Source organism: Eubacteriales bacterium mix99 (genome assembly GCA_038396605.1).
Taxonomy (GTDB): domain Bacteria; phylum Bacillota; class Clostridia; order Caldicoprobacterales; family DTU083; genus UBA4874.
In genome coordinates this window covers 1,095,759-1,153,429 of sequence record CP121690.1, presented here as the reverse complement: position 1 = coordinate 1,153,429, position 57,671 = coordinate 1,095,759, and the positions used below count along the sequence as shown (strand labels likewise).

61 protein-coding genes (1 of these 61 only partly in view) are annotated in these 57,671 nt (G+C 50.5%); 6 read left to right on the top strand and 55 right to left on the bottom strand.

The window, feature by feature from the left end:
- Nucleotides 1-1,055 carry the 3' portion of a transglutaminase domain-containing protein gene (locus tag QBE55_04855; GenBank protein WZL79485.1) on the top strand. 385 nt of this gene lie to the left of the window's left edge, so the window shows 1,055 of its 1,440 coding nt (coding positions 386-1,440); the start codon falls outside the window, past its left edge; the stop codon is at nt 1,053-1,055.
- 55 nt (nt 1,056-1,110) lie between these two features.
- Here QBE55_04855 and QBE55_04850 read toward each other — a convergent pair whose 3' ends face one another.
- The 42 genes from QBE55_04850 to QBE55_04645 all read right to left on the bottom strand — a co-directional run bounded on the left by QBE55_04850 (nt 1,111) and on the right by QBE55_04645 (nt 40,443).
- Nucleotides 1,111-1,908 carry a flagellar hook-basal body protein gene (locus QBE55_04850; GenBank protein WZL79484.1) on the bottom strand — a complete coding sequence of 266 codons (798 nt, stop codon included), beginning with the start codon at nt 1,906-1,908 and terminating at the stop codon, nt 1,111-1,113.
- Between the two features lie 71 nt (nt 1,909-1,979).
- Nucleotides 1,980-2,732: a flagellar basal-body rod protein FlgF gene (flgF, locus tag QBE55_04845; GenBank protein ID WZL79483.1), complete on the bottom strand. Its 753-nt coding sequence runs from the start codon at nt 2,730-2,732 to the stop codon at nt 1,980-1,982.
- A complete protein-coding gene (locus QBE55_04840; GenBank protein ID WZL79482.1) occupies nt 2,729-2,932 on the bottom strand; it encodes a hypothetical protein in 204 nt (67 codons plus the stop codon). Before QBE55_04840 ends, flgF begins: the two co-directional genes overlap by 4 nt.
- Nucleotides 2,929-3,441: a hypothetical protein gene (locus QBE55_04835; GenBank protein ID WZL79481.1), complete on the bottom strand. Its 513-nt coding sequence runs from the start codon at nt 3,439-3,441 to the stop codon at nt 2,929-2,931. Before QBE55_04835 ends, QBE55_04840 begins: the two co-directional genes overlap by 4 nt.
- A gap of 18 nt (nt 3,442-3,459) precedes the next feature.
- The gene (locus QBE55_04830) at nt 3,460-4,182 is read right to left on the bottom strand and encodes a FliA/WhiG family RNA polymerase sigma factor (GenBank protein ID WZL79480.1); all 723 of its coding nucleotides are present in this window, start codon (nt 4,180-4,182) and stop codon (nt 3,460-3,462) included.
- Between the two features lies 1 nt (nt 4,183).
- Nucleotides 4,184-5,335 (bottom strand): flagellar biosynthesis protein FlhF, encoded by a 1,152-nt coding sequence (flhF, locus tag QBE55_04825; GenBank protein ID WZL79479.1) that lies wholly within the window; start codon nt 5,333-5,335, stop codon nt 4,184-4,186.
- Entirely contained in the window at nt 5,325-7,415 is a 2,091-nt protein-coding gene (flhA, locus tag QBE55_04820) for a flagellar biosynthesis protein FlhA (GenBank protein ID WZL79478.1), read from the bottom strand. The genes flhF and flhA overlap by 11 nt, the downstream gene beginning before the upstream one ends.
- Nucleotides 7,396-9,282, bottom strand: a complete 1,887-nt coding sequence (gene flhB, locus QBE55_04815) for a flagellar biosynthesis protein FlhB (protein ID WZL79477.1) — start codon at nt 9,280-9,282, stop codon at nt 7,396-7,398. Before flhB ends, flhA begins: the two co-directional genes overlap by 20 nt.
- A gap of 10 nt (nt 9,283-9,292) precedes the next feature.
- Nucleotides 9,293-9,562 carry a flagellar biosynthesis protein FliQ gene (gene fliQ / locus QBE55_04810; protein WZL79476.1) on the bottom strand — a complete coding sequence of 90 codons (270 nt, stop codon included), beginning with the start codon at nt 9,560-9,562 and terminating at the stop codon, nt 9,293-9,295.
- Between the two features lie 43 nt (nt 9,563-9,605).
- Complete coding sequence (fliP, locus tag QBE55_04805; GenBank protein WZL79475.1) at nt 9,606-10,388, bottom strand: flagellar type III secretion system pore protein FliP; 783 nt, start codon at nt 10,386-10,388, stop codon at nt 9,606-9,608.
- Entirely contained in the window at nt 10,378-10,755 is a 378-nt protein-coding gene (locus QBE55_04800) for a flagellar biosynthetic protein FliO (GenBank protein WZL79474.1), read from the bottom strand. The genes fliP and QBE55_04800 overlap by 11 nt, the downstream gene beginning before the upstream one ends.
- 49 nt (nt 10,756-10,804) lie before the next feature.
- Complete coding sequence (locus QBE55_04795; protein WZL79473.1) at nt 10,805-11,245, bottom strand: flagellar basal body-associated FliL family protein; 441 nt, start codon at nt 11,243-11,245, stop codon at nt 10,805-10,807.
- Nucleotides 11,220-12,023, bottom strand: coding sequence for an OmpA family protein (locus tag QBE55_04790; protein WZL79472.1), 804 nt, complete (start codon nt 12,021-12,023; stop codon nt 11,220-11,222). Before QBE55_04790 ends, QBE55_04795 begins: the two co-directional genes overlap by 26 nt.
- Entirely contained in the window at nt 12,016-12,834 is an 819-nt protein-coding gene (locus QBE55_04785; GenBank protein WZL79471.1) for a motility protein A, read from the bottom strand. Before QBE55_04785 ends, QBE55_04790 begins: the two co-directional genes overlap by 8 nt.
- Nucleotides 12,831-13,034 (bottom strand): flagellar FlbD family protein, encoded by a 204-nt coding sequence (locus QBE55_04780; GenBank protein WZL79470.1) that lies wholly within the window; start codon nt 13,032-13,034, stop codon nt 12,831-12,833. The genes QBE55_04785 and QBE55_04780 overlap by 4 nt, the downstream gene beginning before the upstream one ends.
- A gap of 41 nt (nt 13,035-13,075) precedes the next feature.
- Nucleotides 13,076-13,933: a flagellar hook-basal body complex protein gene (locus QBE55_04775; protein ID WZL79469.1), complete on the bottom strand. Its 858-nt coding sequence runs from the start codon at nt 13,931-13,933 to the stop codon at nt 13,076-13,078.
- A 52-nt stretch (nt 13,934-13,985) separates the two neighbouring features.
- Nucleotides 13,986-14,459, bottom strand: a complete 474-nt coding sequence (locus QBE55_04770) for a flagellar hook capping FlgD N-terminal domain-containing protein (GenBank protein WZL79468.1) — start codon at nt 14,457-14,459, stop codon at nt 13,986-13,988.
- A gap of 134 nt (nt 14,460-14,593) precedes the next feature.
- Nucleotides 14,594-16,621: a flagellar hook-length control protein FliK gene (locus tag QBE55_04765; protein WZL79467.1), complete on the bottom strand. Its 2,028-nt coding sequence runs from the start codon at nt 16,619-16,621 to the stop codon at nt 14,594-14,596.
- Nucleotides 16,618-17,091 (bottom strand): flagellar export protein FliJ, encoded by a 474-nt coding sequence (gene fliJ / locus QBE55_04760; protein WZL79466.1) that lies wholly within the window; start codon nt 17,089-17,091, stop codon nt 16,618-16,620. Before fliJ ends, QBE55_04765 begins: the two co-directional genes overlap by 4 nt.
- Nucleotides 17,088-18,431, bottom strand: coding sequence for a flagellar protein export ATPase FliI (gene fliI / locus QBE55_04755; protein WZL79465.1), 1,344 nt, complete (start codon nt 18,429-18,431; stop codon nt 17,088-17,090). The genes fliJ and fliI overlap by 4 nt, the downstream gene beginning before the upstream one ends.
- Nucleotides 18,431-19,207: a FliH/SctL family protein gene (locus QBE55_04750; protein ID WZL79464.1), complete on the bottom strand. Its 777-nt coding sequence runs from the start codon at nt 19,205-19,207 to the stop codon at nt 18,431-18,433. Before QBE55_04750 ends, fliI begins: the two co-directional genes overlap by 1 nt.
- A complete protein-coding gene (fliG, locus tag QBE55_04745; GenBank protein ID WZL79463.1) occupies nt 19,191-20,204 on the bottom strand; it encodes a flagellar motor switch protein FliG in 1,014 nt (337 codons plus the stop codon). The genes QBE55_04750 and fliG overlap by 17 nt, the downstream gene beginning before the upstream one ends.
- The gene (gene fliF, locus QBE55_04740) at nt 20,205-21,836 is read right to left on the bottom strand and encodes a flagellar basal-body MS-ring/collar protein FliF (GenBank protein WZL79462.1); all 1,632 of its coding nucleotides are present in this window, start codon (nt 21,834-21,836) and stop codon (nt 20,205-20,207) included. It abuts the gene before it with no gap.
- Nucleotides 21,837-21,952: 116 nt separating this feature from the next.
- On the bottom strand, nt 21,953-22,246 hold the full coding sequence (gene fliE / locus QBE55_04735; protein ID WZL79461.1) for a flagellar hook-basal body complex protein FliE: 294 nt from the start codon (nt 22,244-22,246) through the stop codon (nt 21,953-21,955).
- A gap of 77 nt (nt 22,247-22,323) precedes the next feature.
- Nucleotides 22,324-22,758: a flagellar basal body rod protein FlgC gene (gene flgC, locus QBE55_04730; GenBank protein ID WZL79460.1), complete on the bottom strand. Its 435-nt coding sequence runs from the start codon at nt 22,756-22,758 to the stop codon at nt 22,324-22,326.
- A 2-nt stretch (nt 22,759-22,760) separates the two neighbouring features.
- The gene (gene flgB / locus QBE55_04725) at nt 22,761-23,168 is read right to left on the bottom strand and encodes a flagellar basal body rod protein FlgB (protein WZL79459.1); all 408 of its coding nucleotides are present in this window, start codon (nt 23,166-23,168) and stop codon (nt 22,761-22,763) included.
- Between the two features lie 210 nt (nt 23,169-23,378).
- Nucleotides 23,379-23,753: a flagellar export chaperone FliS gene (fliS, locus tag QBE55_04720; GenBank protein ID WZL79458.1), complete on the bottom strand. Its 375-nt coding sequence runs from the start codon at nt 23,751-23,753 to the stop codon at nt 23,379-23,381.
- Nucleotides 23,754-23,824: 71 nt separating this feature from the next.
- A complete protein-coding gene (fliT, locus tag QBE55_04715; protein WZL79457.1) occupies nt 23,825-24,256 on the bottom strand; it encodes a flagellar protein FliT in 432 nt (143 codons plus the stop codon).
- A gap of 56 nt (nt 24,257-24,312) precedes the next feature.
- The gene (gene fliD, locus QBE55_04710; GenBank protein ID WZL79456.1) at nt 24,313-26,124 is read right to left on the bottom strand and encodes a flagellar filament capping protein FliD; all 1,812 of its coding nucleotides are present in this window, start codon (nt 26,122-26,124) and stop codon (nt 24,313-24,315) included.
- Nucleotides 26,125-26,427: 303 nt separating this feature from the next.
- Entirely contained in the window at nt 26,428-27,681 is a 1,254-nt protein-coding gene (locus tag QBE55_04705) for a flagellin (GenBank protein WZL79455.1), read from the bottom strand.
- 283 nt (nt 27,682-27,964) lie between these two features.
- Entirely contained in the window at nt 27,965-28,909 is a 945-nt protein-coding gene (flgL, locus tag QBE55_04700) for a flagellar hook-associated protein FlgL (GenBank protein ID WZL79454.1), read from the bottom strand.
- 4 nt (nt 28,910-28,913) lie between these two features.
- Complete coding sequence (flgK, locus tag QBE55_04695; GenBank protein WZL79453.1) at nt 28,914-30,575, bottom strand: flagellar hook-associated protein FlgK; 1,662 nt, start codon at nt 30,573-30,575, stop codon at nt 28,914-28,916.
- 75 nt (nt 30,576-30,650) lie between these two features.
- Nucleotides 30,651-31,091: a flagellar protein FlgN gene (locus QBE55_04690; GenBank protein WZL79452.1), complete on the bottom strand. Its 441-nt coding sequence runs from the start codon at nt 31,089-31,091 to the stop codon at nt 30,651-30,653.
- Nucleotides 31,092-31,409, bottom strand: a complete 318-nt coding sequence (flgM, locus tag QBE55_04685; GenBank protein WZL79451.1) for a flagellar biosynthesis anti-sigma factor FlgM — start codon at nt 31,407-31,409, stop codon at nt 31,092-31,094.
- A gap of 109 nt (nt 31,410-31,518) precedes the next feature.
- Nucleotides 31,519-32,649: a flagellar motor switch phosphatase FliY gene (gene fliY / locus QBE55_04680; GenBank protein ID WZL79450.1), complete on the bottom strand. Its 1,131-nt coding sequence runs from the start codon at nt 32,647-32,649 to the stop codon at nt 31,519-31,521.
- A complete protein-coding gene (gene fliM / locus QBE55_04675) occupies nt 32,642-33,637 on the bottom strand; it encodes a flagellar motor switch protein FliM (protein ID WZL79449.1) in 996 nt (331 codons plus the stop codon). Before fliM ends, fliY begins: the two co-directional genes overlap by 8 nt.
- 37 nt (nt 33,638-33,674) lie before the next feature.
- Nucleotides 33,675-34,037, bottom strand: a complete 363-nt coding sequence (locus tag QBE55_04670) for a response regulator (protein ID WZL79448.1) — start codon at nt 34,035-34,037, stop codon at nt 33,675-33,677.
- 156 nt (nt 34,038-34,193) lie between these two features.
- Nucleotides 34,194-34,688 (bottom strand): chemotaxis protein CheD, encoded by a 495-nt coding sequence (locus QBE55_04665; protein ID WZL79447.1) that lies wholly within the window; start codon nt 34,686-34,688, stop codon nt 34,194-34,196.
- A 106-nt stretch (nt 34,689-34,794) separates the two neighbouring features.
- On the bottom strand, nt 34,795-35,592 hold the full coding sequence (locus tag QBE55_04660; GenBank protein ID WZL79446.1) for a protein-glutamate O-methyltransferase CheR: 798 nt from the start codon (nt 35,590-35,592) through the stop codon (nt 34,795-34,797).
- Between the two features lie 4 nt (nt 35,593-35,596).
- Nucleotides 35,597-36,082 (bottom strand): chemotaxis protein CheW, encoded by a 486-nt coding sequence (locus QBE55_04655; GenBank protein WZL79445.1) that lies wholly within the window; start codon nt 36,080-36,082, stop codon nt 35,597-35,599.
- A 6-nt stretch (nt 36,083-36,088) separates the two neighbouring features.
- Nucleotides 36,089-38,428: a methyl-accepting chemotaxis protein gene (locus tag QBE55_04650; GenBank protein WZL79444.1), complete on the bottom strand. Its 2,340-nt coding sequence runs from the start codon at nt 38,426-38,428 to the stop codon at nt 36,089-36,091.
- Complete coding sequence (locus QBE55_04645; protein ID WZL79443.1) at nt 38,425-40,443, bottom strand: chemotaxis protein CheA; 2,019 nt, start codon at nt 40,441-40,443, stop codon at nt 38,425-38,427. The genes QBE55_04650 and QBE55_04645 overlap by 4 nt, the downstream gene beginning before the upstream one ends.
- A gap of 258 nt (nt 40,444-40,701) precedes the next feature.
- Here QBE55_04645 and QBE55_04640 point away from each other — a divergent pair, with 258 nt between their 5' ends.
- Complete coding sequence (locus QBE55_04640) at nt 40,702-41,703, top strand: GNAT family N-acetyltransferase (GenBank protein ID WZL79442.1); 1,002 nt, start codon at nt 40,702-40,704, stop codon at nt 41,701-41,703.
- Here QBE55_04640 and QBE55_04635 read toward each other — a convergent pair.
- From QBE55_04635 to QBE55_04625, 3 genes are all read right to left on the bottom strand, one after another.
- Nucleotides 41,691-41,957: a hypothetical protein gene (locus QBE55_04635; protein WZL79441.1), complete on the bottom strand. Its 267-nt coding sequence runs from the start codon at nt 41,955-41,957 to the stop codon at nt 41,691-41,693. The two genes, QBE55_04640 and QBE55_04635, sit on opposite strands and share 13 nt — an antisense overlap.
- The gene (locus tag QBE55_04630) at nt 41,950-42,495 is read right to left on the bottom strand and encodes a LytTR family DNA-binding domain-containing protein (GenBank protein ID WZL79440.1); all 546 of its coding nucleotides are present in this window, start codon (nt 42,493-42,495) and stop codon (nt 41,950-41,952) included. The genes QBE55_04635 and QBE55_04630 overlap by 8 nt, the downstream gene beginning before the upstream one ends.
- Before the next feature lie 62 nt (nt 42,496-42,557).
- Nucleotides 42,558-42,716: a hypothetical protein gene (locus QBE55_04625; protein ID WZL79439.1), complete on the bottom strand. Its 159-nt coding sequence runs from the start codon at nt 42,714-42,716 to the stop codon at nt 42,558-42,560.
- Between the two features lie 239 nt (nt 42,717-42,955).
- On the opposite strand from QBE55_04625, the gene QBE55_04620 reads away from it, so the two are divergent.
- The gene (locus QBE55_04620) at nt 42,956-43,138 is read left to right on the top strand and encodes a hypothetical protein (protein WZL79438.1); all 183 of its coding nucleotides are present in this window, start codon (nt 42,956-42,958) and stop codon (nt 43,136-43,138) included.
- Nucleotides 43,139-43,305: 167 nt separating this feature from the next.
- Here QBE55_04620 and QBE55_04615 read toward each other — a convergent pair whose 3' ends face one another.
- From QBE55_04615 to QBE55_04585, 7 genes are all read right to left on the bottom strand, one after another.
- Complete coding sequence (locus QBE55_04615; GenBank protein ID WZL79437.1) at nt 43,306-45,156, bottom strand: heavy metal translocating P-type ATPase; 1,851 nt, start codon at nt 45,154-45,156, stop codon at nt 43,306-43,308.
- 59 nt (nt 45,157-45,215) lie between these two features.
- Complete coding sequence (locus QBE55_04610) at nt 45,216-45,437, bottom strand: heavy-metal-associated domain-containing protein (GenBank protein ID WZL79436.1); 222 nt, start codon at nt 45,435-45,437, stop codon at nt 45,216-45,218.
- A 281-nt stretch (nt 45,438-45,718) separates the two neighbouring features.
- Entirely contained in the window at nt 45,719-46,087 is a 369-nt protein-coding gene (locus tag QBE55_04605; GenBank protein ID WZL79435.1) for a metalloregulator ArsR/SmtB family transcription factor, read from the bottom strand.
- Between the two features lie 267 nt (nt 46,088-46,354).
- Nucleotides 46,355-46,834, bottom strand: a complete 480-nt coding sequence (rlmH, locus tag QBE55_04600; GenBank protein ID WZL79869.1) for a 23S rRNA (pseudouridine(1915)-N(3))-methyltransferase RlmH — start codon at nt 46,832-46,834, stop codon at nt 46,355-46,357.
- Nucleotides 46,834-47,838: a type II CAAX endopeptidase family protein gene (locus tag QBE55_04595; GenBank protein WZL79434.1), complete on the bottom strand. Its 1,005-nt coding sequence runs from the start codon at nt 47,836-47,838 to the stop codon at nt 46,834-46,836. The genes rlmH and QBE55_04595 overlap by 1 nt, the downstream gene beginning before the upstream one ends.
- Nucleotides 47,839-47,913: 75 nt before the next feature.
- Nucleotides 47,914-49,053 (bottom strand): trypsin-like peptidase domain-containing protein, encoded by a 1,140-nt coding sequence (locus tag QBE55_04590; protein WZL79433.1) that lies wholly within the window; start codon nt 49,051-49,053, stop codon nt 47,914-47,916.
- Between the two features lie 67 nt (nt 49,054-49,120).
- The gene (locus QBE55_04585) at nt 49,121-49,918 is read right to left on the bottom strand and encodes an MBL fold metallo-hydrolase (protein ID WZL79432.1); all 798 of its coding nucleotides are present in this window, start codon (nt 49,916-49,918) and stop codon (nt 49,121-49,123) included.
- 196 nt (nt 49,919-50,114) lie between these two features.
- On the opposite strand from QBE55_04585, the gene QBE55_04580 reads away from it, so the two are divergent.
- The 3 genes from QBE55_04580 (at nt 50,115) to QBE55_04570 (ending at nt 53,016) form a co-directional block, all read left to right on the top strand.
- On the top strand, nt 50,115-51,287 hold the full coding sequence (locus QBE55_04580) for a malic enzyme-like NAD(P)-binding protein (protein WZL79431.1): 1,173 nt from the start codon (nt 50,115-50,117) through the stop codon (nt 51,285-51,287).
- Between the two features lie 86 nt (nt 51,288-51,373).
- Complete coding sequence (locus QBE55_04575) at nt 51,374-52,213, top strand: fumarate hydratase (GenBank protein WZL79430.1); 840 nt, start codon at nt 51,374-51,376, stop codon at nt 52,211-52,213.
- A gap of 245 nt (nt 52,214-52,458) precedes the next feature.
- Complete coding sequence (locus QBE55_04570; GenBank protein WZL79868.1) at nt 52,459-53,016, top strand: Fe-S-containing hydro-lyase; 558 nt, start codon at nt 52,459-52,461, stop codon at nt 53,014-53,016.
- Here the strand turns inward: QBE55_04570 and abc-f are convergent, their stop codons facing one another.
- The 3 genes from abc-f to QBE55_04555 form a co-directional block, all read right to left on the bottom strand.
- Complete coding sequence (gene abc-f, locus QBE55_04565; GenBank protein ID WZL79429.1) at nt 53,017-54,870, bottom strand: ABC-F type ribosomal protection protein; 1,854 nt, start codon at nt 54,868-54,870, stop codon at nt 53,017-53,019. It abuts the gene before it with no gap.
- 449 nt (nt 54,871-55,319) lie between these two features.
- Complete coding sequence (locus QBE55_04560; protein ID WZL79867.1) at nt 55,320-56,618, bottom strand: UDP-N-acetylglucosamine 1-carboxyvinyltransferase; 1,299 nt, start codon at nt 56,616-56,618, stop codon at nt 55,320-55,322.
- A gap of 78 nt (nt 56,619-56,696) precedes the next feature.
- Entirely contained in the window at nt 56,697-57,548 is an 852-nt protein-coding gene (locus QBE55_04555; GenBank protein ID WZL79428.1) for a hypothetical protein, read from the bottom strand.
- Nucleotides 57,549-57,671: the final 123 nt, after the last annotated feature.

Below are 57,671 nucleotides of genomic sequence, written 5' to 3'. Positions count from 1 at the left end.
GAGATACCCATTATGACGCCTCCCTGATTACAGATACTTCCGCCATGGACCCTGCAAAACCGGGGACCTACCCAGTGAAACTGAAAATAGACGGACGAGTCCTGGATGCAGACATTAAGGTGGTGGACACCACTCCGCCGACTGCAAACACGATGGAGGATGCAACCATATGGATCGGGGATGAGCCGAAAGCGGAAACCCTGGTAAAGGATATTGCAGATGCCACTGCGGTAACCGTCCGTTTCAGGGAAGAATACGACTTTACAACGGAAGGGGAACAGCAGGTGGCCCTGGTACTGACCGATACTTCGGGAAATGAAAGCGAGCTTACGGTACCGGTAAAGATCAAAAAAGATACCGAACCGCCGGTTATTTCCGGAGCATATAACCAACAGGTTTACATCGGAGATACCGTATCCTATAAAAAAGGGGTTACCATAACGGACAACCGGGACCAGGACATAACCCTCAATGTGGACACCAGTCAGGTAAATCTGAGACAGAAAGGGATTTACCCGGTGGTGTATTCCGCGGAGGATGCCGCGGGAAACCAGGCAACAAAGGAAATCACCATAGAGGTCCGGAAAGCTGTTGTTTCGCCAAAACAGGTAGATAAACTGTGTGATAAAATTCTCAAAGAAATTACAAATCCGGGTATGAGCCAAAAGGACAAGGCATATGCCATTTATCAATGGACCAATGGAAGCATCCTTTATACCGGAGATTCGGACAAATCGGACTGGATGGCGGAAGCGTATCGTGGCATCACCAAAAAGCACGGCGACTGTTTCACTTATTTCTCCGTCTCCAAAGCACTGCTGACCAGGGCAGGCATTGGCAATCTGGATGTTACCCGAGCCGGCGGCAGGACAAGACATTACTGGAGCATGATCAACTGCGGGGATGGCTGGTACCATTTTGACTCCAGTCCCCACAATGATGGTAAGGAAACCTTTATGATGACAGACAGGGAAGTAGATAAATATACGAGGAAGCGCGGGAAGCATTATTATTCCTTTGACAAATCGCAGTATCCCAGGACGCCGGAACAATAAACAAACGACATTCCACGACACTTCAGCCCGGAGTGTCGTTTGCTTCTGTCCGTTGTTATCTTCTCAGCTGATTGGTCATTCCCCACAGTTCATCCGCCGCATGAATGCTCTTCGTATTGATCTGATAAGCCCTCTGCGTCATCAGCATATCCGTCAGTTCCTTGGTCATGTCCACCGTGGACCCTTCCAGAAATCCCTGGCGGATTATGCTGTCGTCCGTACCCGGCCGGTTCCCGGCTTCATAAATGTCTTCCGGTCTTTCAGTGAAAAATGTGTTGTCCCCATGATCGATCAACATGGCCGGATCCGTTGCATGATACAGATGGATTTTCCCAATCTCCGCAAACTGCCCGGTGACCGGATCGGAGCATGTCATATAGCCTTTCTCATCTATAATGACGTCTTTCGCCGGCCATTGGGTCAGCGGGGTAAAGAGATCCATCCGCACATGGCGTCCGGAACCATCCACCAATTGTCCACTGCCATCCACGGAAAAGGCGCCATCCCTTGTCAGGAGAGTCTCTCCGTTTTCCCCTTCCACTCCAAAAAAGCCTTCCCCCTGGATCGCCAGATCAAACGGTCTGGAAGTTTCCTGCGGTATTCCGTTGTCAAACCGGTGCTGTATGGTCTTTACCCGGCTTCCGGTGCCGATCTGCACCGGCTTTCCTGCGGCCTTCCGTGTTATGGGGGTGCCTTTGTTCCCCAGCCGGTCATACACCAGGTCTTCAAACTGCACCTCCATGGTCTTATATCCATTGGTCTGCGCATTGGCAATATTATGCGCAATGGTATCCATTTTGTTCTGAATGCTGTCCAGGCCGGCCCGTCCGGTCTGCAATATCCTGCTGTTCATTCCAACCGCCTCCCATTTTCAATTTGCCTGCAGAAACGAAAGATCCCTCGTCTTCATCCTCCTATTCATTTCTATAGTTTCCCAATTTCATTGACGGCTTTTCCCAGGGTTTCATCCATTGCCTGGGCAACTTTCTGGTTGGATTCAAAATTCCGGGAGATTTCAATCATCCGAACCAATTCCGCCAGGGAATCCACATTGGATCCTTCCAGAAAACCCTGCTTCAGCTCATAGGCCTCCCCCGGGAGGCCCTGCTCTCCGGCGGTATACAGATTATCCCCCAGTCTGTTCAGACCCTGCGGATCGGCAAATGAAACAACAGCAAGGGAAGCAGTCCGTCCATCCGGCATCGTGATCCCGCCCTGCGCATCCACTGTGATATCCTCCGTGCCCGGCAGGATGCCCTGCCCATCCGTGCCCAGAACAGGATAGCCCTGCCCGGTAATCAGCTGCCCATCGGCGTCCAGCTGAAAACTTCCGTCCCTTGTATAGGCAGTCTGTCCGTCCGGCAAACGAACGGCAAAAAATCCGTCTCCATCGATGGCAAAATCCAGAGAATTGTTGGTTTCCTGCAAAATCCCCTGCCGGTCATCCGTATAGGCACCGTCAACGGATGCTCCCGTCTCCATGCTGCCGATGCCGGTCAAATGCCTTCCCGGATGACTGGCCCGATTCAGCACATTCATCCGATGGGAGGCCGCCACAAGAATCTGCTGCTGCTTGAAGGAATTGGTCTCCACGTTTGAAAGATTCTGAGAAACATTGGCCTGACGCCTTTCCTGCACAATCATACCCATCGCGCTGGTATACAATCCACGTATCATTTGCTCTTCTTCCCCTCTCCGTTTTCTTCCGGCAACGCCCGGACCTCCTCCTCATAGATCATGCCCATGCTCCGTGCACGGGCTTCTATCTCCGCTGCGGATGGTTTCCTGCCGAGAAGAGGCCGAAGCAAAAAGCAGGTGAGAACCATTCCGATTCCGATGCCCAGAAGGATCCTTCCATCCACAGCTTTCCCGTTCACGAATCTTTTCTTTTCTGTTCCAGCAGTCCCTGTATAAATAGGATCTCCCCCTTTTCCATATGCAGGGAGGACGCCATATCCTCCACAGACTTGTTTTGTTTCCTCATATCCGCAACACGGCAGGCTGCCTCCCGATAGTCCCTATGAACCGATAATCCTTTCCCGGATGGCTTCTCCGGAAACCTTTCCTGAGACCTGGACCGGTTCCCCGTTTGTGGCTTTGACGGAACCTCCGTCTGCGACCTTGACGGAACCTCCGCCTGAGACTTTACCTGCTGCCCTGTCTGCCCCAGCCGGACAGAGATTCCGTCCAGCTTTTTCTCCACGGTTTCCATCTGTACCTTCAATTCCTGACTTGCTGCCAGCAGCCGGATCCAGTCCCCATTCTCCTGGCTCTGACTCTTCACCACTTCCCGGAAGATCCTCCCTCTGGCTCGCTTCTCCCGCAAAATGAGATACCCTCCGCACAAAATCAGGAAGACTCCGACCGACAGCAATAAATACAGCAATTTTTACCCTCCCTTGCCTTACAACGTCTTCAGATAACTTCTCAGCTTCAGCAGGATTTTCCCATGAATCTGAGAGACCCTGGACAGGGAAACTCCAAGAACTTCTGCAATTTCCTTCAAAGTCATTTCCTCTTTATAATACAGATTCAGGATCAGCTGCTCCCTTTCCGTCAGCTGGCCCATGGCTTCCACCAGTTTCTCCTTCCGTTCCTTTTCCAGGAGCCTTTCTTCCGGTGTCTGTGTGTTCTGATCCTCCAGAACCTCGATCCGTTCATACTCCCCTCCTTCTCCGGAAAACAGAATGTCCTCCAGGGAGTACTGGGAGAGATAATGAATGTTGTCTTCTATTTCATAAAGCTCCTGTCGGGAAAGGGACAGGGCTCTGCAAATTTCCTCATCCGTCGGCTCCCGCATGAGCTGCTGCCGCAAATCATTCTGTGTCTGATAGTATTGCTTGATTTTTTTCATCTTGTCTCTGGAAACTCTTCCGTTTTTCCTCATCTCATCGATAATCGTTCCCTTGATCCGCCATTTTGCGTAATGCTGGAACGGAATCCCTTTTTGGCTGTCAAAACGCTGAAAGGCATCAATCAGGCCCAGTACCCCTGTATGAATCATATCCTCTTTTTCATACTGTGTATGCGACAGACTAATCTGGTCCACGATTTTTGAGATTAACGGAAGATACTTCTGAATGGTTTTTTCCAGATCCGGCTGCTGCTCATATACCACATTCCTCATGTTACACCTCCATCCCCTTCAGAACATAATCCAGCAGATTCTCCCCGGACACCTGCCGGATATCTTCCGGGACGGCCTGTCCCACGGTAAAATAACGAATCGGCTTGTCACTGTAGCAGCCAATGTTCAGAATGCTTCCATAACACTGCGTTTCGTCCAGTTTGGTCAAAATAATGGAATCATAGCCGACGTTTCCGTAATTCTCCAGTATCATTTTCAAGTCGCTCCTTCGGGTCGTTGCACTCACCGCCAGAATCGTCTGCTTCTCTTTTATCTCATCCAGACAAGCCTGGATCTCCAGCAACTGATCCATCCTCCTGGAATTGCTTCCCGCCGAATCCACCAAAATCCGGTCACAGTTCTGAAGGCGGTCCGCTGCGCCGGACATATCCTGCCTGGAAGAAATCACCTCCAGTGGAATATGCAGAATATCAGCATAGGTTCGGAGCTGACCTACCGCACCGATCCGAAAAGTATCCAGGGTAATGAGGCCGGTCTTCCTCCCCTTTAAAACCTCCCGGGCAGCGAGTTTTGCGATTGTCGTGGTTTTCCCCACCCCCGTCGGACCGATGAAAACCCATACACGCTGCTCCGCCTTTTCTTCCGTCAAAATGCTCCTGTGAAAGAAATCCGAAAAGAACTGTCTCGCTTTCCGAAGATCCATGCCGGCATTTCCGACCTGACTGCAGAAAGCGGTAACCTCCCGGAGTACCGAATCGTCCAGGTCCATCGTCTTCAGGTGCTGCATGAGACAAACCGGAAACGATCTCCCTTCGCTGCCTTCCGATCCTTCTTTTTCTTCCATGAGCCGGTCCATCATCTTTTTCAGCTCACGGATCTCCTTTTCCAGATGCTCTTCCCTGCTGCCTTGCTGCAACAGCTGCTGTGGCTGCTGTCGCTGTGCCTCCGGACGAACCGAGGATCGCACCGTGCCCTCCGGTATTTTCCCGGCCGGCGGATTCGGAAAGGAAGGTGCACTCCGGGGAGAATCCAACGCAGCTGTAACCTCCAGCCGTTTTTTCCGGAACAGGTTCTTCCATCCCTTTGGCCGGACCTTTCGGCTGCTGACAATAATCGCATCGCTTCCCAGCTCATATCGGATGCGGGCCCTGGCTTCCTTCATATCCTTCACCAGATAACGCCTAATTGTCATAGATATTCACCATCCCCGCCACCTCGATCCCGATGGAGTTTGGAATCTCATTCAGGGAAAGGACAGCAATGTCGGGAAACGCCATTCCAATCATCTTTTTAAAAGGTGCACGTATCCCGGGAGATGCCAGGATTACCGGACGGATATGACCCAGCGACAATCGTTCCACCAGATCATGGACATTTTCCAGTATTTTTGTGTTGACATCCGGTTCAATGGCAGGAAAGGATCCCTGAAAGGACTGCTGGATATTATCCGAAATATACTTCTCCAGCTTGGGGTGGATGGTAACCACATGCAGGACCTTGCCCGAATCCAGATAAGGAAGGACAATCGTCCTGCTCAGGGAGTATCTTACATACTCAGTAAGAAGTTCTATGTCCTTGGTACCAGGTGCATAGTCCGCCAATGTCTCCAGAATGGTGACAAGGTCCCGGACAGGTACCTTTTCCTTCAGCAGATTCTGCAATACTTTCTGCACCTGCCCCAGAGACAGCAGATTTGGTATCAGTTCCTCCACCACAGCACTGTAGTTGGGCTTGAGCGCATCAATCATTTTCTTTACTTCCTGTCTCCCGATCAGCTCATAGCTGTGTTCCCGGATGACTTCTCCCAAATGCGTTACCATGACGGTGGCGGCATCCACAATGGTGTATCCTTTCATCTCCGCCTTTTCCCGGTCCTTTTCCCCGATCCAGAGAGCCGGCAGCCCAAAGGCCGGCTCGGTGGCCGGAACGCCTTCCAGGTCGATTTTCTCATCAGCAGGATTCATTACCATCATATGTCCGGGCAGGATTTCCCCTCCGGCAACCACAATCCCTTTTATTTTCAGCTTATATTCATTGGTGTTCAGCTGCAGATTATCCCGGATACGAATAGGCTGCACGATAATCCCCATATCAAGAGCACATTGCTTTCGGATCCCGGCGATCCGCTCCAGTAAGTCTCCTCCGTTCCGATCATCCGCCAGAGGGATCAGGCCATAGCCGATCTCCACCTCCAGAAGCTCCACCCGGGCATATTCCATGTAATCCTCCGGTTCCTTTTTCCGCTCCGCAGCGGAACGGTTTGCCTCTGCAACCGCTGCCTTTTCCTCCGCCTTTCCCTTGCTTTTTTCCTCCCTGTGCAGAAGGGCTCCTCCGGTGCCGCATCCTGCTGCGAGCAAAAGAAACGGAAGCGTGGGAAGACCGGGAATGATGCCCAGGACCGCCATAACCGCAGAGGTGATCAGCATTACCTTTGGAAAGCCAAAGAGCTGGGTCCCCAGAGCGGTGCCGAAATTCTCATCCGAAGCAGATCGGGTAACCAGAATCCCGGCTGCCACGGATACCAGAAGGGAAGGGATCTGGCTGACCAATCCGTTGCCGATGGTCAGCAGGGCAAACTGGGACAGGGCTTCCTGGATGGGTTTGCCCTGCTGGAGTACATAAATGGCGATACCTCCGATGAAATTAATGAGGATAATTAAAATGCCGGCAATGGAATCCCCTTTTACAAATTTCATGGCACCGTCCATGGCCCCATAAAAATTGGCTTCCTTTTCCAGCTTTTGCCTCCGTACCCTTGCCTGCTCATCATTTATGGCACCGGTATTCAAATCCGCATCAATGCTCATTTGTTTTCCAGGCATGGCGTCCAGCGTGAACCGTGCGGATACCTCGGATACCCTGCCGGCCCCGTTGGTCACGACAATGAGCTGAATGACGATCAGGATAATGAAGATAATGATCCCGACGATGTAATTGTCGCCCGTGACAAAAACGCCGAAGGCCTCCACCACTTTCCCCGCATACCCCTGTCCCAGAATCAGCCGGGTGGAAGAGATGTTGAGGCCCAGCCGAAACAGGGTCAGGACCAGCAAAAGGGTGGGAAATACCGAAAATTGAAGGACTTCTGTTGTAAACATGGACAGCAGCAGTACGATCACGGACAACGCAATGTTCATGGACAACAGAATATCCAGCATACCCGTATGAATCGGCACGATAATCAGGGATATGACACCCAGTATGCCAAAGGCGGTGAGCACATCAAGATTTTTGACTGGTTTGGAATACAATTTACCGGTTCGGACCGACATTTTCTCTCATCCCTGTTCCCATTTTGGTTTTTTCTTCCATGCGATACACTGTGGCCAATATTTCAGCCACCGCCTGATACAGCTCCACCGGAATTTCCTGACCGACTTCCACATGCCGGAACAAGGCTCTGGCCAGAGGTTTGTTTTCCAGAATGGGAATTTCATGCTCTCCGGCAACCTTACGAATCCTGTCCGCCATAAAATCCATTCCTTTTGCTGTCACTACCGGAGCACCTTTCATGGAGTCCTCATACCGAAGCGCCACAGCCAGATGTGTCGGATTGGTCACCACCACTGTGGAATCCGGAAGTGCCGACATCATGCGGGTCGTAGCCATCTGCCGCTGCTTTTGTCTTCTCAGGGACCGAACCTGGGGATCCCCTTCCATCTGCTTCCACTCTTCCTTCACTTCTTCCCTGGTCATCCGCAGATCCTTCTGAAACTCAAAACGCTGATACACATAGTCCACGGCTGCCAGTGCCAACAGACAAATTCCCACCCGCGAGAACAGCCCCAGAACAATATCCTTCAGTACAGGAAACACCCCGTAAATACTCATCCGGGAGAGGGAAAGGATCTCCTCCAGGTTCTCCTTCACAAAGGACCAGGAAAGAGCGCCCACCAGAATCAGCTTCAGTAGGTTTTTTACAAATTGGAGGAGTACCTTTTTGGAAAATATATTTTTCAATCCCTCAATGGGATTCAGCCTTTGCCCGTGTGGCTTCAGCGGATCGGTTGTCCAAAGCAGACCGGTCTGCACAATGTTGGCCAGGGCCCCGATCCCCATGACGGCTCCCATCATCGGCAGGACCGCTTTCAGGTAAATACCGGAATCCTGCAGAAACAGGGCCGTCAGGTTTCCCTGTGTGACAATCCGGCTCATACCATTCTCCAGGGAATGCGTCAGATAGCTGTGCAGGGCCGTCAGGACGGAATTGCCCATCAGCTGAAACACCAATACCAGGAGCATCAGCGTGACCGCCGAGGTGAGGTCATAGCTTTTGACAACCTGACCTTTTTTCCTTGCATCTTCCTTCCTCTTTGGAGTGGCTTCTTCTGTTTTTTCCCCGGCAGCGAAAGCCATCATGGCAACCGGCATATCCTTCATGAAATCCCGTATCCGCGAGGGCAGGCTCCCAAAGAGGGAAGTCAGCATATTGCCGAAAGCCGGAAGCAATACAATAATAGCCAGAAGTCCGATCAACATTTTCAGAGGAAGGCTCAACATCAGGATATTGATCTGCGGAACGGATCTGGACAGGATCCCCATGACCAAATCCGTCAGCAATATCACAAAAAGAATCGGCATGGCAATTTCAAAGGAAATCCGGAACATATCCACAAATATGGTAACGATCGCTTCCGGATTCATTTTCCCCAAGTTCAGCTGTCCCGGAGGAATGGCTTCCAAACTTTGCGCCAGGGCATAAATAAGAGCATGATGCCCGTTCACAGCAAAAAACAACGTAACTCCCACCCACTCATACAGATTGCCAAAAAGCGATATCTGGGCTCCGGACATGGGATCATAATAGGTCGCCATGGAAAATCCAATCTGAAAGTCGACCATCTGGCCTGCCATCTGCACACAGGCAAAGATCAGATTTACAGCATACCCCAGCGCCAATCCGAACAATACTTCCTTCCCTGCGAGAATTCCATAGGCAAGAATGGAATCCGTTTCGATCTGCAGCGACGAAGCCGGAACAGCCAGGTACAGAAGATAGGCCAAAATCAGGGACAAACCGGCTTTCACCCTGCCCGGAACCCCGTTCAGACGGAGCAGGGGGATGGCTGCGAGAAAGCTTAGAACCCGCATCCAGATCAGAAAGCCGACGGACAATTGCTCTGCATTAAACTGCAACACGGAAAACCACCTACGAGACGATATTGGCAATATAGCCGAATATCCGATTGGTAAAGCTGACTAATGTATTCATCATAAACGAGCCCAACAAAATCATGGTAAAGAATACTGCCAGGATTTTTGGAACAAAGGTCAGGGTCTGCTCCTGGATCTGGGTGGTTGCCTGCAGAATACTGATAAGCAGGCCCACCACCAGAGCAACAAGCAAAATTGGTGCAGAGGTCTTCACGGTTGTAAGCAAAGCATCCTTCATAATATCCAGTATCACTTCCTGATTCATGGATTTTCCTCCTTTTCTCCTGTTCCCTGTAAAAAAGATCCGCTTACAGAAAACCTTCCACCAGGGATTTTACGATCAGATGCCAGCCGTCCACCAAAATGAACAGCAGCAGTTTAAAGGGCAGGGAAATGGCTGCCGGAGGCAGCATAAACATCCCCATGGACATCAGGATCCCGGAAACCACCATATCAATGACAATAAAGGGAATATACAATAAAAATCCAATGGTAAAGGCCGTTTTCAGTTCACTGATGACAAATGCCGGGATCAATGTCGTCATACTCACATCCATCCGGTCTTTCGGCATCTTCTCCCGGGAAATATCCACAAACAGGGCCAGATCCTTTTCCCTGGTCTGCCGCAGCATAAATTCCTTTACCGGTTTGATGCCGGTCCGGATTGCTTCGTCCTGCGTGATGGTTCCGTCCAGATAAGGGTTTACTGCCTGATCCATGATCTGGTTCACTACCGGCGACATAATAAAAAAGGTCAGGAACAGAGCCAGACCGATCAATACCTGATTGGGAGGCGTCTGCTGAGTTGCCAGAGCGCTTCGCAGCAGGGAAAAAACCACAATGATCCGGGTAAAGGACGTCAGCAGCGTCAGAATGGAGGGCGCCAGAGTCAGTATGGACATCACGATGAGCAAACGTATGCTGTCCACCAGTTGTTTTGGCTCCTCCGGAGGATGAAGCGCAATCTCCCAGTCCGGAGATACGGCGATGGTTTTCGAAGCCGCATGAGCGACCGGCTGCACGATAAATGGAAGCAGAACGATCAGAAGAAGAAAAGCCGCTTCTTTTCCCCTGCATTTTCTATTTTCCATATTTGTCCCAGACTTTCTTCCACTTTTCGTTATGGAACCACCCCTGTACCTTTTGCTCCCGGTTCCTTCCCGGGTCTTTCCCTGCTTTTTTCTCCAGATAAGCCTTCGCTTCCTCCGGAGAAAGTGTCCTGATCCGCTGTATATTGTTCTCGCTTATCCCGAGCACCACAACTTCGTCAAACAGTTTCACGACATACAACGCCGATTTATTGGAAACAGGGACCTTTTCCAGTATCTGAATTCCTCCGGACGGATTCTGCCGGTGCAGATACCGGCCGGTCAGTCTCAGGCTGACACAGGCAAGAAGGATCACTGCCGGCAAGGCAGCCAGAAGCTTTAAAGCGCTGTTTATCAATTCCCGATCCATGGCATTCCTCTTTTCCATTCCCGAAGCCATTTTATACAGATGCCTGGCTTCATTGGACCAGAAAGTCCGTAATAAACACGTCGGTTATCATTTTTTCCGGGAAAAACTGATTCAGCTTACCCAGCATCTCCTTCTTCAGCCCTTCTGTCGATGCAATCGGCATAATATCCTTTACACTTTTACTCCTCAATACGGACAAGATGGCGTCCCTTTCCTGGGCTTCCTTTTCCTCAATCACCTTCTGATCTTCCTCCCGGTCATAGCCCAGGGCAATCTTTATTTTCAAATACCGCCCTTCGTCTTTCAAATTGACAATGATCTCGTCCATGGAGTACGTGTGATGGGTCTTATAGGCCCTGGGCTCTTCTGCAAAAACAAAGGTCTTGCTGTAATAGGAAAACGCCAGGAATGCCATCACCAGAGTAACCAGGGGAATCACGAAAAACAAAAGGGCCGTTCTTTTTTTACCTGTGCCTGCTTCCTTCGCCATCTTCAGTACCTCCTTCCATTGATGCTACGATCAGCATATTGACCCTGCGGTTCCGGGCACGGTTCTTTTCGGAATCGTTGGGGACAACGGGCCGGTATTCCCCATAGCCTGCCGCAGACAATCTGCGCGGATCAATGTGTTTTTCCTCCGCGAAATAACGCACCACTGTGGTCGCCCGGATGACGGAAAGCTCCCAGTTCGACGGAAACGGGGCCCTGTGCATGGGCACATCATCGGTGTGCCCTTCCACAATGATATTGTTGTCAAAGGAGCGGATCAATTTGGTGAGCTTATTCAGTATCACCAGACTGTCCGGCTTCAGCTCCGTTTTCCCTCTGTCAAAAAGGATGCTTTCATTAATATCAATGATCACGCCTCTTCGATCTGTCCGCAGCTTCACATCCGCGGACAGGCCTTCCTTTTCCACAAAACCATGGACGGTCCGATAGATCCCCTGGATCTCCCTGCTTCGCATGGTTTTCCCCCCGGATGGCTCCGGCGTATACCCCTCTGCCTCTCCCGACGAACCTTTTGAACCCGGCACAACAGCTTTAATGGAGTTGGCAGGCGGATTGCCTTCCAGTATGGAACCTCCTCCGGCGGAACCGTTCAGGGAAAACTGCAGGGAAGAGGATAACGCCCTGAACTTCTGCGCATCCACATTGGAGTACGTAAACAGCAGAATAAAGAAAGTCAGCAGAAGTGTGGCCATATCCGAATAGGTTGTCAGCCAACCCGCTCCTCCGCCTTCGGACTCTCTCCGCCTTCTCCTACGCATGTCCGGACACCGCCTCCGAGTTGTCTTCCCTTTCCGCTTTTTCCTGCCATTCCTGCCGCTCCTTCGGCGATAAATAAGCGGACAGCTTTTCCTCTACAATCCGGGGATTGGCTCCCGACTGAATTGCCAGTACTCCGTCAATGATCATTTCCATCTGAAATGACTCGATCTCCGTCTGGGATTTCAGATTGTTTGCAATGGGAATAAAGATCAGATTGGCCAGCAGGGATCCATAAAAGGTGGTAATCAGGGCAGTCGCCATTCCCGCACCGATACGGGACGGATCATCCAGGCCGCTGAGCATGATGATAAGGCCGATCAGGGTGCCCAACATGCCAAAAGCAGGCGCCAGCTCCCCCCAGGTCCGGAAAATATTTTCTCCCGGCTTATGCCTTTCCTCCAGGGAATCAATTTCCATTTCCATAATATCCCGGATGGTATCCTGCTCCATGCCGTCAATCGCCATTTGCAGTCCCCTCTTCAAAAAGGGGTCGTCCAGATCCGCCGCGTCATCTTCCAGAGACAACAGGCCTTCCCGCCGTGCTTTTCTGGAAAGGTCAGAGAAATAGGAAACATAGTTCTCCTTCAAATTGGATGGCTCGCTCACGACTTTCCTGAGAATAACCGGTATGGATCTCACGTACTGAAAAGGATAACTGATCAGAACCGCCGCCAGGGAACCAAAAAACGTAATCAGAACGGACGTAACACTCCAGAACATTATAAAGGTTCCGCCGTCCATGGAAATTGCCAGAACAATCAAAATCATGCCGATTGTCAAGGCAAGAACCGGAACCAGATTCTTTTTCATTCCGACCCCTCCCACTCCACCCGATTGATTTCCTTTCGATACGCCATTACCTTTCCCGATACCTCATTGGCACTTTCCATGACCCTTATCCTTTTCCCGCCTGTCAGGGTAATGATCGTATCATGCAGTTCCTCAACCTGTTCAATCTTTTCCGGATTCAGATAGAACAGGTTTCCCTTCAGCGTTGTCAGTTCAATCATCGAATCGTCTCCTTAGCAAAGAACCACTTCTCCTGTTCTTTCTATCTTTTCAGATTGATCAGCTCCTGCAGCATTTCATCCGAAGTCGTGATGATCCGGGAATTGGCCTGATAGGCTCTGCTGGTAACAATCATGTCGGTAAACTCGTTGGCAAGATCCACATTGGACGATTCCAGGCAGCCCTGCCGGACGACCCCCATACCACCTGCCGCGGCGGTTTCATACACCGGTTCTCCGGAATTGAGGCTTTCTTCATAGGTGTTCCCGCCCTTCTTTTCCAGTCCTCCGTTGTTTTCAAACTTTGCCAGGGTAATGGACCCGAGATAATAAACGGAGCCATCGTCATAAACTCCGGTGATCAGCCCGGATTCATCAATGGAAAAGGAATCCAGTTTGTGGCCTTCGATTTCGTTTGGTATACTGAGAGGCTCCCGGACGGACGGATCGACATCCGGCAGTTCAGTTGATTGAAAACGATCGCCCAGAAGGCGAAACCCTTCCGCATTAACCAGAAAGCCGTCCTGATCCTTATAAAAGGCGCCGTCCCGGGTAAATCGCAGTTTGCTGCCTTCCCTGTCCGTTGCCACGACGAAAAAGCCTTCCCCTTCAATCCCCAGATCCAGATCCCGGCCGGTAGGCTGCATGCTTCCCCCTTCAAACAGGGTGTCAATCGCCGACACGGAAACGCCCTGACCGACCTGCTTTGGGTTCACGCCTCCGCGTCCCGCTGCCGACGGTCCCTGGGCACGTGCCTGCGACTGACTGAACAGATCCCGGAACTGAACACGGCCGGCCTTAAATGCCGTTGTGGTTGAATTTGCGATGTTATTTCCTATCACATCCATTTTTGTTTGGTTGGTCTTCATGCCGGACACACCGGAATACATGGAACGTAACATAATTTTTTCCTCCTTTAAAGAGTAAGTCTTTTGAAATCCTGCACACTGCCTTTTATGCTTCCTCCGCTTCCCCGGAGCCGGATGGACCTGTCGGAATTTCCGGTTCCGATCCCGGAACGCCGATATCTTCTATCTGATCCATGGTATAGGGCGTACCATTCACCACAAGCTCGATATCCCCTCCGGTCAGCCGCACCTTGTCCACCAGTCCCTGAACCGTCTGCCCTCCGTCATTCAGGGTAACATTTTTTCCCACAAGCTGGCTTCCAAACTGAAGATACTGAAAGGAAAGCATATCCGTCATGGTATTGTTCAGATTCTGGATCTGCTCCAGAGTACTGAACTGTGCCATCTGTGCTATAAACTGCGTATTGTCCCCTCCGCCCAACGGATCCTGATAACGAAGCTGCGCAGCCAGGATCTGCAGGAAGGCATCCTTGCCCAGCTTATTATCGGGAGTCCGTTCCGCCGTTCCAGGCGACGCGGCTGCGTACACTCCCTGTGAAGCAATTTCTGAAATCCCCATATGGATCATCCTTTCTGTTTTCCTTTTCCTGAAACTCCAAAGCATCCCAGGCGTGCCGAGCCCTTATGGTTCGTAATCCTCCAATCGATCCGACCTTCCGTTTCCATGGATATATCCATGGAAAGATCAGCCTTTTAGATCAGCCGATCCAGGGAAAAGCCCGTGTCCCAGCCCAGATAAGCATTTCGGGACGAAACGGATGGCGTTTCCGGACAGATCGGTTCTTCTTTCCATATGCCTCTGCGGAAATACCGGCGGACGGGGCGGTTTTCCCGGTAAAAAGGGTTCTCTCCTCCCTGGCCGCATTCCGCATCGTTTTGTTGCAGGCTGATGTTTACATCCTGAAGCCGGACATTCTGTTCCTTTAACCGGCCCGCCAGATCCGGGAGCTGTTTTTCCAGTGCTTCCGCAGCAGCCGAATTTTCCACCAGGATGGTGCCGGACAAATGCCCGTCCTTCATGTGTACCAGTATTTCGATCTCCCCAAGTTCCCTGGGGCTCAGCTGCACCTTCAGGCCGGACAAATTCTCCTGGCGGCTCATGGTAACCCTCTCCGTCATCCGGGACGCAATGTCCTCCAGATTCCGGATGACCGGGTGGAAAGAAGTCCTGCTGGCTTCCGAACCTTCTAAAATGTTTCCGGCCTGCCCTGCCTTTCCATCCATTTTCCTGTTTATATCTTCTTCCAGGGTGTTTTTTGGCGCCGCTGACATTAAAACGGAGAGGTCCTCCTTCCAAACCGGATTTCCCATTGAGGGGGACGGAGTCTGCCGGGCAATTTCCCTTGCCGGTTCCATCACCGGGGCTGATGAATCCGGCAGCCCCACGTTTTCGATCCCTCCCGGGAGAATTCCGCTGCTGTCTTCTTTCCGCACCTGTAAAAAATCCGGGCCCGACGCCATCTTCACATCAGCCGGGACAGATCTCACATCCCCGCCGTCCGGTACCCCGGCGCCCTGCAAGTCAGCATTCAATGAAGGGCTTGCTTCCCGGATCCCGGAATCCTGTATTGCGGTGCTCTGTAAACCGGAACCTTTTTTCCCTGCCTCCGCCTGCGGTGCATCCGTGGGAACCGCTTCCCTTATTTCCGCATTGTGAATGCCGGCATCCGACGGTAAACCAGCTTCCGTCTCCTGTACCTCCGCACTGTGCAGGCCCACAGCCGGCGCCAGGCTCCCCGGCATCCCGGCGCCCTGCAGGTCAGTATCCAATGGAGGACTTGCTTCCCGGATCCCGGAATCCTGTATTGCGGTGCTCTGTAAACCGGAACCTTTTTTCCCTGCCTCCGCCTGCGGTGCATCCGCGGGAACCGCTTCCCTTATTTCCGCATTGTGAATGCCGGCATCCGGCGGTAAACCAGCCTCCTGTACGCCCGTATTCTGCAAGCCAGCATCCGGCAGTGGGCCAGCTCCCACTCCCTGTACCTTCGTATTCTGCAGACGAACATCCAACAAAGGATTCCTTGATATCCCGGTACTTTGTTCTCCGGCATCCTGCGAACGGATACCTTCCTGTCCTGCCTCCGCCTGCGGTGTACCGGCGGGGGCATCTTCCTGATCTCCCGCGCTGTCAGCAGCATCCGGCGACGAGCCAGCCTCCTGTACGCCCGTATTCTGCAAGCCAACATCCGGCAGTGGGCCAGCTGCCTGCATCCCCGCACTGTCCAGGCCGACATTCGGCGCCAGGCTCCCCGGTATCCCGCTGCCTTGTACATGGATATCCGTCAATAAGCTTCCTGATGTCCCGGCGCTTTGTGTCCCGGCATCCGATAAAGCGGCTCCCTCCTGCCCTGTCTCCGCCTGCGGCACGACAGCGGGAACAGCTTCCTGTTCTCCCGTATTCTGCGGACCGGCATCCATCCATGAGCCGGTCTCCTGTACTGCTGCACTGTGCAGTCCGGCCTGAAAAGCCTGCGGATCCGTCATCCGGGCAGTCTCAGAAATACCGGTGCTTCCCAACAGCGGATCGCCATCCCCCTTCCCCTCACCAGCGGAAGCCTGATCCGAAGAAAGGGATTCTCCCTGCGGTCTGTATAACATGGCAAGAATCCGAACAATCATATCTGAGAAACCTGGACTTTCCCCTTTCCCATTTTCTTTCTGCCGGTTCCCGATATTCAGAACACACTCCGGCTGCATTGCCTTTTCTGAGCTGATTTTCATTTCCACTCCCCTCCTTTCATGGATTCTGTCCCCGGGTCACTCCGCATATAGGAATACAGGGCCAGTTCATCCGTAATTTTCTGCTCCGCCTGCTGCAGATCAAAATCGTATTTCTCCCGGGCCCGTTCCTTATGCTTTTCGATCGTCTTCCGATCTCTCTGCGCATGAATCAGCTGTCGGCGTTTCTCTTCCGCTGCCTTTTCCGTCTCCGCCACCAATTGCCTTTGCATATCTACCTTTTTCTTCAGAGAAAGGATATATTGCTGAAGATTTTTCCACTCAAAAACCTTGTGATTTGTGCAGGTGCACCGGGAAGCAACCGCAGCATCCAGTTTTTCTTCATAATCCCTCAGCGTTCTTTTGTGCCGGATCAGCTCTCTCCATATCTGCGAGTATTTTTGCTTTTCCTGCTCTTCCACACTTCTTCGATAATCCAGCACACTTTCCATGGAATACTGAAACGCCTTCATTTCCCTTCACCCGGGCCTTTCTTCAGAATTTCCTGCATCTGCTGCAGGGTATCGTTGTATTCCACCCTTTCCGTGACATCCTGCGTCAAAAAGTCATTGATCGGTCCATTCAATGCAATGGCACGGTCGATCTGCGGGTTGGACCCTTTCGCATACGCACCGATGTTGATCAGGTCCTCGGACTTTTCATAAACAGCCAGGGAATTGCGGATCTCCCCGGCCATTTGATCCTGATTTGCAGAAGTAATCTCCCTGGCCAGACGGCTGATGCTTTGCTGCACATCAATCGCCGGAAAATGATTCTGACCAGCCAGCTTTCTGGACAAAACGATATGTCCGTCCAGAATCCCGCGCACGGCATCCGATATGGGCTCGTTCATATCGTCTCCATCCACCAGCACCGTGTAAAAAGCGGTAATGGAGCCCCGTTCGGAGGTGCCGGAACGCTCCAGAAGCCTGGGAAGCTCCGCAAAAACGGAGGGAGTATACCCTTTGGTGGCAGGAGGTTCCCCTATGGCCAGGCCCACCTCTCGTTTGGCCATGGCAAACCGGGTCACCGAATCCATCATCAGCATGACCTTCTTCCCCCGGTCACGAAAGTATTCCGCAATCGTGGTGGCCACATAGGCTCCCTTGATTCGCACCAAAGCAGGCTGATCGGATGTGACACACACAACAACCGATTTCTTCAGTCCATCTTCTCCCAGATCCTTTTCGATAAAATCGCGTACCTCACGCCCTCTTTCTCCAATCAATGCGATGACGTTGACGTCTGCCTTACAGTACCGGCTGATCATGCCAAGCAAAGTGCTTTTGCCCACGCCGCTGCCCGAAAAAATACCGATTCTCTGGCCTTCCCCGCACGTCAGAAGTCCGTCGATTGCCCGGATTCCCGTAGGCATGATATTGGTAATCCGGTTCCTTTTCAGGGGGTTGGGAGGGGTCCGGTCCACAGGGCAGCTCTCCCGGGACAGCGCTATTCCCCTTTCCTCCTCTTCCATTGGCTCACCCAGACCGTTGAGCACCTTTCCCAGCAAGTCCTCGCCTGCCTGGATGGTAAGTGCCTTGCCCGTCGGTATGACCTTGCATCCCGACCCGACGCCTTTCAGATCCCCCAGCGGCATCAGCAGCACCTGCCGGTCCCGGAACCCAACCACCTCTGCCATTACCGCCGAGCCTTTCCCATCCAGCAAAATCCGGCAAACCTCCCCAACAAATCCCTTTATTCCCTGCACCATGATGGTCAGGCCAATCACCTGGGTCACCTTTCCGGCTGTGGAATAAAAGTTTCCATTCTCAACAAATTGCCTGCAGCGGTCAAAATCGAAAGCAAAGCCCATTACCCTTTCCCTTCTTTCCAATCCTGCAAGGCATTGACGATGTTGTCCAGCTGCCTGTCTATTTCAAGATCCATGACCTGATCTTCCGTTTCAATGATACATCCTGGACTTTTCACGGAAGGATCCTCCAAAATGGCAAAATTGGCATTGGGGCATACCTTTTTGAAATTCCCGATGTTCTCCTCCAGCACGGAAACATATTGCGCAGGACACCGGATCAGGATCTGCTTTCTTTCTTCTGCCTGATGCAATGCGTTTTTTACCATTTCCACAATGCTCTCTTCCCGGACATCCACGCTGTAACGGATCATGCCTTTCGCCATGGAGGCAGCCAGTTGAATGATCTCTTCCCTCGTCCTGGCGATATACTGCCTGGTTTCACGATGGGCATCGGACAGCAGAGCCCTTGCCTGCCCCTGCATCTCCCTGGTCTTCCGATCAGCCTCCTTCCAGCCGGACTGGTAACCTTCCTTATGGCCTTCCTGAAATCCGGCCTGATACCCGTTTTCCCTGGCTTGCTTCCGGATGGACCCTGCCTGCTCTTCCGCCCGGCGAATCCGCGCCTCTGCCTCATGCTCCGCATCACGGAGCTTTTCTTCCGCTTTGCTCCGGGCCTGCCTGAGATCCTCTTCCCATTTGCTGTCACAAGCCATCCCCCCGTCGTCCGTTTCCCGGTCTGCAGGGCTCATTTCCCTGACAGGGGACAGGGGGATCTCACGGCTGTCTGCCTCCATATTTACCTGATTGCTTTTGATCAGCCTACGGGACAACAACATTTTCGCCACCTCGCGCAATGATAATCTCGTTGGTTTCATCCAGCTTACGTATGAGCGCAACAATTTTCTGCTGTGCCTCTTCCGCCTCCACCAGCCGGACCGGGCCCATAAACTCGATATCTTCCCTCAGTGTCTGGGCTGCTCTCTTTGAAAGGTTCTGATAAATGGAATTGGCCACATCTTCAGAGGAAATCTTCAGGGCAAGGGCAAGATCCCTGCTGTCCACTTCCCGGAGAATTCTCTGAATGGAAGCGGAATCGAGGGTAATGATATCTTCGAACACAAACATATTGGACCGGACCTTTTCTGCCAAATCCGGTTTTTCTTTCTCCAGATCATTGATAATGTTCTTTTCCGTGCCCCGATCCGAGGAATTCAAAATGTCGACCAGAGTTCCCACGCCGCCTACCGTCTCGTAATCGTTGCCAATAATGGAGGACAACTTTTTTTCCAATACGGATTCCACCTGTCGGATTATTACCGGAGACGTCCGGTTCATGGTGGCGATCCGGCTTGCGACATCAGCCTGCAGCTCCTGGGGCAGACCGGACAGAATGGTGGCTGCCTTATCTGGCTGAAGATAGCAAAGAATCAATGCTATGGTCTGCGGATGCTCCCTGGATATCGTATGAAACAGCTGCTGGGCATCCGCCTTTCTTGCCATGGCAAAGGGACGGCGCTGCTGCGTGATTTCAGACACCGTATCAATCATTTCCTTCGCTTTCTGGGTCCCCAGGGCTTTGGTAAGAATATTTCTGGCATAATCCAATCCCCCTTCGCTGATATAGTCCTGAGCCACCGTCATATCCAGAAATTCCTTCAGGACCTCATTTCTTTGCTGCGAAGTGATCTTCGTCATGTTGGCAATCTCGTAGGTTACCTTTTGAATCATTTGGTCAGGCAGCCTCTTTATGATGCTGGATGAGACATCCGGCCCAAGGGCTATCATAAGGATCGCAGCTTTCTGAACTCCGCTCAACTTTTTTACCTTTGCCATCTATCCGTCCTCATCCTCCAGTATCCATGCCCGGACCAAATCCGCCATGTCATCCGGATTCTTTCGGGCATATTCCTTTAAGCTGCGCTCTTCCTTATTCTCCTTTGGCTCAATGTTGATCAGCGGCTCTTCCCGCAGAATGTCCTCCACAGGAATCGGCTCGTCTGCCACTGCATCAACCATTGGCGGGGATTCGGGCTCTGGTTCCCGCTTCCTTTTCTTTTTCCTTACAGATCGGAACAAACCGATCAGGACAGCGATAATGCAAACTGACAGAACTCCCAGGGCCACAAAAAGAATCTTTCTTTGGGAAGCTGCCTGCCTTTGGGCTTTTATCGCGGCTTCCTTCTGCCGCCGGGCCTCTTCTTCCTGCATCTGCTGATCCAGTTCATCCTTCAGGGAAGTATCAAACGATACTCCTTCCACCTGAATCGTATCTCCGCGGCGTTCATCGTATCCGATGGCAGCCGACACAATATTCTGCATGGCCTGTTGGGTTTCCTCATTCAGTTTGCCATTGTAGACAACAGACGCGGTAATCCGCTTGACTTCGCCGGGAGCCTTTGTAGTATGGGTTTTGGTTTCCCCAATTTCATTATTCGTTGTGGATTCGTAGGAGGTCACGCCATTCTGATCCAAAACCTCTGTTACGTTTTCATCAATGTAGTTTTGGGTATTGTTGTCAATCGGGCTGCTGCCCTGTCCTTCTGTCGTCGTTCCGTTCTGATTGATCCGAACCTCCTGACTGCGGATCACTTCCTGAGGATCATAGGAAATCCTGGTTTTGTCCTGGGAATCAAAATCCAGATCGGTCTTCACGGATACCGCCACCTTACCGACTCCAAAGACCTGCTCCAGCAAATCCTTTAAATCCTTTTCCAGCTTGTTTTCAAACTGTTTTTCCAGATCCATTATCCGCGTGCTGCTCCCCGCAGACGAATAGGTATCCTCTTCATTCAACACTTCATCACTGAGCAGATGTGCACTGGAATCCACCACCCGGACATTTTTCTCCGGAAGATTTTTCACTGCACCGGACACCAGCGATATGATTCCCTTGATTTGTTCCGGAACCAAATCCCTGCCCGGCTTCAAAGTCAGTATAATGGATGCAGTGGCCGGTTTCTGTTCCTTCATGAAAATGGATTCCTCGGATAAGGCCAGATGAATCCGCGCTTTATCCACTTCTTCCAGAGATTGAATGGAGCGCTGCAGTTCTCCCTCCAGCGCCCTTTGATACAGGATTTCCCTGTCCGCATCTGTCATGGCATAATTTGATTTATCAAACAGTTCAAAGCCTTCCCCGCTGTCCGGCAAAGCTCCGTCAATTGCCAGATCCAGGCGAAGCCGGTCCACATCGTTTTCCGGCACCAGCAGAGCCGTGCCGTTGTCTGCGATTTTGTAGTCTGTGTACTTCCTCTCATCCAGCTTCTCCACCATCTGGGAGGCATCCTTGATATCCAGGTTTGTAAACAGGGGAACATATTCTGCTTTTTTATTTCCGCTCAGGTTGTAAACGGAAATTGCGGCGATAAGGGAACACAGCACGATTATGAAACTGATCTTCTTCACCTTGCTCAATTTGATCCAGGCGCCTGATAGCTTATTCCATATTCCGACGATTTTACCCACTCTGCTTAGACTCCTAACGCTTTCCTTATTCTATCTTTTCTTAAAAGGAACGAAAAAACCGGACTGCCTGTCTGGCATTCCATGATGTCCATCCCTGCAGAATCCGTGCATTCCTGCTACAGCTGTATCCGATTAATCTCCTGATAGGATTCTATCAGTTTGTTTCGTATCTGTACCGTTACTTCCAGTGCCAGTCTTGCTTCCTCCGCAGCCAGCAAAACGGAATGAATATCCTTCGCTTCCCCCGTTACCAGCTGCCGGCTCGCTTCATCCGCCTTTATCTGCATATCGTTCACCTTATTCAGCTCTTCCTTCAGGACCGATCCAAAATCCGCCTTTTCCGTCCTGGCCGGTTTCACTGTCCCGATGGCGGCAACGGAAGGAGCCTCTGCTATCGGATTGATTTCCATACCTACCCCTCTTTATTTTGAAAAATGCTGTATCCGGCAGAAAACCGGATTGTTTTCCATATGTACGGTATACGCCTCTATCCTCTGCCAATCTCCAAGGCCCTGGCCATCATACCCTTTGTGGCATTCACTGCGGTGACATTGGCTTCGTAGGCTCTGGTGGATGCAATCAGATCCACCATCTCATTCAATATATTGACATTCGGCATACTGACATATCCGTTTGCATCAGCATCCGGATGGGTTGGATCGAACACACTTTGCAGGGGACTTTTGTCCTCCACAACCCCCACTGCCTTGATCCCCCTGCTGACGCTCCCGATTTTGCCGGACTCCCTGTCCCGTTCCGTCGCCAGATTCTCCTGAAAAACTGCTATTTTCCGCCGATAGGGACCGCCCTGCTCGGTATGCGTGGTATTTACATTTGCTATATTGGAAGCAATGGTATCCATCCGCAGACGTTCCGCTGTCAACCCGCTGGCACTGATCTGCATTGTGTCAAATACCTTCATGATCAACTTCCTCCCCGGACCAGATATCGCAGAGTATTTAATTTTTGATTGGCCTGCTCAACTAAAGTGCTGTACAAAAGCTGATTTGCCGCCATATTCGACACCTCAAGATCAATATCCACATTGTTTTTGTCGTTTCTCATGGCAGGAGATTTGTCCCTTACCAATCTTGGCTCAACTTCCCGGTCTGCTTCCCTCAGGCTGCCGGAACCCTCCTGTACTGCATTCAGGGATGCCGGCCTGTCTGACATGGACTTCTCCAGCTCTTCTTCAAAAACCACTCTCTCTGCCTGATAACCGGGTGTGTTGATATTTGCGATATTGTCGGAAATGGCTTGCTGCCGCAGCCAGGATGCGTCCAGCGCCTTTTTCAGTAATTCGTATGTCGGATCCTCCAGAATCCGGATCAATTCCCTTCCCCCCTTTCATGAAATACATGCAAAGGATCATACAGAATGGCAGAATATATTGGCCCTTTTGCCACTCGTTCCTAATTCTTAAATTAATATATTCGACTCAGGCCGCCGTATTTCCTCTTTTTCAGACAGAAACAAAAAAAATCGGACAATGGAACCTCCGACTGTTTTGACAGAATCCATGGCTGTTTCTGCCGGAAATCTTCAGGCCGGATCCATCGCCTTCGCCCACGCATTCCGCAATTCTTCCAGCATGCCATATACCTTTTCCACTTTTTCACTGTCCTTTTGAATGTTTGCATCGATTAACTCCTGGTTCATATATTCATACAGGCTGTATAACTTCCCTGCAATCTCACCGGCATCAAAGTTCAGGGTAGCCATCAGCTCATTCAGGATATCCTGCACCTTTACCAGATTGCCATGGGCCTCTTCCACCTTTTTCTCCTCCATGGCCGTCAGGGCAAATCTTAAAAATTTCAGTGCCCCGTCATACAGCATCAGCAACAGCCCGCTGCGGGATGAAGTGCTGATCTGATTCTCCTGATAGACTTCATAGCCGTTGGAATACCGATCCATAGAATCCCCCCTTTTCATCCTTCCCCTTCTCCGAAATACGCGGACAACCGAAAAAGCCGGTTGTCAACCTTCTATTTTACCCTGTTCAGCAGGATGGACTGCCCCTCCGGCCTTTCTCCGGCATAAGCACGCATAACCTTCTGATTCTTTTGAATCCCCTGAATCGCATCCCGGAATTCCTCCATCAAATCCTGCGCCATCCGAAGATTGCTTTTTTCCAGATCATGGATCCTTCCATACGTCTCCTCCACCCGGCTTTCCATGACAGATATCTTCTCTGCCTCCGGGCCTGCAAATTGATCTGTCCCTTCCGGAAAAACAGTCCTTTCACGGATCCGATCAATCTTTTTCTGCTTTCGGACCAATGCCCGGTTCAGGGCATCCGTATCCTTTTGCTCCAGAGCCCTTGTCATCTCTTCCGTAATGCTCAGGATCCCTTCTGCATTCTGCAGAATTTCCCCATACATCCGTAACACGTCATGCGGGGAATCCTTCTGATTCATCGTATCCTCCATCCTCCGTACCGTCTCCGCTGCCTTCCCGGCAGCCTCACGAACGGTCAGTTGCCGGACTTCATCCCCAGCTGCTGCGTCAGCCAGTTACTCTGGGAATACATTTTATTGAGCGCTGTCTCCATGGCAGTAAATTTTTTCCAGTAACTCTCTTCCTTGTCTGCCAGGCGAAGCCCCATGCGATAAACCTTCTCCTCATAATCGCTGATGGATTCATCCAGCATGCTGATGCTGCCGTGCTTTGTCACAAAATCCAACAGCATGGTGGAATTCACACTGCGATACAGTTTTGCGTCTTCTCCCGGACCCGCCCGGAGGATGATTTCCTTCATGCCGGATATCATGTCCCCATACATCCTGCCAACCAGTCCCGTATCCTGTCGCTTCTCCGTTTCATCTGAAATACCGGGATCGGGCTGATGAAAAAGAAGATCCACAATACCTTCCGGATCCTTGCGTATGGCTTCCCGCAGTTTGCCTTCATCAATTTCCAGCCGGCCGCCCATGGTGCCTGCGGCATACCGCTCCGTCGTAATCCCGATCTCTGTCAGCTGATCAAAGCTTCCGTCCAGGCCCTTTACTCTTTCATACAGACCCAGGCGGGCTTTCTGCATGACCTGGCCGATAAGGGAGTCGTTTCGCAGCAATCCGCTTTTGGCCTTACCCTCCCAAAGTTCAATTTCCTTTTCCGTCATTTCACTTTTCTGCTCTGCGGTCAGAGGCGGATAATCCCGATACTCTTCTTCCCTGAGCAATGAATCGATTTTATCGATCAGCTCGTTGTACGAACTTTGAAACTCCGTTATTTTTTCCATAACAGCATCTTCATCCGTATCCACATGGACCGTTGTCCGACCCACTGCTTTCAAATCGAAATCGATGTCATTGACGGTAAACTGATTGGAGGGCCTGGTAATGCCAAGGGCGGCACCAAAATCAAACACCGCATCCCGGCCTGCATAAGTGCCCGGCAAAACATCGGCCGGCATCTGTACCGGCTGACCGGCCGCATTGGTTCCCATTGTTTCGTACTTCAGCTTCAATTTGCTCAGAAAGGAAGTTGCATTCCCATCCATATCCAGAATGGGCTGCCCTGTTTCATCATGCAGGACACTTTCATCGGAAAAGGAAACCGTATTTTCCGCTCCTGTCTGATTTGTCTGCAGGAAAAACCGGTCAATGGATTCCTCATAGGAGGCGGTCACTCCAATATCCGCCCTGTTGATTTGACGGGTCAGCTCTTTCAGGGACAGATCGGAGATATCCTTTCCGCTCAGAAGTGAAATTACGGAATCTTCCCCGTCCTCTCCTGCCCCATATGATGTTTTTATTACCGATGCCATGCCATTTTCAATCGTTATCTGAACCTTTTGCTCCTTTGTGCCGGTTCCGGTGGAGATGGTAAGATGAACGACATCCTCATCTGTCAGCCCAAACTGGGAGGCCAGATTGGAGCGGCTCTGTCCCGCCGCAGATATCCCGTCGCTGCTTGCGGCAGACCAGTTGGCCGCCAGCTGTGTGACCGTCAGTTCATTGGCTCCGTTCGCGGCCCCCGCCCTGGCAGAAACATCCGCAATGCCGACATCCCCAACCGTAGCCCTGCGAATCCATTTCAGGCCGCGTACGGATTGATTGACAAGGAAACCGGACGAAGAATCCGTCAGCCCAAAGGACTCCCGTGTTCTTAAAATAAACTCCGCAAACAGCTTGTTGACATCGGTATAAGCCTTCCGGGTCCACTCCAGAAGAGTCTTCTCCTGCGTCACTTTATCTGTCCGCGTACGCTCTGCTTTCATAAGGTCACTGACAATTCCGTCAATATCCATGCCGGATGCCAATCCGCCTATTCTGACAGGCATTGCTCATTCCCCCCTGTATTCCCTGCTTTGTTCCGCCATATGTTTACCGGTTTCCTGTATGAAAACCGATCCGGCTCAATGGTAAGAACCTCTGATAATATTATCGGATGAATTTTAAATTACTTTAGGGAAAAGTATATTTTTTTTATAGATTTTATAGGATTTCCTGTCCGAAAGGCCAAATGATGTCGGAATTCATTATACAACACAAAGCCAGCTTCGTACAGGTATTTATAAAAAAAAAGACCGATCAGTTTTATCTGACCGGTTTTCTGCATTCTATCCTGTCCAATTATTCTATCTTTACCGGAGTAACTGCAGTACTCCCTGAGGAGCCTGGTTTGCCTGCGCAAGCATGGCCTGTGCCGCCTGCTGCAGAATGCTGTCCTTTGTAAATTCCATCATTTCCTTGGCCATATCCACGTCGCGGATACGGGACTCGGCAGACTGCAGGTTCTCTGAGGAAGTATCCAGATTCTTGATGGTGTGATCCAGTCTGTTCTGCGTCGCACCAAGTTTTGCCCTTTCATTGGAAACACTGGTAATGGCATCATTGATGGTGGTAATGGCATGATCCGCAGCGGTCTGGCTGGACACATCAATCCCGCCGACCTTTACCGAAGCGCCGTCTTCCAGCGCATCGTTCACGGTGAAGAGAACGGTTTCACCGTCCAATGCCGTAAACGCCGTGCCCTCTCCGGAATCGCCTGCTTTTGCAATGACATTGCCATTCTTGTCAATCAGATTCGTACCGGAAACCGTATAAGTCCCGGCTTCCAAACCGTTATTGGCCACCCTGGCCGATCCCACAGCCGCATCACCCTTGATGGCTACGGTACCGGACAGCACTTCATCGGTAAAGGTAACGGTGTCCCCCTCCACTGTCAGGGATGTGAAAGTCAATCCATCATCACTGCTGGCGACGTTCTTGCCGTTGCTGTCCGCCAGATAATATTTCTCGTCTTCTGCCGTTACGTTATAAACTCCATCACTGAAAGAATTCCCTGTGTTCACAACGGTTCCGGCTTCATCAGCGGTAACATTCACTGCAGTGGTGCCCAGCGCGGAAGATGACATATTGCTGATCGACAGCCGCAGGTTCTGGCTTTCGTTTGCGCCAATATGGAATGTCCCGCTGAAACTGCCGTCCAAAAGCTTCTGCGTGTTGAACTCGGTATCATTGGATATTCTGGATACTTCTTCGGCCAGCTGATCCATTTCATTTTGTACAGCTGTCCGGTCTGCATTTACATTTGTGTCACTTGCGGATTGTACCGCCAGCTCCCGCATTCTCTGAAGGATCGCCTGTGTCTCACTCAGGGCACCCTCTGCGGACTGAACCAGGGAGATACTGTCCTGTGCATTCCTGGAAGCCTGTGTCAGGCCCCGGATCTGTCCTCTCATCTTTTCTGAAATAGCCAGCCCTGCTGCGTCATCTCCCGCACGGTTGATTCGATAACCGGAAGACAGCTTTTCCATGGATCTGGAGGCTGCAGCTTCGCCCAATCCCAACTGGCGATAAGTATTCATGGCCATCAGGTTATTGTTAATTCTCATAATCTTTCCTCCTTCAATCTTCGTTGGCATTTCTGCCTGGTCTGCATGGAACGGAAAACCGGCGGCCGCCTGATTTCCCTTTTCATTATTATCTATCGGAACCTTGTAAAATAAGTTTAGCGCGGACGTCAGAAATATGAAGAAAATCCCGGAAAATAAGGAAAACACGGCAAAACCACCGTGTTTTCCTTCTCTCCGCCCCAAAAAAGCCCAATCACTCAACCAGGATATCCCGGACGGACCTCTCTGATAACATTATATGGATTTATGGAAGCTTTTTTATCTATTTGAGAAAGTCAAGAATTGTCGGCTGCAGAATCTTTGCCCCGACAGACAGGGAAGCAACGTAAACATTGGTCATCGTCATGTACTGCATGATCTTTTCTGCAAAATCAATGTCCTCCGTTTTGGACTTCATCTTTGTCATATTGAAGCTCTCTTCTTCATTTTTTTTCTTTGCGGCATCCAGCCGATTGGATTTTGCGCCCAATTCGGATCGGATGGACAGCATATTATCAATATGGCCGTCGATCTGCTCCAGCAGCTTCCCGCCCAGAGCTTCCACGTCCCCTTCCTCCAGAGCTTTTAATATGTCAGTGAGTGTTCCGGCCAACGTATTGGAAAAATCCGCAGGATCCGAAGTTTCTGAAAACTCACCGTTTTTCCCGTTCATGATCCAGATGCCGGGCACATTGATTTCGATCACTACATCCTGGGAAATCTCCCTGGACAGCATCGTCTCCCCCGCACCCTCTGCACCATCATAATACAGCATCCCATTCTCATCCACACGAAAGGGAGGCTTTGTCGTTTCCTGACCGCCAAAAATATATCTGCCGTCATAATTAGTGTTTCCCAACTGAGCCAGCTGGCTTACAATCTGTTTCACTTCATCGGATATGGCATCTTCCGCAGACCCGTCATTCGTACCGTTGGCGCCTTCCAGAACCAACTCCCTTAAACGATTCATGGCACTGCCGATGCTGTCCATGGCAGAATCCGACATATCCACCCAGTCCATGGCATCCTCAATATTCTGCAGATACTGTTCATTCTGATGAATGGAGGTGGTAAGGGACATGGTGCGTGTTACAGCAAACGGATCATCAGAGGGCCTGCTGATTTCCTTTCCGGAGGAAAGCTGATTCTGATAAACGGACATATTTTCAAGGTTGCGGTTCAGGTTGGTCAGATAGTTCTGTAGGATCCCCTGATTGGTGATTCTCATTCCATTATACCCCCATCCGATTGATCAGCGTATCCAGCATGGTGGTCAGTGTGGACAGGACATTGGCATTGGCCTGGTAAACATGCTGGAGTTGTATGAGATTGGTGATTTCCTCATCAATGGATACCCCCGAAACCGAATAGCGTCTCTGAATCAGCTGATTGGTCAGGGCATCCTGGTTTTTCCCCATTTTTACAGCTTCCTGGGAGGATACGCCCAGTTCCGCGATGATATCCTTGAAATATCCTTCTATGGTGCTGCCGCCGGCAACCGGATCGAACTGCATATCCCCTGCCTGGTAATTTTCATCCAGATGCCGGGCCGCAGCGATGGGATCGTCCATGAATTCCTGTATCGGCAGTCTGACATTCCGAAGCCGGGCAATCGACAAAGCACGGTCTCCATTTCCCGGGAGACCGCCGTCCAGCATTTTTCCGGCATTGATCCGGCTTGCGTCCTTCATGATCTCCGGATTTACCGTAATATTACCGGCATTGATGTGCTCCGGATCATCACTCCCGCCGTCCCCGACAAAGAAAGAGTATTTGGTTGCGGCCTTTTCCCCGTTCAGCTTGGTCGTATGAACCGTATTCACGGTATAGGCAATTGCCCTGGCCAGACCATCCAATTGATCCTGATAGCCGGATATCTCCTGACTGACGGACGGATAGCCCTTCAATGAACCACCGGAAACGGGAAGCGGCTTCAGATCTTTGCTGACAATGGCCTCCCCTGGCCTTTCATCATATAAAACAGCGCCTTCCGTCAAACCGGAATCCTGGTATTCCTCTTCGGACAGGGTCAGGGTTTCCGCGCCGCCCGGCGAACTGCCGCCCCGGACCACGGATACATGGTACATGCCGTCGCTGTCCCTCTCCACACTTCGGACAACGGCCATTTCGTATTTTATTTCCGATCCCTTTTGGGTCCCCAGGAGCTCAATGGATTCCGTGGAATCCGGCCCGCACGAATGGGTAATGGTGACCTGTCCGTATTTATCCTCCGAAGAAGAAAAATCGATCATCCCGGAAAGCTGATCCAGCAACAGATCCCGCTGGTCCAGCAGATCATTGGGCTGCTCCCCGGAAATCCGGATTCTGGAGATCTGTCGGTTCAGATTCCGGACCTGCGTAAGTATCGAATGGACATCCTGTACGCTTTTCTCTTCCAGATGAATGCTGTCAGACTTCAGGGTATCCAGCCGACGATACAGATGATTTATATTGTCTGTCAGAGTCCGGGCATTTTCCCGAACCAGAATACGGGTATTGGGGTTCTCCGGGTGATCGCCAAGGTCCTGCCACGCATCCCACATTTTTCCGATATAGGTATTGAGCCCGTTTTCCCCGGGCTCCATAAAGGTCATTTCAACCTGCTCCAGGGTTTCCTGCCTCGCCTTGTATTGGCCGGCAATACTGCTTTCATAACGGATCTGGGTATCCAGATAGGCATCCCGCACACGGGCAATGGTGGAAATATCCACTCCCGTCCCAACCAGTCCCGCTCCCGGGATCCGATAACCGGGCGTGGTTACCAGCTCCACCCTTTGTCTGGAAAACCCGTCGGTATCCGCATTAGCAATATTGTGGCCCGCCGTCTGAATCCCCTGCTGTACGGCAAACATCCCTCTTTTGGCCGTGTTTATGGTTAGAAATATACCGGACAATGATTTCACTTCCTTTGGATAATGAATCCTGTTGAGCTGGTCCTGCTCTTTTGCTTCCGTTCCTGCTTATCTATTTTATATGGACTGATCCAGTATGGAAGTCCGGTCAGCCTGCTCCCCCACTTTGCCGCTGGCATTATAGGTCGGCTTCCGGTCTCCCAGCAAAATGTCCAGAAGCCTGCTGGTATGGTATAGGGACTGCTTTGTCAGCATCTGATTGGTTTCCTGCAGTTCCGAAATGGACTCTGCCAGGCGCTTTCTTTCCTTTCCTGCCGCTTCCAACCCATCTGTCAGCCGGCCGGATTCCCTCAGCTTCGACAACGAAACATCGGGATAAGCTTCTCTCCGGCTTTTCTCCAACTGCTCCAATCGGTTCATATCCTGCTTTTTGTCTTCCAGGACCTCCGTAATCACCTGGATGTCATCCTGTATCAATGCCTGCTTTTCCTTCTCCAGGCTGTCCAGAAGACTCTGCAATATTTGATTCTGCTGCGTGAGAAATGTAATCAGCTCCATTTATTTCTCCCCGCCGCCGTTCTGCTCCGAAATATTATAAAGGATCGCGTCTGCCAGCTCTTCCGGAGACACCTTATAGTCTCCGTTCTCCAATGCACGCCGGATGCGGTCGACTTTCCCGCTGTCCTTTGTCTCTGCCTGGTCTGCCATCTCAACAAATTTCCGGACATCCCTGCTGGTTTTCGATAGGGTAATCTGATCCTTCTGCGCAGAAGTATCTGCTTCCCGGCCCAAACGGCTTTCCTTTTCCTTCTCCTTTTGACAAGCCTGGTTCACGTATCTCACATGATCCGCATAGTCTGCCCTGTTGATCCTCATATTCACCCTCCCTGCACTTCTCTGGCGCTTTCTGAACTCCGCTCCCTAAGCACTCTACTTATGTAATCGGTTTCCCCTCCAAATAGTTTAGGAGAAAGGACGGGAAAAATTATTCCAGATTTTTTACCCGTTCCTTCGCATTGATGATATTGGTAATCCGAATCCCAAAACTCTCGTTGATGACCACCACTTCCCCCTCGGCAATCCGTTTGCCGTTCACATAGATCTCCAGCGGCTCTTCTGCCAGCTTGTCCAGTTCCACGACAGAACCCGGGCTCAGGGACAGTACATCCCGTATCGTCTTTTTTGTCCTGCCGAGAAGAACACTGAGCTCCAGGGGAACATCCATGATCAGGCTCAGATTGCGCGGCTTGTCCGAAACAGGCTTGTTTTCCAGTTCCCCAAAGCCGGGTTTCCGTATGGTGACCGGCTGCTGCCGGGATTTCCCCCGCGCCGGATCGGATCCTGCCGATCCGGATTCCGTTTTTTCCGTAGCTCTCTTGAATTCCTGTTCCGATTCCGTATCCGATTCCTTTTTGGACTGCCCCTGCATTTTGGATTGCTTTTCCGTTTTGGGCTCCGTTCCGCCCAGCAAACTGCCGGCAATGTCCTTCACCGTCTCCAGGTTAAAAATCTGCATGATCTGGCTGTCCAGCAGATCCTCCACCGTCATACGGAATGCGATTTTTACAATGGGCTGGTTCTGTCCGACCCCTTCCATTTCAATATTCGCATTGGTTTCCCAAATCTGCGTGCTCGGCGGAGTAATGTCGATATCCCGATGCAACATGGTCGCCATGGAGGTGGAAGCAGAACCGATCATCTGGTTCATGGCCTCTGACACGGCACTGATCTCCAGATCCGAAAGGGGATCCGTATGGCCTTTTCCGTTGCCGCCCATCATCAGGCTGGCGATAACGGAAGCATCCTCTATGTTCATCAGCAGCACATTGAACCCCGTTAATCCCTGCAGGAATTTTACCTGAAACACCACATTGGGTATGGTCATGGATTCCTTCACTTCAGACAGCGTTGTGACCGAAACCTGCGGCGTTGTGATCGAAACCTTTTCGGACAGTATCTTGGACAGTGCTGTTGCCGCGGTTGACATGGATATATTGCCAACTTCCCCCAGCATATCCTTCTCCGCATCTGTCAGAAGAGCGCCTTCCCCCTCTTTCCCGATGCTTCTCAGAGCATCCGTTTCCTGTCGGGACAGATCTTCTTCGTTTTCATTCATCACGGTCCACATCCTTTTCTACGATATCTGTTACCTGCACAGCCAGCTTGCCGTCATAGATCCCGGGCTGGACATGAAAATGCATCCTGTCTTCCACATACATGGAAAGAGGTGCATCGGTCGGTTTGTCCAGTGGAAGAACGTCCCCTTCGGATAAATTCAAAAAATCCCTCACCGTAATATCCGTACTTCCCAAAAAGATACTGAGGTTCACTCTGGAAGACCGGATCCTGTCCTGGAGAGCTGCTGCATACTCCATGTTCCCTTCGGAGCCGCTTTTCTGGAACCAGGACTGTCCTGTCAGCTTGTCACTGACTTTTTCTATGGACAGATAGGGAATGCACAGATTGGCAAAGCTTTGTACATCCGCCACTTCCAATACAAACGTAACAAGGGCAACCGATTCGGTGGGCGACATCATCTGGTTCAGCTGGGGATTGCTCTCCACGGACTCCAGGGAGGGCTCCACTGCCACAACATCCTGCCATGCTTCCTTCATGCTTCGGACAAAACCATCCAGCATTCCCCGGACAATGCCCTTTTCAATATCCGTCAGCTCCCGGTCCCCGATCGGTGCTCCCGACCCGCCGCCGCACAGCAGCTCAATAATCTGAAAGGCAAACTGTAAATTGACTTCCAGAAGCAATGCCCCGCTGAGAGGAGGCACTTTGATATTCAAAAGCAGTGTGGGATTGGGTATGGATCGGATAAATTCCTCATAGGTAACCTGTTCAATGGACACCTTCTTCATCTTTATGTTGGAACGCACCTGCGAAGAGAGAGAATTGGATGCGATTCTTGCATAATTTTCATAGATGATTTCCAGGGAATGAATCTGTTCCTTGGAAAATTTGTTCGGCCGCCTGAAATCATACGGCCGCACCTTATGCTTTTCGCCTTCCTTTTGAACCTCCTCCGCATCAATTTCACCGGAGGACAATGCTGTCAACAACGAGTCAATTTCCTGCTGTGATAATACTTTTGCCATGGCAACGCCTCCTTTTGCAGCCATTCAGCGATTGATCCTATGCCAGCGCCTTATGCAGCGCATCCAGGACCCGATCCGCCTGAAAAGGCTTTACGATAAAGTCTCTGGCACCCGCCTGAATGGCTTCCATCACCAGGCCCTGCTGTCCCATGGCACTGCACATAATAATTCTGGCATCCGGATCGATTTTTCGGATCGATTTCACAGCTTCAATTCCGTTCATCTCCGGCATGGTAATATCCATTGTCGCAATATCGGGCTTTTTTTCCTTATATGCCTCAACGGCCTCGATGCCATTGGATGCCTCCGCAGCAACCTCGAAGCCGTTCTTTTCCAGTATATCCTTTATCATCATCCGCATAAATGCTGCGTCATCCACAATCAGTACACGTTTTGCCATTTCGGTTCCTCCATTTAACCCTGTTTCTGATTCCGGCCCGTCCATCCGTTTCTCACAGATCCGGTTTCAGACAGCTCTTCTTATCCGACAAATATTCACATAATATCATACCATTTTCTCCGGCAATTGCCAATATGTTTGAAAGGGCCCGGATGCCTATAATAACTTTACCTGCCTTCCTGCCGTTACAATCCGGACCGATCGTTCCTCCAGATCCAGTATCATGGTCCGGCCCAGATGTCCGCCTGTGTCTTCCGCCAGCAGGGGGATACCAAGCTGTTTCAGTATGGCCCGGACCGCAAGGACATTTCTCATTCCGATATCAAGATCCGGGCTGCTGTCTGAAAAGTGGAACATATTGGCCCCTCCCGCGATTTTGGCTACCATATTCCGGGTTGAAATCCCGCCGGCAGAAAGCTCTTCCACCATCTGCGGGATAGCCAGGTCAGCAAACTTCCCGATTTTAATGTTCTTTTTAAACAGTCTGCTGTCGGGCAGCAGGATATGAGCCATCCCTCCCAGACCACTTTCCTCCGGATATCGGTCATAAATACAGACCCCCACGCAGGAACCCAATCCCAGTGTCGTGATCCGGTTTGGGCTGCCGGCTGTTTTATAATCTGCTATTCCTACCTTGATTTCTTCTTCCATATTTCCCCTGTAGATTTTTTATGAATTTTCGTGCGAATTCTCCGGCTATTCCGCGGAACAGGCGATTTCACTTATTTTTTCCGGTAAAAGAACGGCCTCACCAGAGTCAGTCCATATCTTTCCGGTAAAAGAACGGCCTCACCAGAGTCAGTCCATATCTTTCCGGGTTTAGGATCTGCTCCGTACTTCCCAGGAACAGCACTCCGCCAGGCAGCAGCGCATTATAAAACTGTCGGTACATCCGATCCTTTGCCTCCTGGGTAAAATAGATCATAACATTCCTGCAAAGGATCAAATGGCATTCCCGCGGATAGAGATCCTTCAGCAGATTCAGCTTTTGAAATCTGACAAAGGACTTTAGCCTGTCCTTTATATGAAACCAGCCGTTTTGAAAATCAAAATACTTTTCACAATACCGCTCCGGCAGGTTTTTCAGGCTGCTTGGCAGATAATCCCCCTGTTTTGCTTTCACAAGCGCCTGGTCGTCAATATCAGTGGCCAGAACCGGCATCACGCGAACAGGAAACGCGCAGGAATGCAGGGATTCGTTCATCAGCAAAGCCACGGAGTAGGGCTCCTCCCCGGTGGAGCAGGCGGAACTCCAGATCTTCACCGGACCGGGAAGTCTCAGCAGCTCCGGCAGAACCTCCGTTTTCAGTGCTTCCCATTGAAGGGGATTTCGAAAGAACTCTGTCACATTAATGGTGATAAAGTCCGTAAACCTCTTCCGTTGTTCCGGATCGGATGAAATCATCATATAGTATTCATAATAGTTCCGGCATTGATTGCGCATAAGAAAAGAATCAATCCGCCGTTTCATCTGTCTCTCGTTATACGCAGCCAGTTCCACACCGGTCAGCCGATATACCGCGATGGTAAAATCGTTGTAATCCCATTCCCTCATAGTCCTACCCGATATCCCCTTCTCCCTTTCCGGATTTCATTTCATCCGGCTCACCGGGTTTATCGCTGACCACCATATCAACATCCAGGATTATGAAGACCCGGTCGTCGTATTTGGCGATCTTTGTTATGTACTTACTGTCAACATCCGAGACCTCCTCCGGAGGATCAATGATATCCCCGGAAGGAATGCGGGCCACCTCTGAAACGGAATCGACCAGAAATCCGATGCTGCCATCCTGAATGTTGACGATCATAATCCTGGTGTCGTCGTCCATTTTCTTTTTTGGCATACGGAACTTCATTCTCAGATCCATGATTGGTATGACTTCCCCGCGCAGGTTCATAATGCCAACGACATATTTTTTTGTATTGGGAACCTCTGTAATACGGATCCCCTTCAGCCGGATGATCTCATTCACCTTCAGAATCGGAACGGCATATTCTTCTGTCCCGACTTTAAATATGACAAACTGGTTGATATCCTCCATTCGTTATCACTCCTCATTGCCTGCCTCTCCTATTTTAAACTTCTGCACCTGTTCCACCAGTTCCTGCGCGTTTTTCGCCAGCTCCTCCGCACTCCTGGAGATTTCTTCACTGCCCGTGGAAACCTCTTCCACACCAGCTGCGTTGTCATTTACCGCACTGCTGATTTGCTGGGATGCTGCCGACTGCTGCCCCATGGACTCGCTGATTTCGGAGGCCATATGATTCATGGAATCCAGTTTCTCCTTCATTTCCGCCGCGCTTTCCCTTTGCTGCTTCATGGCCTCCATCAGGAGATCCGCCCTGCCGCCGATATCATTGGCGGAATCATAGACATCGTTGATATCCCGGGACTGCTTGTCCATGCGGTCCGTAATATCGTTGATGACTTCAGCAGTCGTCTGAATGGCGGTAAAGATCTTTCCCAGGGATGAGCCGGTATCCTTTACCAGCGATGTCCCGCTCTGCACGACTTCGTTCCCTTTCTGACTGCTCTGCACGGCCTTTCCGATCTCGGACTGGATGTCCTTGATCACCTTGGAAATCTCCTTGGTGGCATTCTGTGACTGCTCCGCCAGACTGCCGATGGCCTGGGCGACAACCGCGAACCCCTTGCCGTGTTCTCCGGCCCGTGCTGCTTCAATGGATGCATTCAGCGCCAGCAGATTGGTCTGCTCTGCCACATCCTTGATCAGCTCGGTGATGTCCCCGATCCGGCCGGCAGACTCTCCCAATCCGTTGATCACTGCGGACAGATTGAATATGGTCTCCTGGATGCTGTCCATCTGCGTCACGGTTCGGTCGAGATTCTTTTTTCCTTCCCCTGCCAGCTCTACGGTACTCTGTGCCTTGCCGGAAGCGGATTTGGACCGCTCTGATATGGTCTGGATGGACTGCCTCGCCTCATCCAGGGATTTCAGAATCCCACTTATGGATTGATTGACACTTTCCAGGTTCTCTGTATTATCGCCGACTGCCTTCTCAATTCCTGTCATCGTTTGGGCCATAGACTGAACATTTTGTACCGTTGTCTGCATGTCCCCGTTCACTGTGCTGATATTGGCGGTTACTTCCTCCAGGGAGCCGGAGATTTCCTCTGTATTGGAGGCCTGATTCTGAGCGGTAGTGGCGATTTCCTGAATGCTGGCGCTCAGCTGCTGGGAAGTCGCCCCCACCATCTCGGAAGAAGCCACGGCCTGCCTCAGCAGATCGCCAAACGCCTTCTGCATTGTGATAAGAGAGTTGGCAATTCTTCCGATCTCGTCCTTTCGTTTCAGGTATTTTTTCGCTATACCTTCATCCAGGGTCAGGTCATAACCGGCAAACCGATCGAGAGCGGATGTCATGGCCATAATGGGATATGCGAAGGCTTTCGAAATGAAGAATGCACACACAACACCAATAATAACAAAAGTCATTGCCAGGATAAGAATTTGATTCCTCATTTTGTTGACACCGCCCATGGCATCTGACAGATCTGCCGTTACTCCAAGAGACCAGTTGGTTCCCGGAACCGGGGCAAAGGCCATCATTTTTTCCTCACCCTTGTAGGTATACTGACCCACTCCGGATTCCCGCTTTCGCATCCGGCCTTCCAGCTGCGCCAGCTCTGCCAGGTCTTTATTCTTTTTTGCTTCCTTTGTGGTATTCTCATACTTCAGGCTTGCGGAACCGGTGACATCCACCTTGCCGTCCCCCTGGCCTTTTTTCGAATTCCCGGAAACAAAATCCGGATGGGCAATGGTTGTACCCTCCTGATTGATCATATAGGCATAGCCGCTTTTCCCGATGGTAATGCCCTCCAGAATACTGCTTAGTCCCCGGACATCACGTACGCCGTACAGGACACCCACTGTCCTGCCGTTGTCGGGAACCGGTGCAGCATACATCACAACCGGTTTGCCGGTCACCTTGTCAATGACAACATCCGATATGGCAGGCTTCCCCTTTTTTGCAGTAACAAAATAGTCCCGGTCTGCAACGTTCAGGGCCGTGCCGTCACTTCTTATTGCCTCTCCTTCCTGATTGGCGACTGCCAATGTCTCAAATCCCATTCTTTTCTTCTCATCTTCCATATACTGAAAATCTGCATCCTGAAGCTTTGTGCCGGAGCCTGCATAATCAATAAAAGGCTGGTACCGGGTGACCGCCTCCAAAAAGGTGGTCTGCGTTTCGATCCGGCTGGTGACCAGTTTCACCGCCTGGCCGGACGCCAGTTTGATCGCTTCGGTCACTTCATGCGTAACGGCATTGCTGGCATTGACATAGGAGATCATCCCTATGAATCCGATAATGCATATCAAAAGCACCGCTATAATCAAAATCATCTTTGTCTTGAGACTTTTCATTTTTTTTCATCCTTTCTCTTTTCCATGACATCTTTCAAAAGGGCCTGAACATCCAGGACATAGGCAAAATCCCCATCCCCGAGAATCACCGTACCCGATATTCCCCTCAGTTCACCCAGAATCTTTCCTTTTCCGGTGAATCGGTCCAGGGGTTTGATGACGACCTGCTGCTGTCCAATGATCTCCTCCACCGCCAGGATAATCTTATGGGTGGAAAGCCCCAGCACAATCCCGGCAAAGGACTTCCCCCTCTCCCCGCCGCTGTGAAACAAATCGGATCCCCGCAGGACCGGGAGCACCTCCCCCCTCCAGTTCATAACTTCCTTTTCCTGAATAAACCGGACCTTTTTGTCGTACTCCGTCTCCCTGACCCGGATGATTTCAACAACAGAAAGCAAAGGCAGCACAAAGCGAAACGTATTGGTCCGGATGAGAAGGGACTGAATGATGGCAAGGGTCAGGGGAAGCTTCATGGTTATCGCAAGGCCCCTGCCTTCTTCATTGTCCATGTCAATCATCCCGTTGATCGCCTCGATGTTCTCCTTTACCACATTCATTCCGACTCCCCGTCCGGATACCTCCGTGACCTTGTCGGAAGTGGAAAACCCGGGCAGAAAGATCAGCTCCAGGGCCTCCCTTTCCGTCATGGACCCCGCCTGAGCCTGCGTGATCAGGCCCCTGGCAATGGCTTTCTCCTTTACTCTCCGCAGGTTGATCCCTTTTCCATCATCCTTCAGACTGATAAAAATATGGCCCTGTTCCTGACCGGCAGACAGCTTAATGGTCCCTTTCCGGCTTTTCCCGTGCTTTTCCCTTTCCTCCGGGGATTCAATCCCATGATCCACCGAATTCCGTATCATGTGGTTCAGTGGATCAATGATCTTTTCCATGATGCTGCGATCCAGCTCCGTGCTCTCCCCTTCCACCTGAAACGCGATTTCTTTCCCCTCTTTTTTGGACAAATCGCGGATCATTCTGGGAAAGCGATTAAAGACACTGTCCAGGGTATACATCCTGGTGGACATCACGGATTCCTGCAGCTCATTTCCGATAAAATCGATCTGATTGGTCAGAGCACTCAGGGACGTTACATCTTCATCCCCCCTGTATCTCTGACTTACCTTCTTCATCAGCTGTTTCAGCCTTTCCTTGTCCACAGACAGCTCTTCCACAATCCGCATTAGCTGATCCAGCTTTTTGATATTGACCCGGATCACGGACTGAAGCTCTTCCCTGTCTCCGGATGTCCCGGACTTTGCTGCCGGGACCGGGTTCCTGCCGCCGCAGATTTCTGAAACATCTGTCTCTTCAATTTCCGATATGGTATGAATCCTGCCTTCGATTTCTTTTTTGGGCAGCTGACTGACCAAAAAAACTGAAAAACGATCTCCCGCTATATTCTCAGGCTCTGTGTTCTCCCAGCTGGTTTTATAAATCCGGCCCGCCTGCTCCAGTCTGTCTGTCACAAGAAACAGTCTCGCACCCTTCATGGGCGTATCGTGGGTCAGACGAATCCGGATCTGAAAAGCCTTTTCCTCCGGGCCCAGAGATTTCAGCATACTACTTTTTTCCTTTTCTGAAAGAAAGGCTCCCGTATCCTCTGCTTTTCCGGCTGCTTTTTTGTCTGACGAAACGGCAGCCCGGGATGGGCATGCATCCAGGCCGGCTGTAATGGCATCGACATCGATTTCGTATGCCTCATTTTCCCTATGCTTTGCCACGCGAACCTTCATTTCATCCAGGCCCTGCAGGATCCAGTCAATCTGGTCCCCGGTGAGCTCCAGCTTCTGATCCCGGACCAGGCCCAGAACATCTTCAATATGATGCGCCAGCTCTGCCATATCCTGAATCTTCATGGCAGCGGAAGAGCCTTTCAGAGTATGCATGTATCGGAACAGATTGTTGATCTTATCCCCGGTGGTCCCGGTGCTGTCCAAATCCAGAAGACAGTCCTCGATTTCCTGAAACAGCTCCTCCGCTTCTTCATAAAATGCATTCCTTAACGTATCGTTCAACCGAATCCCTCTTGTTCATTATTGATTGCCTTGTTCGTTATAGATTGCCTTGTTCGTTATAGATTGCCTTGTTCGTTATTGACTGCCTGTCCCTCCAGGAATTTTGCAAACACCTGGAATCCTGTCAAAAATACTTTCCTTAACATAACTATCGGCTATAAGGGCAGGTTGTTTAAGATGCCGGACAAATTGTTATTGATGAAAGGACCTTTCTGTTGTATGATTTTGTTATTCCTTGAAAGACAAGGAGGAATTCAATTGGAAAATCTGGGAAAAATGAAATTTTATCGAAAGCATTCCCTCCATGTAAAAGATGTTCAGAACATCCGGGAATTAAAGAAGATCTGTACCCAAAAGGAAAATCTGTTCCTCAAACTGGAACTGGACTTGAAAATGAATTTTCCCCGGGCGAAAGGACGGAAATACGAAAAATCGTTCAATGAATTTTTCTGCCGCAAAGGCGGGATGCTGGTTGGATATCTGGGCATCTTCAATCTGGGCGGAGACACGGCGGAACTGACCGGAATGGTTCATCCACGGTACCGGAGGAGAAAAATCTTTACCCGGCTTTATTGCCTGGCATACAAGGAATGCCAAAAGAGAAAATTCGCAGAAATCCTGCTGGTCTGTGACCATCGCTCTTCCTCCGGACTGGCATTCCTCCGTTCCATCGGCGCCGCCCGTTCCTTTTCCGAGTTTGAAATGAAGCTGCAGGTATCTGCCGCTGATTCCGGGCTTGAAACAAATGCGCAGACACCTGCCGGCAAACCCGCTGTCTCCCTGCAGAAGGCCCGCAATTCCGATGCGGCAACGATCGCCCGGATCAATTATTCCTGCTTCGGTGTAACCGGTTACATTGGCATGCTCCCGGAAGAAGAGGAAGAACGGGATCGCATTACCTGTCTGATCATGCTGCCCTCCGGCCCCATCGGAAAAATTCGTATGGAACAATATGGCAAAAATGGGTTCGTGAGCGGTTTTGGAATCCTCCCGGACTATCAGGGAAAGGGATATGGAAAGCAGGCACTGCAGGCCGCCCTTGGGATCCTGAACCGGAAGGGCATCAAAAACATCACACTGGAAGTGAACCCGGACAACAAAAACGCCCTGCATTTATATGAATCCTGCGGGTTCCGGAAGGAATTCGTTACGGATTACCATGAAGTCCAGAATGAGAAAACCAGAACACAAAAATCCCATTTTCCTGCGCTTCATTCAATTTGTTATAGAGAACGTTTTCCAGAAAATCAGTCATTTTGAAATTCCAGATCCATTTTACAACGATCATATAGATGATCAGATTTGGACAGGCAGTATATCCCGGAACTTGCCTGCCTGTGAAAAACAAGCATCCTCCCGTATGGTGCATATCGATAAAGGAAAAGGCTGAGTACAGCGCAGACAGAATCTGCAGGCAGCAGAAAGGAAAATTCATCTCTGTTGAATATATTCCACAGGATCATAAAACTCCCCACTTCCAGGACCATCAGGATAAAAACTTTCGAATCACTCATCTTCTTCCCACCCGCATAACTTATGAAATTGATCCATTACATTCTTTCTGTAATTATATCCCAGCAAAGCCGTCTTCTCTGTCTGATAGAAATAGATCCTATAGGAAGTGCGATCGTTGCTTTTTTCTATCTTGCTGATATAGGATATATTTACCATATAAGATCTGTGGCTTTGCAGGATATTCTTATCGGTTATCATGGACTTCAGCTTTTTCAGGGACAAGTAATCAATCGCAAAGGAATCATTGATGGTATGAATCACGGAAGTCCGGAGAAATACTTCCGCAAAAATAATTTCATCCGTAAAAATTTTTACCTGAATATTCTTTACAGGTATAATGATAAACTTTCTCCGGGTTCTCGCAGCATTGCCTTTTTCCCGGCTCCTGGACAGCAGAAGCCCTGTCATATTTTGGATTTCAGCCTTGTCATACGGCTTTACAATATAGTCATAGCAATGAACCTTCCGGAAAGCGGGAAGCATATATTCCTTATGAATCGTCACAAACACGATCCAGGTCAGCCGATAGTTTTCCATTTTCCGGATCTCCTCCGCAAATCTCAGGCCGGACTCGCCCTTCGAGTGATTCAGGCCGATATCTACAAAAAAAGATCAATCTGCATTTTTCGCGCAATGGAAACCGCCTCTGCAACATGGCCCGCCTCATACACCCGGTATAAGCTGCTGCACTGTCTTATGATATCAGAAAGTGCTTTCCGCTGAATTCTGTTGTCTTCCAAAATCAAAACCTTGCACATTGCGCCTCAACCCCTTATTGGGTGGTTCTATACAATAATTCTATATCTGTATGAAAATACCTTCTCTAAAAATTTGAAAAGCCTGGTGGATTAATTACAAATAAAGGAACATTGGTGCGTTTACCCATTTACTTATGCAAATCCATGATAAAATAGAAGAGCAGAAATGACCATGGCATCAGGTGAGCAGCTTGCGTTTGCCATTCCCCACCTACCGTTGGACAAAGGAGAGTGATCCCGTGAATCTGAATTTCATTTTTGCCGTTGTGTGTATTACTGTGATTGGGAGTATTGCCATGCTGCTTGGTTTCTGCTATCGGCAGGAAATCCTGAAGACACTGTTTCATTCCAAAACAAAGATAAAGGACAAAGAGATTTCCTCTGAAGTTACATTGGACATTGACAAAAAAGATATGCAATAAAAGACTCCGCCAAGCCCTTCATTGCATATTCAGGTAATCTTTTTACGTTGCCGTAAGCTGTTGCTTTATCTGCAATCTGCTCACCTGCAATATTATATCAGAAATTTCTTATTATGCAATACCTTCCGAAAAAATGGGGACACTTCATTCCCGCTTTTTTTGTAAATCTATAAATTGCGAACATTCAAAGCTCTCAGGGAATTCAGTACAGCCAGAACTGCCACGCCAACATCCGCAAATATGGCCGCCCACATGGTTGTAATCCCAAAAGCGCTGAGGAACAGAACCAGTATTTTAATTCCTATGGCAAAGACAATGTTCTGATTTACTATCTTCAATGTTTTCTTTGAAATGTTCATCGCCGTAATGATCCGGGAAGGCTCATCCGTCATAAGCACCACATCCGCTGCCTCAATGGCCGCATCCGATCCAAGGCCTCCCATGGCAATTCCAATATCCGCCCGGGCCAGGACAGGAGCGTCATTGATACCGTCGCCGACAAAAGCCAGCCTGCCCTTCGGGGATTTTTCAGCAAACAGCTCTTCCAGCTTCTCCACTTTATCGGCGGGCAGGAGTTCGGAGTATACTTCATCCACCCCAAGCTCCTCTGCGACTCCGGAGCCGATCTGTGCATTATCCCCCGTCAGCATGACCGTCCGCCTGATATTGGGGGTCGCTTTCAATTCCTTTATGGTCCTGGCGGAGTCCTCCTTCACCTCATCCGCAATCCGTATGCAGCCGATATAGGTTTGATCCACTGCAACATAGACCACTGTACCTGTCATTCCGTTTTCCGAACACGGGATGCCTTCCTGTTCCATCAGCTTCTGATTGCCGGCCAGAATCTTTTTCCCGTCCACTGTGGCACGGACCCCATGTCCGGAAATCTCTTCCGCATCCGAAATGCGGGAGTTGTCAATTTCCTTTCCGTATGCCTGCTTCAGGGAAAGGGAAATGGGGTGACTTGAATAGCTTTCCGCATAGGCAGTCAGCTCCAGCAGTTCCTGTTTAGAAACGCCTGCCGGATGAATCTCCTGGACGTGAAATACGCCTTTTGTCAGGGTACCGGTTTTATCAAAAACCATGATCTCCGTCCCGGCCAATGCCTCCAGATAATTGCCACCCTTGATCAGGATCCCCTGGGAGGAAGCGCCGCCGATTCCGCCGAAAAAGCTCAGCGGAATGGAGAGAACAAGAGCGCAGGGGCAGGAAATCACAAGAAAGGAAAGAGCCCGGTACAGCCATCCTGAAAAAGTCTGCCAGCCGGTAAAGAAAGGCGGAATAACCGCCAGAAGCACGGCAAGAGCCACTACAACAGGTGTATAGTACTGAGAAAACCGGGTAATGAACTGCTCCGACCTGGATTTTCGGCTGCTGGCGTTCTCCACCAGATCCAGGATCTTGCTGACCGTGGATTCCTCATATTCCCTGGTCACCTCAACCGTCAGCACTCCGCTCAGGTTGACGCAGCCGCTCAGAATCCCGCTTCCGGCTTCTGCCTCCCGGGGCACGGATTCCCCTGTCAGTGCGGAAGTATCAATCTGGGAACTTCCCTCCAGAACATTGCCGTCCAGCGGAATCCTCTCCCCCGGCTTCACCACGATAATATCCCCGATCCGGACTTCATCAGGATCCACGCGGGTCAGTTCCTCTCCTTTCCTGACATTGGCATAATCCGGCCGGATATCCATCAGATCGGCAATGGACCTCCGGGATTTCCCCACCGCATAATCCTGAAACAATCCGCCGATCTGATAGAACACCATGACTGCCACGCCTTCAGAATACTCGCCGATCAAAAAAGCGCCAATAGTGGCAATGCTCATCAGGAAGTTTTCATCCAGCATATTGCCATGCCGGATATTTCTTAAAGCCTTTGCAACGATATCCCATCCTACAATCCCATAGCCTGCCAGAAACAAAACAAGCCGGATCCACTGCCTGTCAGGCGGGATCAGGACTGCCACAACCCACACGGCTGCGCCGGCAACAATCCTCCAAAGACGTTTCCCCATCATAATCCACAAATCTCCTTTTGCCCTTCCTCATGCTGCTTTCCAGCCCGATCCTTTCTGCCTCAGGCCTTCTTCATAACAACATCCGGCTCAATTTTCCGAATGATCCTTTCTGCTCCCTGAACAATGGAAGGCATCTTTTCCTCTTCTCCTTCAATGATCAGTTTTGTAGTCATAAAATTGACAGACGCCTGCTTTACCCCATCCAGTTTACCGATGGATCGTTCCATTTTCGCTGCGCAATTGGCACAACCCAGTCCGTTTAACAAAAACTTCTTTCTCATTTTTTCTTCCCCCTGTCTTTTCTATCCCTTTTCCTTCTCTTTTTCTACTTTTGCGGTTGCCTTCCCGTTTACTGTTCTGCTTTTCCATTCCACTTCCATTATTCCATATCCGGCAGTATATTTATGAACGGTTGTACAAGTGATCAACTGTTCATATATTAAGCTGCAAATGTACTTATGGAAAGCTCTCATTTTCCCTGAGAATTTCCCTTCGCTTTCTTGTTATCAGGAGCAACCCGCCGCTTATCCCTGCTTCAGCGGCCGTTCTTGTCATTCTCCCCTTATTTCTCGTTGATATGGGTCAGTCCCTTATCCAGTATCTGCTTTACATGCTCATCATCCAGGGAATAATAGACCACCTTTCCATCCCTCCGGTTTTTCACCAGATCCGCCTGCTTTAAAATACGAAGCTGATGGGAAATGGCGGACTGCGTCATACCCAGCAGATTGGCTATATCACAGACACACATTTCCGATTCATCCAAAGCCCACAGAATTCGAATCCTGGTGGTATCACCAAATACCTTGAACAACTCCGCCAGATCATACAGAGTCTCCTCCTGAGGCATTTTGCCCTTTACCCGGTTTACCACATCTTTATGGATGACGACCGTATCACACTTTTCCACGGGAGGATAATCCCTGGTCAATCCATCACCTTCTTTGCCTTTCGCTGTTCTCTGCACTCCTTATCTTTATCAGCCGGCAGGTAGCCCAGCCATTTATGGGTCTCCCCGTCCTATTACTTGATTGTATGAACAACTATTCATTTGTTCTACGACAATTATAGCCTCTGCATAGTTATCTGTCAATCCATTTACAAAATTTTATTCATTCGAGCATAAAAGACAAGGTTCGCATCATATAGAAAAGCTTTTCACATTTTACATGTAACGCAGCTTCGAAAAATTGATTTCCTATTTATGATACGGCTCTCCATTGATGATACGGAATGCCCGGTAGATCTGCTCCAGTGCAATCAGACGCATCAGCTGATGGGGAAATGTGAACCGGGAAAAAGACAGGAGAAGATCTGCCTGCCGGAGAATGGAAGGATCCAGTCCCAAAGATCCGCCTATGACAAAGTCCAGGCGGCTTCGCCCCACCAGACCATATTGACGGATGGTTTCCGCAAACTGCTCTGAAGTCATGGATTTGCCTTCCACAGCCAGCACAATGGTTACGGCGTCTTTCCGGAGAAATTTATGAAGCCGGGCACCTTCCTTTTTCTTTACCGCAGCCCTTTCAGCCGGTGACAGGGTCTCAGGAGCCCGCTCATCCGCCACTTCCGTGATTTTCATATTTGCATAGCGGTGGAGCCGCCTGAGGTATTCGGCTATTGCGCGGGCAAAATATTCCTCTTTTATTTTCCCAACGCAAAGGATCTGTATATCCATCATAGGGCCGGCAGGGGGTGGATCATTTCCACAACCTGAAATACCAGGAGAATCAGTATAATGACAACTGCCAGAATTGCCGGAAAAAGCTGAAGGAACCTTCGGCTGGGCGCATGGTCAGGATCTGCAGGCAAAACCTTCTGCTTTCCTTCGGTAATCCGGTAAAACCCGATCAGGCAGCCGAGGAACAGGACAAAAGAGATGATCCCTGTCACACCCCACGCGGCAATCGTCATCTTCAATGTTTCCGGAGGAATATCCGTCAGGGAATCTGCCATGCCTTCCATGGGAAAACGCCTGGATATCACGCCGGACAGATAGGTGATCGTGACAGCAATGATATTGTTCGTGAAATGATAAATGGCGCCGGCAAAAAGGGAATCCGCCCGGTAGGTAAGAAAGCAAAGCAGCACACCCATAGGAAGAATGGATGGTATGGAGGCGATGTCCAGGTGCAGAAGGGCAAACAGGATGCCGGTCAGCAGAATGGAAGCTGTTTTCCCGAATCTTTCATATCCTCTCTGGATGGTGCCCCGGAACAGGAACTCCTCCAACAGGGCAGGGATTCCGGCAATCACAATAATCGACACCAAAAGATCCGATCCTGACTCAATGGGCGGAAGCTGCTGAGCCGGCGGCGTGCCAAACCGATTCAGGAACAATGTCCATAACAGATTGACAAAGACAATCACGCCGTATCCAAAAAATGCCATCCCCACACACAGCAAAGCTTCCGAAACCCGGATCTTATTCCATCGCACTGTTTTTCGGATATCCATCCGATGGATGATCAGATAAAGAAACGACGGCAGGCCTATGGTAGCGATCTGAACAAGAAGCATATAAATATAATAAAAATTTCCGGTCGGGCGGATTCGTTGGGACACAATGGAATTCAGCATCATCAACAGCAGGACAAGCAGATACAGAACGCTGCCTGCCAAAGGAGTCGGAGCTCTTCCCCCCTCTTCTTCCAATCGGATCGGTTCCGTTTTGTTGTCCAATGTAACTCCTCCCTTCCCTATTGTACTATCATATAGTATGAGTAGCAGCAAGTAAATAGTCGGGCACGGAAATCATCATTCCGTCGTCGTGGAAACAGGATTCTGTTTCAGTGTCATGTTGAAGCTCTTCTGCTTTCCGTTCCGACTGACAACAACTTCGATGGTATCCCCGATCCGGTTGGAATAAACGGCTGTCCGGAGTTCCACCATCCTGGTGACCGGCTGGCCATCCACCCGGGTTATGATGTCATCCACCCGGATACCGCTTTGATACGCCGGTCCTCTTGGATCCAGATCCACGATATATACTCCGTCAGCCAGACTGTCATCCTGTTTGTAGTAATGGGCAATATCCTTATCATAACCGACGATTCCAATATAGGGAGTTGTAAATTTACCGTCCTCCATAAAATGCCTTACAATGGGTTTGGCCACGTCAATGGGAATGGCAAATCCAATCCCCTCCGCACTGACCACTTTTACCGTGTTGATCCCCACAACCTGTCCCCGGACATTGATCAGGGGCCCACCGCTGTTGCCGGGATTAATGGATGCGTCGGTCTGTATCAAATCCTCCATGAAGTTCTGGCCCTTTTCGGTCCCCACCTGTACCGTGCGATCGAGAGCGCTGATAATCCCTGCCGTAGTGGTGTGCTGAAACTGAAGTCCCAGTGGAGTCCCAATGGCAATGGCGGATTCGCCGACGACCAGCTTTTCGCTGTTGCCCAGCTCTGCAGCCGGGAGGCCGGAAGCGTTGACTTTGACTACAGCCAGATCCAGGGTGGGATCCGTCCACAGCACTTTTCCATTCAGCTCATCCCCGTTTTGCAGGATGACGACAAGGTTTTGCACACTGGCACCCGCCACATGATCATTGGTCAGAATATATCCATCGGCACTGACAATCAGACCGGATCCAACCCCTTCCACGGCCTCCGCCCTTCCCATGCCCTTGTCCCGCTGGATATGCGTTGCCGATATTCCGACCACAGACGGCCTCACCCTTGCCGCGGCATTTGCCACTGCCCCGGATGCCACAGGGTCCCCGGAAGATTGCGACTCTTCCACGGGATCAGAAGACCGGGGCTGTGTATACTGATAGGTCTTCCCGGAATTTCCCGAATTCCCCGAAGTACCAGGACGTCGGGAAACACTGCAGGAAGATAAAAAAAACATTGCAAAAACAATCATGCTCAAAAAGAATTTTCTGCGCAAGCCTTTCCCTCCAGAATGCTGTCAGGACTTGCTTTGGATTCCGGTGTGACACAGGATTCCGATAAAATCATCTGATATGATAGAAATTACTGGCTCTGTCCCGATACGTCATATCCACCAAAATATCCCGGCCCACCCGTACGCCGTTGGATTCCAGAATATCCGTCACGGTCTGATAGGCCAGCTGGGGATAATTGTTTTGCTTGCTTAAATGAGCCAGCAGAACGTGGGTCACGCTTCCCTTGATCAGTTCCAGTAAGGTTTTACCGGAGTCTTCATTGGAAAGATGCCCTTTTCTGCCCAGGATCCTCTTCTTCAGATATACGGGATACGGTCCGGCCTTCAGCATATCCAGATCATGATTGGCCTCAAGAATCACCAGATCCGAGTCCATAACAGTTTTTATAATATTACTGTTAGTGTGCCCCAAATCGGTGGCGATACTAATTTTTTTGTTTTGGAAATAAAAGCTGAAGCCGACCGGATCTGCTGCATCATGGGGGATTTCATAAGGCTGGACATTGATATCCTCAATATAAAAATCCATATCATTGTCAAACACCCTGCGGTTATTCGGAGCCACTCTTCCAATTTTGGCGTCCATGGCTTCCCAGGTGCCTTCATTGGCATAAATGGGAAGATTGAATTTCCGGGACAAAACCCCGGCCCCTTTGATGTGATCCGAATGCTCATGGGTAATCAGAATTCCCTTCAGATCCCTGCCGTCAATGCCGACCTGTTTTAGCCCGGCAATAATATTCCTGCCCGGCAGCCCTGCATCCACCAGGATATGTGTCTTTTCTGTACCGATATAGGTGGAATTTCCGCTGCTTCCGCTGAAAAGCGAACAAACCCTGAAATCCATTGACGACCCCCCGTTTGTTTCTCTCTGGAAGCGATTATATCACACCAGGGCAGACCGCTTCAATCAAAGAAACAGATTTTAATTTCCCGGAAGGATTCCCGCATGATATAATCATGATATAATAAATTATGACGTTCCCAAACCAATAATTTGGGTCGTGATAAGTATTCAAACTTTACATTAGGAGGCCCACGAAATGGATTATGGACAAAAGGCATTGTCCCTTCACGAAAAAGCAAAAGGAAAAATTGAGATACGGTCAAAAGTACCGGTGAACAACCGGGATGATTTAAGCACAGCCTATACCCCCGGCGTGGCAGAACCCTGCCGGAAAATCCATCAGAACCCGGAGGATGTATACCGTTATACGGCACGCGGCAATCTGGTGGCTGTGGTATCCGACGGATCCGCCGTATTGGGGCTGGGAAACATCGGCCCTCTGGCTGCCATGCCCGTCATGGAGGGAAAATCCATCCTGTTCAAGGAATTTGCCGGCGTAGATGCTTTTCCGATCTGCCTGAATACCCAGAATGCGGATGAAATCGTCCGTACAGTGGAAAACATTGCACCTTCTTTCGGAGGCATCAATCTGGAGGATATCGGGGCACCCCGGTGTTATGAAGTGGAGAGTCGCCTGAAAGAATCGCTGGATGTCCCGGTCTTCCATGATGACCAGCATGGAACAGCAGTGGTATGCAGCGCGGCATTGATCAACGCCCTGAAGATCACAGGAAGAAAATTTGACGAAATCAAGGTAGTAATCAATGGAATCGGCTCCGCCGGCTCCGCTGTTGCCAGACTGCTGCTTCAGCTGGGTGTAAAATCCATGACACTTTGCGACCGGGACGGGATCCTTTTCCCGGGAGACCCTAAAAATGATTTTATGAAGGAAAAGCTGGCGGGCATCACCAACCCACAGGGAAGAAAGGGTGACCTGACTGCAGCCATGAAAAATTCGGATGTCTTTATCGGCGTATCCGCGCCAAATATCGTTTCCCCGGAAATGATCCATTCCATGAATCCGGATTCCATTGTACTGGCTATGGCCAATCCGGTTCCGGAGATTGATCCGGATGAGGCAAAGAAAGCCGGCGCCCGGATTGTCGGCACCGGACGGTCGGATTATTCCAATCAGGTCAACAATGTACTGGCCTTTCCCGGCATCTTCCGCGGAGCACTGGATGTGCGGGCCTCCGATATCAACGAAGAAATGAAGATGGCAGCGGCTTATGCCATTGCATCCGCCGTTCCGGAAGAGAAACGGAACGAAGACAATATCCTGCCGTCCCCATTTGATAAGAATGTGCCGCCGGCTGTTGCAGCAGCTGTTGCACAGGCTGCGCGAAAAAGCGGGGTAGCCCGGGCGTAATGCTTACGCTCCATGGAGCAGGAAACGGAACAGAGCAGAAGCCATAAGGCGACAGTCAACAAGAAACGATAAAGGAAAGGAAGCTCATGAAAGAAATCAGTGCAGAAACAATTTCCGGCACCGTGGAAAAGCTGTGCGTGAAGGCATGCTGCCATTTGGGGGAGGATGTGAAGAGCTTGCTAATGCAGGCCCGGGAAAAGGAGGAATCTCCCTTTGGTATTCAGATTCTGGATCAGCTGCTCCGGAATATCGATACGGCAGAGACAGAGCGCCTGCCGGTTTGTCAGGATACCGGCATGGCGGTCATATTCCTTGAAATCGGTCAGGATGTGCATATCATCGGAGGCGGTCTGACGGATGCCGTCAACGAAGGAGTGCGCCGCGGATATCAAAAAGGATATCTCCGCAAGTCCGTCCTGACCCCGCTGGAAAGGGAAAACACCGGCGACAATACTCCGGCTGTCCTTCATACGGAGATCACCAGAGGGGACCGGATGAAAATCACCGTGGCTCCCAAAGGATTCGGCAGTGAAAATATGAGCCGGATCGGCATGCTGAAACCTTCCGATGGAATCGACGGTGTCAGGAAGTTTGTACTGGATACGGTGATCCGGGCAGGCGCCAACCCATGCCCTCCCGTGATACTGGGAGTGGGGATCGGCGGCACGATGGAAAAGGCAGCGTATCTTTCCAAAAAAGCCCTTCTGAGAAAGGCGGGAGCCCCCAATCCGGATCCGGATCTGGCTTCCCTGGAACAGGAGCTGCTTGTGTCTGTCAACAAAACGGGGATCGGTCCCCAGGGGCTGGGCGGAAGAACCACCGCCCTGGCTGTTTCTGTCGAAACCTTTCCCACCCACCTGGCCGCACTGCCCGTGGCAGTCAATATTCAATGCCACGTGGCACGGCATGCCGAAGCGATTCTGTAGCAGGTATCCTGTGAGCAATGGCATGTCCGGCAGCGCAGACGGGCAAATAAGCGAAGCGAAAGCCACAATATAGAAACATAAGAAATAAAGAAATAATAGAACCAGAACGTATCATAAAAGAAGATGGAATAAAGGTGAAGGGCATACGATAGGCGGAAAAATGGAACAGCAGGAAAAGCAGCCGGAAGGAAGGACAGCACATGGTACTGCAAAAAAACACAGGACGAAGGAATCAGCGCAAAAGCATGGAACAGGAGTGGAAGCTCACTGTACCCGCTTCTCCGGAGAAAATATCCCTTCTGAAGGCAGGGGACGTAGTAAGCCTGTCGGGGTGCATCCTGACCGGCAGGGACGCCGCCCATAAACGAATGATGGAATACCTGAACAAGGGAATTGCACTGCCCTTTGATATAAAGAATCAGGGAATCTATTATACCGGGCCGTGTCCTGCCGCTCCGGGAAAAATCATCGGTTCCTGCGGTCCCACCACCAGTTCCCGGATGGACCGCTACACGCCCCTGCTGCTGGATCTGGGACTGAAGATCATGATCGGCAAAGGTCAGCGCAGTCCGGAGGTAATCGACGCCATGGTCCGGAACGGGGCGGTTTATCTGGCTGCCGTCGGGGGAGCCGGCGCCCTGATTGCCCAATGCGTCAAAAAGGCGCAGGTGATTGCATTTGATGATCTGGGGCCGGAAGCCGTTTACCGGCTGGAAGTGAGAAACTTTCCCCTGATCGTCGCCATTGACGCACGGGGAAACAATCTATACGACATTGGACCCCGGCAATACCGGCAGCTGTGATCAGGATTCTCTCATCGCAATCAATTCCCTGAATTCCGCATCCAAAGCCTGATATTCCGGCGTACCTGGCTTTTCCGCACTGAGCTTTCCCAGCACGGCGGTGATCCGGTTTTCCAGAAGCATTCTTTCTTCGTCCGAAGAGCGTATTGGCTCGGCCCGTTTCCCGGGCCGATTTTGCTTTTTGACCTCCGATTCCTTTTTGTGGAGTCCGCAACTCCCCGTCTTTTTCAGATATTCCTCCACACCATATTCCACCCGTCGGATACGGCCGTCTTCAAACACCAGCAGTTTCTCACAGACCCGTTCCAGCATATATCGGTCATGGGTAATGAGCAGAATCGTGCCTTCATACTGATCCAGCGCCTCTTCCAACTGTTCCCTCGCATGAAGATCCAGATGGTTGGTCGGTTCGTCCAATATCAGCAGATCATCTCCCCCCAGGACCAGCGCCGCCAGCTTCAGCCTGGTCCGCTCCCCCAGGCTCAGACTCTTCAGTGGTTCCCTCAGCATTTCTCCATCAAAGCCCAGATTGGCCAGCATGGTACGTATTTTACCCTGCTCCCTGCGGTTTGGCGCAGGAAACAGATCTATGGCGGTCTTTGAACTCTCCAGATCCAGAACGTCCTGACTCATGTAACCGATGGAAACAGAAGAAGAGACAAACAAAGTTCCCTCTATGGGCTCCTGCCCGATGATGGCCTTTACCAGTGTCGTTTTACCGCACCCATTGGGGCCGAAAAGCCCCACTTTCTCACCACGCAGCAGAGTAAAGCTGCTTTTCCGAAACAATACCCGATCTCCAAATCTTTTTTGGATATTGGATGCCTCCATCACTCTTTTTCCATGCTTTTGCGCATCATTCAGGGCAAAGGAAACCTGAAATTCCTCTTTCGGTTTTGAAATGCCTTCCGTTCTCAGTTTCTCCAGCCGTTTTGTCCTGGACTTTACCTGGCGATCCATCTTTTTTGCCTTGACCCGGTAAAACTCCTTGGTACCAAATTTATTGCCGCTTTTTGCTCCCTTCTTTGTGGAATCCCTATGAGCTTTTCCGGACCATTGTCTCAGCTGTCGGATTTCCGAATCCAGCTTTTCCTTCCGCTTCTCCTGCACCTCATAGGCATGCATCTGATCTTCCTGTCGTTTGCGCTTCTCTTTCCTGTAAAACGAATAGTTTCCGTGATATTCACAAAGAACACCGTCTTCCACTTCCAGGATGCGGTTTACCGTCTGATCCAGAAAATAGCGGTCATGGGAAATGACCAATATGGTGCCCGGGTATCCAGCCAGCTCGCCGACCAGCCATTCGACTCCCTGAAAATCCAGGTGGTTGGTGGGCTCATCCAGGATCAGCAGATCAGGCTGTGCAGACCATATCTGCGCCAGCGCAAGCTTGGTCCTTTCCCCGCCGCTCAGATTGGCGAACCGCTCCTCCTCCCACCGGGACACTTTTTCTGTACCCAGCTCACCGGCGGCATGAAGGAATTCCTGTATCTGCGCAGGATCTTCCTGCCCGGAATGAAAATCATGCAGAACATCCGAGGTATAATAAACAGACTGGCGCAGATATCCTATCCGGACGTCTTTCCGATGCCAGATGATCTCTCCTCCCTCCGGTTTCAATTCCCCGTACAGGATATTGGCCAGGGTGGTCTTACCCGCCCCGTTTTTCCCAACAAGGCCCACACACTCCCCTTCCTCCAGGTCCAGACTGACCGATTTCAGCACTTCATGGATTCCAAATTCCTTTTTGATATTATGACATTGCAGCAGCAATCCGATCCTCTCCTTTTTCAACAGAACTTCCAGTATTGCCAAAACTTCCGGAACGTTTTGCCCTGCCGTCTTAAGCATCATGCTTTTTATCCCCATCCAAAAACCGGACTTTATGTGTACTTTCCGGATATTAAAAAAAGACTGCTGAGAAACAAAACTCCCACTGCAGTCTCTTCGTCTTTCATTATACCGAAACACAATACACCATCCTATTATAGTTCGGTCCCTGCATTACGATTGCTTTTACTGTCATGCAGGAAAGAGAAGATCCAAATAAAATGGCAGGAAAACCAATCTGACAAAAAAGATCAGATGAGAACCATCCTGCTTTTTGAAGCGGAAAAATATCCCTCAGTTTTTGGCAAAAAGGCAAAACAAGTATGTATGAACTTTTTACCGATTCCGTTTACCGGACTGAGAAACAAATCCGCATTGCGTGCTCCTTTCAACTCTTCGTTTTACTTTCGCCGATTACTTTTTGCTGACCAAACCGGATCGGCGGATGAAACCGCCCTCCAAAGGCAATCCTTTCAAACCGTTCTGGCTTTCTTTATTTCCTTCAACAGGCTTTCTCCGTCTGCCAGCCTCCGGATATCGGCTCCCAGACTGTTCAGCTTGTCTTCAATGTTTTCATATCCCCGGTCAATATAATGGATATGATCAATCTCCGTAACACCTTCTGCAACCAGGCCTGCAATGATCAATGCCGCCCCCGCCCTCAGATCGGATGCGGACACCGGCGCCCCGGTCAGCTTTTTTACGCCTTCAAAAATGGCGATACGATCCTCCACCTTGATATTTGCACCCATTTTGCGCAACTCTTCCACATGGCGGAACCGATGATCAAACAGACTCTCATTTATGACACTGGTCCCTTTGGCGATGCTGCACAGTACAGACATGGGCTGCTGCAAATCCGTCGGAAACCCGGGATAAGGAAGTGTCTTGATGTTTACCTTCCTGGGCTTGCGTGTCCCCCGGACCCGGACAAAATCGTCTCCTTCCGTAATGTCCTCTCCCATTTCCAACAGCTTTGCGGAAATGGACTCCAGATGCTTCGGAATGACTCCGGACACCACTACATCTCCTGCAGTGGCCGCTGCAGCTATCATAAACGTACCGGCTTCAATCTGATCAGGGATAATGGTATACTCACAGCCGTTCAGCTGTTTCACTCCGTTGATGCGGATCACATCCGTACCGGCGCCCTTTACATTTCCACCCATGGCATTGAGAAAGTTGGCCACATCAACCACATGAGGCTCCTTTGCCGCGTTGGAAATGATGGTCTGCCCCTTTGCCTTTACCGCAGCCAACATGATGTTGATGGTGGCCCCTACGCTGACTACGTCCATATAGATCTCATTGCCAACAAGGCGGTCCGCTTTGGCCCGGATCACGCCATGTTCAATATCGACCTTCGCGCCAAGAGCTTCCAGCCCCTTGATGTGCTGATCAATGGGACGCGCCCCGATTTCACAGCCTCCGGGAAACGGTACCTCCACCTTTCCAAACCTTCCAAGAAGAACACCCAGCAGATAGTAGGAAGCGCGCAGGCACTTTACCATTTCAAACGGAGCTTTATGATGCTTCAGCGTTGTTCCGTCAATCACCACCCTGCCGGATTGGCTCAGATTCACCCTGGCTCCCAGTTCAGAAAGAATATCTGCCAGTATAATAACGTCATCAATATAAGGTAAATTATCTATTACGCAAGGCCCGTCCGCCAATAAAGCCGCAGGCATTATGGCTACAGCCGCATTTTTCGCTCCTCCAATGGATACGGTGCCGGTGAGCCGTTTCCCACCGATGATATGAAATTTCTCCAACACACGCCCCAGCCGGACAGCAAAGGGCTTCACCTCCTGAATCTATTCTTTTGTATTTTTAAGTTTATCCGGAATGTCTTATATCCATGCACGGCACCGGCTTTTCCCGGATGCCATGCTCCTCCAGTCCCTGATATCGGTCACGGATTGGATACCGAAACCATCCCTGAGGGCCTTTTCAAAATCCTGTCCACTCCCCAGTCTGTGCAGGAACTCCATACAGGAATCCTTCCCATACCTGTCCGCCAGGCCTTTTACCAACAGAAAAGACTGTCGATAGGCCTTCTGATCATCCAGGGCATGAAAGCGATAAGTCAGGTCCTCCATGGTATAATTCGGTTCCTCGGGCAATCCGCTGCCCCATTCATAACCCAGTAATACATATTCCATATAAAGCGCACTGCCCTCTGCAAACCACAGAGGATAATTCCCCCTGCAAATCCCATCCATCGCCAAATGAGCCAGCTCATGGACAAAAACATTGACCAGGGAATCCGGATCCTGATTCATTCCTTTCAGGCTGTCCGGAGACAGCAGATTAATCATGCCGCCTGCATAGGCACCAGTCGCAGATTGCCCGTGGGGAATCCGCAGAACGCCTTTCAAGTCCTCTTCACGGGAAAATATTATAATATCGATAGGATCCGAAGGCTGATATCCAAAATAATCCAGCACTTTCGATCCCCAGGCAGCTGCAATGGTTTCAACCCGATCTGCGGCTTCCCTGTCTCCCGCCTTGTAACGGATCACAAACCGGCCATTTTCCAACTGTTTGTAGTCCTCCGTACCGTCGGAAATACGCTGGCTCTCCACATATGTCATAACCGGATGTACACCGGTATACAAAATGCCCTTATACCGAACCAGCAGCATTACACCTGCCAAAATAAGCAGTAAGCCGATCTTCCACCATTTTCTGTTTGACCTCACAGCCATACCCCCTTTACAGGGATATAAGACATAATTTATTATAACATCTCTGCCGGGAAAACCGAACAGGTAAATGATGGATTTTAATGCTCTTCTTCAGTATATCAGTAATATGCCGAAAAA

Excerpts from the sequence above, each read along its gene's own strand:
- QBE55_04625 (WZL79439.1), bottom strand. The coding sequence starts at position 42,716 with ATGTGCAAGGTTTTGATTTTGGAAGACAACAGAATTCAGCGGAAAGCA.
- flgM (WZL79451.1), bottom strand. The coding sequence starts at position 31,409 with ATGAGGATCAACAGGGCAGACTATGCGGATCATGTGAGATACGTGAAC.
- QBE55_04800 (WZL79474.1), bottom strand. The coding sequence starts at position 10,755 with ATGGATCGGGAATTGATAAACAGCGCTTTAAAGCTTCTGGCTGCCTTG.
- QBE55_04750 (WZL79464.1), bottom strand. The coding sequence starts at position 19,207 with ATGTTGTTGTCCCGTAGGCTGATCAAAAGCAATCAGGTAAATATGGAG.
- fliI (WZL79465.1), bottom strand. The coding sequence starts at position 18,431 with ATGGGCTTTGCTTTCGATTTTGACCGCTGCAGGCAATTTGTTGAGAAT.
- QBE55_04615 (WZL79437.1), bottom strand. The coding sequence starts at position 45,156 with ATGATGGGGAAACGTCTTTGGAGGATTGTTGCCGGCGCAGCCGTGTGG.
- QBE55_04670 (WZL79448.1), bottom strand. The coding sequence starts at position 34,037 with ATGGCAAAACGTGTACTGATTGTGGATGACGCAGCATTTATGCGGATG.
- QBE55_04795 (WZL79473.1), bottom strand. The coding sequence starts at position 11,245 with ATGGCGAAGGAAGCAGGCACAGGTAAAAAAAGAACGGCCCTTTTGTTT.
- fliQ (WZL79476.1), bottom strand. The coding sequence starts at position 9,562 with ATGAATCAGGAAGTGATACTGGATATTATGAAGGATGCTTTGCTTACA.
- QBE55_04770 (WZL79468.1), bottom strand. The coding sequence starts at position 14,459 with ATGGGGATTTCAGAAATTGCTTCACAGGGAGTGTACGCAGCCGCGTCG.
- QBE55_04790 (WZL79472.1), bottom strand. The coding sequence starts at position 12,023 with ATGCGTAGGAGAAGGCGGAGAGAGTCCGAAGGCGGAGGAGCGGGTTGG.
- QBE55_04665 (WZL79447.1), bottom strand. The coding sequence starts at position 34,688 with ATGGAAGAAGAAATCAAGGTAGGAATAGCAGATTATAAAACAGCCGGC.
- QBE55_04635 (WZL79441.1), bottom strand. The coding sequence starts at position 41,957 with ATGAGTGATTCGAAAGTTTTTATCCTGATGGTCCTGGAAGTGGGGAGT.
- QBE55_04570 (WZL79868.1), top strand. The coding sequence starts at position 52,459 with ATGGAACAGGAGTGGAAGCTCACTGTACCCGCTTCTCCGGAGAAAATA.
- fliD (WZL79456.1), bottom strand. The coding sequence starts at position 26,124 with ATGCCTGTCAGAATAGGCGGATTGGCATCCGGCATGGATATTGACGGA.
- QBE55_04580 (WZL79431.1), top strand. The coding sequence starts at position 50,115 with ATGGATTATGGACAAAAGGCATTGTCCCTTCACGAAAAAGCAAAAGGA.
- QBE55_04660 (WZL79446.1), bottom strand. The coding sequence starts at position 35,592 with ATGAGGGAATGGGATTACAACGATTTTACCATCGCGGTATATCGGCTG.
- rlmH (WZL79869.1), bottom strand. The coding sequence starts at position 46,834 with ATGGATATACAGATCCTTTGCGTTGGGAAAATAAAAGAGGAATATTTT.
- fliG (WZL79463.1), bottom strand. The coding sequence starts at position 20,204 with ATGGCAAAGGTAAAAAAGTTGAGCGGAGTTCAGAAAGCTGCGATCCTT.
- fliP (WZL79475.1), bottom strand. The coding sequence starts at position 10,388 with ATGGAAAATAGAAAATGCAGGGGAAAAGAAGCGGCTTTTCTTCTTCTG.
- QBE55_04655 (WZL79445.1), bottom strand. The coding sequence starts at position 36,082 with ATGGAGGATATCAACCAGTTTGTCATATTTAAAGTCGGGACAGAAGAA.
- flgL (WZL79454.1), bottom strand. The coding sequence starts at position 28,909 with ATGAGAATCACCAATCAGGGGATCCTACAGAACTATCTGACCAACCTG.
- QBE55_04830 (WZL79480.1), bottom strand. The coding sequence starts at position 4,182 with ATGAGGAATGTGGTATATGAGCAGCAGCCGGATCTGGAAAAAACCATT.
- QBE55_04610 (WZL79436.1), bottom strand. The coding sequence starts at position 45,437 with ATGAGAAAGAAGTTTTTGTTAAACGGACTGGGTTGTGCCAATTGCGCA.
- QBE55_04585 (WZL79432.1), bottom strand. The coding sequence starts at position 49,918 with ATGGATTTCAGGGTTTGTTCGCTTTTCAGCGGAAGCAGCGGAAATTCC.
- QBE55_04775 (WZL79469.1), bottom strand. The coding sequence starts at position 13,933 with ATGTTACGTTCCATGTATTCCGGTGTGTCCGGCATGAAGACCAACCAA.
- QBE55_04765 (WZL79467.1), bottom strand. The coding sequence starts at position 16,621 with ATGAAAATCAGCTCAGAAAAGGCAATGCAGCCGGAGTGTGTTCTGAAT.
- QBE55_04785 (WZL79471.1), bottom strand. The coding sequence starts at position 12,834 with ATGAAAAAGAATCTGGTTCCGGTTCTTGCCTTGACAATCGGCATGATT.
- QBE55_04850 (WZL79484.1), bottom strand. The coding sequence starts at position 1,908 with ATGAACAGCAGGATATTGCAGACCGGACGGGCCGGCCTGGACAGCATT.
- fliS (WZL79458.1), bottom strand. The coding sequence starts at position 23,753 with ATGGATCGGTATTCCAACGGCTATGAAGTCTATCAGGAGAATCAGATC.
- fliE (WZL79461.1), bottom strand. The coding sequence starts at position 22,246 with ATGGAAATCAATCCGATAGCAGAGGCTCCTTCCGTTGCCGCCATCGGG.
- abc-f (WZL79429.1), bottom strand. The coding sequence starts at position 54,870 with ATGATGCTTAAGACGGCAGGGCAAAACGTTCCGGAAGTTTTGGCAATA.
- fliJ (WZL79466.1), bottom strand. The coding sequence starts at position 17,091 with ATGAAGGCGTTTCAGTATTCCATGGAAAGTGTGCTGGATTATCGAAGA.
- fliT (WZL79457.1), bottom strand. The coding sequence starts at position 24,256 with ATGAATCAGAAGGATTCCCCGCATGACGTGTTACGGATGTATGGGGAA.
- flgC (WZL79460.1), bottom strand. The coding sequence starts at position 22,758 with ATGAAGGTATTTGACACAATGCAGATCAGTGCCAGCGGGTTGACAGCG.
- QBE55_04575 (WZL79430.1), top strand. The coding sequence starts at position 51,374 with ATGAAAGAAATCAGTGCAGAAACAATTTCCGGCACCGTGGAAAAGCTG.
- fliY (WZL79450.1), bottom strand. The coding sequence starts at position 32,649 with ATGAATGAAAACGAAGAAGATCTGTCCCGACAGGAAACGGATGCTCTG.
- QBE55_04690 (WZL79452.1), bottom strand. The coding sequence starts at position 31,091 with ATGGAGCTGATTACATTTCTCACGCAGCAGAATCAAATATTGCAGAGT.
- QBE55_04630 (WZL79440.1), bottom strand. The coding sequence starts at position 42,495 with ATGGAAAACTATCGGCTGACCTGGATCGTGTTTGTGACGATTCATAAG.
- fliM (WZL79449.1), bottom strand. The coding sequence starts at position 33,637 with ATGGCAAAAGTATTATCACAGCAGGAAATTGACTCGTTGTTGACAGCA.
- flhA (WZL79478.1), bottom strand. The coding sequence starts at position 7,415 with ATGTCGGTCCGAACCGGTAAATTGTATTCCAAACCAGTCAAAAATCTT.
- QBE55_04650 (WZL79444.1), bottom strand. The coding sequence starts at position 38,428 with ATGAAAAGTCTCAAGACAAAGATGATTTTGATTATAGCGGTGCTTTTG.
- QBE55_04780 (WZL79470.1), bottom strand. The coding sequence starts at position 13,034 with ATGATTGAACTGACAACGCTGAAGGGAAACCTGTTCTATCTGAATCCG.
- flhF (WZL79479.1), bottom strand. The coding sequence starts at position 5,335 with ATGACAATTAGGCGTTATCTGGTGAAGGATATGAAGGAAGCCAGGGCC.
- flgF (WZL79483.1), bottom strand. The coding sequence starts at position 2,732 with ATGATACGTGGATTGTATACCAGCGCGATGGGTATGATTGTGCAGGAA.
- QBE55_04705 (WZL79455.1), bottom strand. The coding sequence starts at position 27,681 with ATGAGAATTAACAATAACCTGATGGCCATGAATACTTATCGCCAGTTG.